Here is a 52,001-nt window from a genome sequence, read left to right on the forward strand (position 1 = left end):
CCTCCTATGTGCGGACATTTGCTGACTGGCATTTTGAGAATCTGAGCTAACGATTTGTTCTTATAGATGACAGCGCCACGAAATTGATTATGCTCGCAACTCAAGGCCATTGCCGACAGATGTGAGGGAGACGTGACAGATGACCGAAACTGCCAGTATTGGCCGGTATTATGAGATTTTCGACGTTTTTGCCGATAAGGCACTGGCGGGAAATCCGTTGGCAGTCGTGCATGAATGTGAAGGGCTGAGCGATACGCGCATGCAGGCCATCGCACGTGAGTTTAATTTATCCGAGACTGTGTTTATTTTTCCGGCGGAAAATCCGGTTCATGAAGCAGCGGTACGTATTTTTACGCCTCATTATGAACTCCCCTTTGCCGGCCATCCGACTGTCGGCGCTGCCGTATCATTGGCGCGTCATCGCAGGACAGGTGATGAATCTGACCGGATTGTTACTTTGGAAGAAAAAGTCGGTATAGTTCGTTGTGGGGTAACTCTGGGAGAAAACAGCGCATTTGCAGAGTTTGATCTGCCACGCCTGCCAGAAAAAATTGATGTAAAAATCGAAAAGGAAGAGGCGGCTGCGGCTGTCGGGCTTGGAACGCATGAAATTGGTTTCGAGAATCATATTCCAGCCATCTGGAGTGCAGGTACTCCCTATCTTTTTGTGCCGGTGCATAATCTGATCGCCGCCGCGAAGGTTTCGATTGACCCGGTTTATGTGAGTGAAAGCCTGCCGCATGTGGGCGACCGTTCATTGCCGATCTATGTTTATTGTCGAGAAACGATCCTGTTTGACAGCAATTATCACGTACGCATGTTTGTGACCGGGTCGAATGTCTATGAAGACCCTGCAACCGGTTCTGCGGCAGCAGCATTTGCGGGGATGATCATGGCCAAGGACAAACCGGTTGATGGAAGCGCACAAGTCTGGATTGAGCAGGGCATGGAGATGGGGCGCCCATCACGCATTCGGCTTGAACTTGATGTTTCCAAACAGGTTCTTACGGGCGCACGTATTGGCGGAACAGCGGTCAAGATTGCCGAAGGGCGCCTGTTTGTTTGACTGAAGTTTAACAAATATAAAAAATGAGGTGTGGCTGCCATGCTAATCAAGGAAATGTCTGAAATTGATATCCGTGATATGATCCAGCATACCGAGGTCGGGCGGCTGGGTTATATTCTTGATAATCGGCCCTATGTTGTGCCACTGGGGTTTCGGTTTAGCGGTGGTGCGCTTTATTCTTTCACGACCGATGGCCAAAAAACCGAGGCTATGCGCAAGAATGGCGCGGTTTGCATCCTCTTCGATCACATTGTTTCAAAAACGCAATGGCGCAGCGTTGTGGTGAATGGTCATTATCGTGAACTGATGCGTGATGAGGAGAAGACAGCCATTGCCAAGCTGCTTTCCAATGAGCCAACCTGGTGGGAGCCTGCCTATACTAAAACGATTACCAGTGGCGGCACACAACGCAAACTGGAGCCAGTTTTCTTCCGCGTTGATATTGAAAGCGCCACCGGTCATCAAACTGCGTGAATCCCAGGGTCCTGACCCTAGCGAACCACCAGCACCGGAATTTTGCTCTGTGCCACGACTTCATAGGTCTGGCTGCCAAGCAACATGCCTTTCAACCCGCGATGACCGTGCGATGCCATAACAATCAGGTCGTTGCCCAGTTCTTTTGCTGTCTCAATTATTGATGTCGCTGGATGCTGTGCCACAACATGCAAAGTGTGAATTTCAACCCCTGCTTTGTTTGCCAGCTCACGTGCGCGTGCAAGCGCTTTATCAGCATATTCATTCCATTCTTCTTCATAGCGCTCAATGAAGGATGGGCTGTCGACAAAGCCGCCGGGCAGACCGGAAAGTGAATAGGGAGCTGTCACAGTGAGAACAGTCACTTTGCTGCCCATGGCCTTTGCTGCATCAAATCCATGAACAAGGCCGCGTTCGGCAAAATCTGAACCGTCGGTAGTGACCAGAATATTCTTATACATCGTGCCCTCGCTTTGACTTTATGTGTTTATAAAGTAGGTATTCGGTTGCTTATGTCAAACGGGATATGTCCTTGATATAAAATAGAATAGGGCTGCGCTAATCCATGCCACTTGATTGCGATACATTTAATGCGAGCTGGGTTGCAACAGTTCTTAATCTGGATTGGCCATCGAGAGCTTCAACACAGATTGAAAATGATTCAGAGCGTGTTGCTGCTCAAAAAAGGGAAATGGTGCGGATGTTTGATGAGGCATCCGCTCATGGTATCAATGCCGTGATTTTTCAGGTGTCGCCTGCGGCTGACGCTTTTTATAAATCAGAATATCTGCCGTGGTCGTCCTATCTGACAGGCAGGCTTGGAAAAGCCCCGGGGTTTGATCCGCTGCGCTTTGCAATATCAGAAGCGCATAAACGTGGAATCGAGCTTCATGCATGGCTTAATCCATATCGTGTTTCGATGGATATTCGACCTGCTACACACGAAGAGCTGAAGAATTCTTCTCCTGATTCTCCACCAAGCATTTATAAAACAAAGCCGGAATGGGTTGGCATATCAGCGGATCGCTATGTGCTGGATCCGGGTATTCCGGCGGTGCGCGAATGGGTGAGTAACATCACGGCGGAAGTGGTTCAGAAATATGATGTCGACGGTGTCCAGTTCGATGATTATTTCTATTATGAAACACAAGGTTCCCCGCTTGAGGATGATAAAATTTTCAAGCGTTTCGGGACAAAATTTGCCAGTAAATATGACTGGCGGCGCGATAATACCTATAGGTTGGTGCGGGAAATTTCGGACCGGATCAAGGCGATCAAACCGCATGTGCGTTTTGGTATCAGTCCGGGTGGTGTCTGGCGTAATCAGGTGGACGATCCGCGAGGCTCTCCGACGCGTGCGGGTAAAACCAATTATGATGGTGATTTTGCTGATACGCGAGCTTGGGTCAAAGATGGTCTGATCGACTATATTGCGCCACAGGTCTACTGGTCGTCGGGTCGCAAAGATGTGCCTTATGGTTCGATTGTCAAATGGTGGGCGGATACAGTGCGTGGCACGAAGACCGATCTCTATATAGGCATGGCGCTTTATCGGGCTGGCACGCAATCCAAATCCGAACCAGAGTGGTTTGACGGAAATGGCGTGGATGAAATCAAGCGTCAGCTTGATCTCAACAGCGCTATAGCAGAGGTCACAGGCAGCATTCTTTTCAGGCAAGGTTTTCTGTCTGATCCCAGACTGAAAAATGTGTCTGCCTATCTGAAACAAAGCTGGGGCAAGTGCCGTGTAAAAAAATAGTGGGTGCGATTGCCAATATTTATTATCTAATTGATTTAAATCAAAGAAACTATCTATGCGCTGGTGCTAGTAATCACCCGTTGTCAGCTTCCACCAGAACTGACAATCCGGGATGTCGAGGCCCAACCTATAACGATATCCCGGCTAAGAATTTCTCATCCAAGGATCTGTCGAGCGCACCAGCGCGATCTTTTTTTGCAATGTTGCCCTGATCGACAGTCAGCGGGTGCTGTCAGCATTGCCCTCCATCTCTCTCAATCAGCACCCGCGAAAACTTTTTTCTTTAAAACATGATTTGATTCAATGGCTTTTGTTCGTTTGCTGTGAATGTGATTCAGATGGGCATTATGTTGCAGTTGATAATCTGCCAGCCCCTTGCTATCGCTTTTAGCGGAAACGGTTCTGCCAGTAATGGCGGATGAAAAGGGAACACGGTGAGGCATTGGAATGCTGATACCGCGACTGCCCCCGCAACTGTGACCGGTGAGTCACTCTCTCATGATCGTATGATGCGATCATAGCCACTGAACGTCCGGTTCGGGAAGGCTGAGGGCTGATGAAGACCCGGAAGTCAGGAGACCTGCCGTATCCGGTCACCCATGGCTGACACGAGGGGTGTTTGGTCGCGGCCGTCCGTAGCGGTGACATTGTGAAATGTTGCCGTGGGACAAAAGCGGGTGGTTTGCATCCTGTTTTCTGACGCTTGCGGTGAGAAATGACTCGCATGCAGGAAACAGAACTTATGCATATTCAGAAATTAGCGGCTTTTTTTGCATCTACCATTCTGGTGGCAATCCCCTTTGACACATTGGCCCAGACCAGAGTTTCTGAGCCGGATGGTGTGATACTTGATACGATTGTTGTTACGCCATTGCGTAGAGCAACTTCGTTGCAGCGCTCGACATCTTCCGTCACGGTGATCGATCGGGATGAAATTAATCGTTCGGCAGCACCTGATCTGCAATCCTTGTTGCAATATTATCCGGGAATTTCGATCACCGCCAATGGCGGGCAGGGCTCGTCTTCCAATCTTTACATACGGGGCATGTCATCAAAACAAACGGTTGTTCTGGTCAATGGAGTACGAACTGCATCTGCCACGACCGGCGCGACATCGCTTGCCAATATTCCGCTAAGTTCGATTGATCGTATTGAAATTGCCAAAGGTGCGCATTCTTCGCAATATGGTGCGGATGCGATGGGCGGCGTGATCAATATCATCACCAGTCAGGGCGGTGCCTGTGGTGAACGTTCCTTCTGCGGCAGCATCACGACAGGCGTCACGCATCCATGGGGTGGTTATGCATCGGGTTCGTTGCAGGGGCGCAGTCAAGACGGTATCGATTATGCTGTTGGTGCTGCGGTTATTGGCACGCAGGGTTACAATTTCAAACAGCCGGGAACATTGGGCTACGAGCCGGATCGTGACGGCTTTTTGCAAGGCTCATTCAATTTCTTATTTGCAAAGGATTTTGATTGGGGCCGGATTTATACGGATGGTTTGTTGAGCCGCGGACGCAATCAGTATGACGCTGCCGCGCCATCTTTCAATGAAGCCTATACAACTGCTTTCAGTGGCAAGCTTGGTGCACGGATTGATCACACGAGCGACTGGTCTTCGATGATCGAGTTCAGCTCAGGCCTTGATCATAGCCGGAATTTCCGTAAGGGAGTTAGCGGAACAGATCTGTTTGAAACCAAGCGCTATGGTGTCTTTGCTTCGAGCGAAAAACAGTTTGAAACCGGTAATGTATCGCATGTTTTGACAGGTGGGGTTGAAGCCTATCGTGAAGAGGTAAATGCCACGACGGTTTTTGCCGAAACCAGCCGCAATCTGGCGGCATTATTCGGGCAATATTCGCTTGAATATGATGCACTGAGCTTTGATGGCGGTTTGCGTTATGACTATAATGAGCAATTTGGTGACGTTGTAACTTATAATCTTGGCGCAAGTTATGAGATATTGCCTGATCTGGTGATACGTTCGTCATTTGGCACAGGTTTTCGTGCGCCGACCTTCAATGAGCTTTATTATCCCGGTTATGCAAATCCCGATCTGCAACCGGAAAAATCCCGTTCATATGAAGTTGGTCTCAATTGGCAGCTGACAGAAAATACCAGCATTGATATGGCCTTTTACCAAACCTGGTTGCGGGATGCGGTTATGAGCACGGCACCATCCTATCTGCCTTATAATGTTGCGCGAGCAGAAGTGACTGGTTTTGAAGCGGCATTGTCGCATCGCTTTAACGAATTGTGGTCGGTTAAAGGTTCTCTTGATCTTAAAAAGCCAATTGATGAGGAAACGGGCAAGGATCTGGCATATCGTGAGCGGGTGAAGGCCACGGCTGAGGTGAATTTCAAACCAGTCGACAAGCTCGATCTGACCGGGAGGCTGCTTTATGGTGGTTCGCGCTATACCAGTGCGGCGAATACCACAAAACTCGATCCTTATGTGACGGCAGATTTTATCGCTCTTTATGACATTGATGCGCAGTCACAGCTCAAGTTCTCGGTGGAGAATATTTTTGACAAGGATTACCAGACGACATCCGGCTATAACGCGCCGGGACGCAGCTTTAATATCGGGCTGACGCGGAATTTCTGATGGGATGCGCAATATGAAAGTGCAGCCTTGGGCGTGGATAATCAGGTTTAGCCTGCTGGTTGGCCTGTGTTTCGCGGCACTTACGCCATCTCATGCGGATAAGCTGCCTCAGCGTGTGGTGTCAATCAATGTTTGCACTGATCAGTTGGCAATGTTGCTGGCTGACCCCATGCAATTAGAATCGGTGTCTTATCTTTCACGCGATCCGCTGCTTTCGGTGATGAGTGAAAAGGCAAAGCAACTGCCGGTCAACCACGCACAGGCTGAGGAAGTCTTTCTTATGAAGCCTGATCTGGTGCTGGCAGGCACGTTTTCTTCACGCGCTACGGTCAGGCTTTTGCGTGATCTGGGCGTGCGGGTTGAGGAGTTTGCGCCTGCACGCTCTTTTGAGGATATTAAAGTGAATATGAAGCGGCTGGGGGAGCTGTTGGGCCGTGAGGAAGAGGCCGAGCGCCAGATTGCGGCTATGGATGCTGAAATGCTGGCGATCAGCAGGCCGGATCGCAAGCAGACTGTCGCATTATATTACGCCAATAGTTATACGGCAGGACGCGGGACATTGATTGACGAGGTCATTCGTCTTGCGGGGCTTGATAATATTGCTGATAAGGTGGGCGTGCGGGGTTCTGCGATGTTGCCGCTGGAAATGCTGCTTATGGAAAAGCCCGATATTCTGGTGCGCGGATCACGTGGACGTCCACCTGCACTGGCATTCGAAAATTTCGAGCATCCGGCATTACGCAGCCTTGAAAGTCATACGCGAATGCTCGCACTCAACGATAATCTGACAGTATGCGGTGGGCCGTTCAGCGTTGAAGCTGTAGCGAAGCTTGCGGAGGCTGCGCATGAGTGAGACTGTAAGATATTATCTTCTGTTATTCATGCTCGGATGTCTGGTGGCTGCGCTTTTTATGCTGTCCCTGCTGGTTGGTCCGGCCTCGATTGGTGTGGGGGACAGTGTTCGGGCGCTCTTCACCGGGCAGGGGGATGTGATTGTTCTGATCATGCGTGAAATACGGCTGCCACGCGCTCTGCTTGCGCTGCTGATTGGTGCTTCGCTTGGTCTTTCTGGTGCAGCATTGCAAGGCTATTTGCGTAATCCCTTGGCAGAACCGGGCCTGCTTGGGGTGAGTTCTTCCGCTTCACTTGGTGCGGTGCTTGCCATTTATACCGGGCTGTCGCAGGTTTTCCCGCTTGCTTTGCCCTTATTGGCGCTGGTTGGTGCGTTTGTATCGGTCTTTTTAGTGAAGGCTCTCGCTGGTCGTCATTCGGACACACTTACGGTCATTCTTGCAGGGATTGCTGTTACAAGTCTTGCCGGGGCGCTGACGGCGCTGGCGCTTAATCTGTCACCCAATCCATTTGCCGCAATGGAGATCGTGTTCTGGATGCTCGGTTCTCTGGCTGATCGCTCCATGACACATGTGTGGCTTGCTGCACCATTTATACTGATTGGCTGGGGGATGCTGTTTTCGCTGGGACGAGCGCTTGACAGTCTTACATTGGGATCGGATGCAGCGGCCAGTATGGGCGTCAATCTTTCCCGAATTCAGATTCTGGCAGTTCTTGGCACTGCGGCCTGTGTCGGTGCATCGACGGCAGTGGCGGGTTCTATCGGTTTTGTGGGGCTGGTTGTGCCGCATATATTGCGCCCTCTGGTTGGTGCGCGACCATCACGTCTGTTGTTTGCAAGTGCTTTTGGTGGAGCAGCGCTGTTATTGGCTGCCGATGTTCTGGTCAGAGTCATTATGCCGGGACGCGAATTGAAGCTTGGTGTGTTGACGGCAATTATCGGTGCTCCATTCTTCCTGTGGCTTGTCTTCAAATATCGGAGGCAGCTCGTATGAGTATTCTTTCAGTCCATAATCTTGATGTGTCACTGGGGCGCAAGGCCGTTCTTGAAGCTGTTGATTTTGAGGCAGGAGAAGGCGAGTTTATTGGTCTGATAGGCCCGAACGGTGCCGGCAAGACAACGCTCTTGCGGGCAATGCTGGCGCTGACACCTGCAACAGGTCACATGTTTCTTGATGGCGTGGACCTTCGACGAATGCATGCCGTGGATCGTGCCAAAATCATTTCTTATCTGCCACAGGAACGCGATGTTGCCTGGTCTGTTACGGTCAAAATGCTGGTTTCACTCGGGCGTTCGGCATTGAAACCGGTATTTGTTGGGTTGGATGATCATGATGAAGCTGTAATTGAGACAGCAATGCAGCATATGGGCGTGGCCGAACTTGCATCCCGACCGGCTAATGAGCTGTCGGGTGGTGAGCGTGCTCGGGCTTTGATTGCACGTGTTCTTGCACAGGATACATCTGTTATTCTGGCTGATGAGCCGGTGGCCGGGTTGGACCCGGCTCATCAACTGGAATTGATGGAAATATTTTCCGGGCTGGCAAGGCAGAAAAAGACAGTGATTGTCTCGCTGCATGATCTTGGTTTGGCTGCGAAATATTGCACAAGGTTGATTGTGCTTGATCAAGGCCGGTTAGTTGCCGACGGAGCGCCACAAGAGGTGCTCAATCCGGTGTTATTGCAAGATATTTATGGTATCGATGCGCAACTGATCCAGATTGATGATGATTTCATTCTGCATATACGCAAGCGTTTGCGATAGTTTTCCACGAAATGGCTAAAAACTCCAAATAGCTGTCAATCCTGCTTGCTCTTATAATTTCTTCTGATTAACCAATCGACTATTAGATATAATTGAAAATGCGCTAAAAGGATGAGAAATCGTGGAGCAGGCTTCGGGCGGAAAACGCAAGAGCGGACGTAAAGCGCTTTGGGCAGCGGTAGCAGTGATTGCCATTGCAGCCGCAGGCGCCGTTGGATACAAGATCACACTTGAAAAGACGATCAGTGCGCAGCTTGAAAAGCGTGGTGGCAAAGCGGCTTCTGTTTCGGCTGATTTTTTTGGACGGATCAAGCTGACTGATGTGGTGTTGCCCCTCAAAGAAGGGACAGACATTACAATTGGCTCAATTGAAGGGCGCCCCAAAATCCTGTTCCTAGATGGCATGCTGGATGCCACGGATATCAAAACGGAAGTGGCGCAGTTCAGGATTTCTCTGCCAAGCGTGCGCATTGATGATGCCAATTTCGATATTGGTATGTTGCGCGATACTTTCGGCAATAGCGCATTGAGCCTGGCTGAGCGCGTTGGTCGCTTTTCAGCAAAGCGTGTATTGGTTCCGGAAATCAATATTGTTCAGATGTTGAACGATAAGGAACAAAAGACTTCCTATAAGGATGTGATATTGGAAGACATCGTGAATGGTCACGTTGCACAATATACATCGACCGGTGCGAGCTTTGACCTTGACCTTACATTACCGAATGAAACAGGTGGTACTAAAGAAGAGCGCATGGCTGGAACAATCGGTGTTTCAGAGGGTAAAGATATTGACGGTGTATTTATTGCTCGTCTTTACACCGATGCCGCCGGCCCGGATGACAAGGAGGCAAAGCCGGTCTATGGGCCGTTTTCTGCAAAAGATATTGTCATTGAGAGCGCACAGGCAAAGTTCAGCTATGACGAAATTCGCAGTAACGGTTTTACCATGCGCCTGCCTGCGGTGCCATTGACTGAAACGCTGCAGAAACTCGAAGCCGATAATGACATTCAAGCCCTGTCGCCCGAAGAACGTAAGGAGTTCTTTGTTCGTTTGATCAGTATCTTTGATACGATTGGAAAGGGTGATGTTGAATTGCTCGGCATGAAGGTTGAGCCTTCTGATGCTGAAAAAGGGAAGGGCAGCATCGATAAAATTTCGATGTTATTCGACAATAAGAGCCTTGATATTTCTCTCAATGGCTTCATGGCTGGCAATAGTCAGGATTACGTCAAGCTGGACGAATTTTCGCTCAAAGGCTTCAATTGGGAACCTTCGGTAGAGGCGATCACAAAATTTGCCGCTTTGAACGAAGAGGAAATGGAGAATTTCCCATTCACGACAATGCTGCCGGAATTTGGGACAACTGTCATCAAAGGTATTGAAGCCGATGTTCCTTATGACAACAATGTTAATGACGATATTGATATTGTGGATGAGGACGGCAATCCTGCACCAAAGCCGGATGGTCTGCCACATCGTTTGAAAATCGGTGTTAAAAGCTATGAAATTGCACTGAATAAGCCCGTGAATGGCATTCCGTCCGATATTCGTATTGCTTATGAAGATATGTCTTTGCCTGTCCCTGCCGACAGCAATGAAGAAATGTATCAACAGCTTCGCAAGCTTGGGTTTGATCGGGTTACGATTTCCTCGAACGTTGAAGCAAACTGGGATGAGCCAACCCAGAGCCTTGTCATCAAGGATATTTCCATGAGCGGAAAGGATATGGGCAAGGTTTCCATGTCCGGTTTAATGGGCGGATTCACCAAAGAGTTTTTCTCTGGCGATAAGGTGCTTGCTCAGGTTGCGCTTCTTGGCGTGAAAGCGCGTGAAGTGAAGCTGACGATTGAGAATGAGGGACTCGCTGAAAAAGCGCTTCAGCTCTATGCTGATGAACACAATATGTCTGTGGACGAGTTGCGAAGCACGCTTCTGCTGGTCGCGAATGGAGTTTTGCAGGAACTTGCTGCCGAACAGCCGCAGCTTCAGGGTGTAATCTCTGCGTTTAATACGTTTGTAGCGAAACCGAAGAGCTTTGAAGTGCGTGTGACGTCGAAGTCTGAACGCGGTATCGGTGCATTGGAAATGATTGCGGCTTCGCAAAACCCGCTGTTGATCCTTGACAAGGTCAATATTGAAGCGACTGCTGATTGATAATGTTGCTTTTTCGTTGATGAATAAAAGCGCCGGCTCATGCAGCCGGCGTTTGCATTTTCAGTGGCGTTTCAGATAGGGTGGTGAAAGTAAAGTTCATCATTTGGAATTCATCAATGCTCAAGAATATAAACCCTCTGCTGACTGGTTCCCTTCTCGAAGTGCTGGCAGATATGGGCCACGGCGACGATCTGGTTATCGTTGATGCGAATTACCCTGCGCAGGCTTCCGGCGTTCAGGTTATTGATCTGCCGGGCATCAGCGCAACCGATGTTGCGGAAGCTGTGCTGTCGCTCCTGCCGCTTGATGACTTTGTCGACAAGCCCGCGGCTGTCATGGAAGCTCCGAATGAAACACCAGCGATTTTTGCCGAGTTTGAGGCGATCATCGAAAAGGCTGAAGGTCGCAGGATTACCGTTGAGCCAATTGAGCGCTTTGCATTTTATGATCGTGCGAGCGCAGCTTATGCTGTTATCCGTTCCGGTGAAAAGCGTCTTTACGGTAATATTATTTTCAAGAAGGGCGTTATTCGCTCGTAATTGAAATTGAAAAGCCCCGCAGTGCGGGGCTTTTTAAAATCATGCAGACTTACTGCTGGGGCTTTGGCTGATGATGCTCCATCTTGCCTTTGCCGCCATGATGCGGGCCCTTTGGACCGTGGTGGAATTTCTTGCCTGCACGCAGTTCATGACGGTCAAGTTTGCCATCCTCATTGCGATCAAGGGCTGCAAATTCCTTCTGACGCTGCTTTTCAATCGCTTCCAGGGTGATTTTACCATCGCCTTTGACGTCAAGACGGCGCTCGAGGCGGTCTGCCGCGCGGTTTACCATGCGCTTGAGGGCCAGTGCTTCGATTTCATCGCGGGAGAGAATGCCATCGCCATTGGTATCAGCGGCTTTCAGCTCATCCATACGCGAGAACTTCTCAAGATCAATTGGCCCACGTTTTCCTTTGGTTCCATCCGTTTGTGTAATGGAGGTATCCGTTGCCGAGTTGCTTGTATTCTCGCTCTTTTTTTCCTGCGCAAATGCGGCAGTAGAGAACAATGCTGAGGCGATAACGGCAACATACAAGGTCTTCGATTTCATGGTTCTATAACTCCATCCACTCATTACAAAACACCATTAATTGGTGTGTGGGTAATGTGGTGCATCTTAGGTGAACCTGAAATGAATGGGTCGATTAATAATTGGTAATGTTATGATGCCCGTTTTGAGCGCAGGTGTTCGCGGAACATGGAAAAGAGGCCTGCTGCCACAACGATGCTGGCACCGGCTATGATATTCCAGGTCAGGTTCTCATGGAAGACGACGACAGCAATCAGAGCACCGATGACGAGCTGCAAATAGGTGAGGGGCTGTACTTCAACTGCTTCCAGAATATCATAGGCGCGAATGAGGCAGTAATGGCTTGCCATTCCGCAGGCACAAAGCGCGGCCATCCATGGCCAGTCATGCGGTGCAATAGGTTCCAAATGAAATACACCAACTACTGTAAGTACGACCGCGCCACCAACGCCTGTATAAAAGAAGCTGGTCATTGAGCTGTCTGTTTTGCTCACAGCTCGTGTGGCGATTGCATAAAATGCAAACATGATTGTGGCGGTGATCGGAAACATGAGTTCCCAGTCAAATTGGACATGTGTCGGGTCAATGATCAGCATGACACCGAGCAGGCCGACGAAGATCGCTATCCAGCGGCGCCAGCCGACTTTTTCACCAAGAAGCGGCACAGAAAGCATCGTGATAAGCAGTGGAGCTGCTTGAAATATGGATTGGGTCATTGCCATTCCGACACGGCTCAGACCATACACCAGTATAACAATTTCGGCAGCAAGCAGAATTCCGCGCAAAATTTGCAGAACTGGACGCTTGGTCGAAGCTGCGCGTGCTATCCCCCCGGAACGGGTTGCAATCAGGATCACAAAGATTGCAAAAACCCAATAACGCACCATCGTTATGAAGATGGGCGAATAATGTGAACCGAGATACTTCGAAATGCCGTCTTGCGAAGCAAAAATTATGACGGCGAGAAGTGTGAAAGTGTAGCCAAGGCTTTTGGGTTTCATAAGGCACTCATAGTACCGCTGCGCCAATTGCGCTATGCTTAATTATGCATGTAACAGTTTTGGATTTGAGAATAACCAAGCGAAATTATACAAAATAATTTGATAATTTTCAGTTATTTATCAATGTTCTGGATAATCAGCGGTAATTGCTCTTAAAAAGAGAAAATGGTGGGTGATGTAGGGATCGAACCTACGACCCGCTGATTAAGAGACATGTGCTTTTTATTGATTTCATTAGACATTTTTCTAAAATGGTAACAAAATCGCTCTAGCAAAAACAAGGGCTTACAAACCGTTTGTAAACTGTTCTAGCTTGGAAATAGCGATTTCGGCAAGCTCAATTTTGCCTCCCAGATAGTGCGCGTCAAGGATAGCTTCGGCATCCTTTTGGCTGTGGCCTGTAATTGAAGCAATCTGGCTTGTATTACACCCGGCAAGCGCCAGTCTTGTCACCGCTGTGCCTCTCAGATCGTGAAAATTTAAATCATCGATCCCCGCCTTGGCACAAGCTTTTCTCCAAGAAGTTCTAAACCCGTCTTCCGTCCAAGCCTTGCCATGTGAGTTTATCAGGATCGTGTCAAAGCTCTTTTCTCCATCACCAAGCAATATCTTGAGTGGCTGCCCAACGGGGATTGTCACTCTCGCGCCTGTTTTTCCCTGCTTGATGCGCAGTGTCTTGCCGTCATAGGAAGGCCAGCTGACCCGCAATAGGTCGCCTTGGCGTTGTCCGGTCCAAAGCCCCATCATAAGAGCAAGCTGTAATTCCTTCGATGCGACCTTGATAAATCGCTCGATCACGTCTGGCGTCCATATCTTTTCAGCACGTTCGGATTTATAAAGCCTACCACCGCGCTCACAGACGTTCACTGAGATGTGGCCCCGGTCTTTTGAGAATGACAAGACACGGCTTAGCACAGACCAAGCATAATCGGCAGTTCTCGGCCTGTCAGACATGGTATCGCGCCACTGCTTGAATTTTCCTCGTGCGCGTGGGTTTTCCAGATACGCAAATGACAAATCGCCGAATACGTCCTCAATCTCCTTGAGGTATCGGATATAGTCTTTGCGGGTTTTATCAGATTTGCCGGTGAATTCGGACGCTTTGGAAAATTCCTTGATCAGGAAAGAAAGCGTCTGTTTCTTGCCTGATGTTAGCTGCTTACAGGCTTCGCTATACACTGCATGAAATTCTGGATCTGATGGAGATAGCAGTTTCCCATCTTCACCGCGTAGAAGCGGACCGCCACGCCATGCGTAATAATAGAAACGCTCCTCGCCATTAGCGAGAAGCTTTTTTACCCTGTGTACGCCTTTGAGCGAGACGCGCATCTATTGCAGCCTCCATTTCATCGAAATTAGTATCATCATTCGTTTGTATCTGTAGGCCTGATAAGCGGTCTATTCTGGCGTCGATCGCTTTACGATCCCATCTGTTTGTACCAGGAACCGAGTTCGGCAATACGCCACGTTTCACCCAGCTTGAAAAGCCTGACGGTGTAAGACCGCAATACTGTGCGGCCTCCATCTTGGAAATCATGCGAGGCTGGTTACTCACTCTCTCCCCCTTTCTTGCAGTGCTGTGCGGTCTGAAAGGATGCGCTTCACTTCGTTGGATGCCTCCGCGTCAGTTGGCTTTCTGCCCAATCGCGTTTCAAGCTTGCCGTAGATCGTATGCGGCCCGGCGTTGTGCCATGTGATTGTAACGTCCATCAATCCCCGCCTTTCAGGGCTTGGCGCTGCGCCGTCTCTCCGCTGATTTCGATGTGATCCGCAATCTCGCGAAGCAATGACGCCATCTGGCGAAGCTTCTCTTGGTTCGGATCGCTGTCGAGATAGGGGCGAGAGCTAGGGACATCACCAATCAGCGCAGAAAAGTAAGTCCGCGTTGGGTTGTGAAGATGGCAATATTCTCCGGTAGGGAACAGGCTGTCCACAAAAGCCTGCGCTTGTTCACGTGTCAGCTTCATTCGCTCTGCTCCCCTAGTGCGGATGCGGCGAGCATCTTAGGCCACAGTACTTGCCCGTATCGCCAAGCATCGCTGCATTCCTCTAGCATCTCCTCTGTCGGGTCCTGTAGAGCGGCGAGGAAAGATTTGCGCGCCGCCTCTGCATCGTCCAAGTACGGTACCTTATGCGACCACGGCAATTGCGACCACGGCGTGCGCCCTGCACCGTTACGGCTTTCATAGATTGCCTTCGCGGCGTTCGTGACTTCCTTACTCGCCATGGTTGCTGCCTCCTGTCGGGCGGGTGGAAGAGGTCCATGCGTCACGGTCAAGGACGCGCTGCAAACGTTGAGCTTTACGCTCTAACTCTGCGGCCTCTTCGGTGAGCGCGTAAATTTCCTGCTGTATTTTCGATCTTTGCGCTTGCGTCAGCTTACTCATTCCGACGCTCCCGGTGAGGCTGGGAGGATGGATGAGCCGCCTGATACGGGGTTAAAAGCAAGGATGTCCGGTTTCTCACCGCCATTGAACAGCCAGTTGTATTCAGCCGCTTCGTAATCGGCGTGGTGCTTTTGCTGCCATTTGCGGATAGACAATTCCCGGTCGCCAGACTTAATCATGACGAAATAGTCAATACCGGCAAAAGTCTTCATTTCTGCAACATACGCCTTGCACCCATCCGCTACAGGCTGGGACGAGAGGGTGCGGATTGCGGCTGTGTGTGCCGTGTAAACCTTCTGGATGGTCGCTAAAGGTATCTCGCCTTCAAACTTTTCATCGTGTTTTTGCATTAGGGTTACGGCATCGAAAAGATCCTCCAACGCCTGCGCACGCGGGGATGGGGCCAGATAAAGAGGGACTACTTTGCCACGACCGCAAGATGAAACATAGTTTTCTGCTGCTTGCTTCGTCTTGAATGTGGTTTCGCAGTTAACTCCGTAATGGTCTGAGAAAATTATAGACCATGCTACTGGCTCTTGCTTCACCCCTTGCAGGAAAGGCAGGGCGGCTGTGAGGGCGGCGCGAACTGCTGTTTCACCTACGCAATTCGGCGTGTCGTAATACTCGTCTATGCGCTTGCTTGCCGCCTGTACTGCTTCATCTGGGATGGTCATGGCTTCCTCGCATTCCGAATAATCACGATTGCGGCTTCATCGTCGCCGGATACGCCATGCAGGGCTAAGGCCACTTGGCACGGATCGATTTTGTGCTGTTCCCAGAACTTTTGCTCATTCATCGAATGCTGTGAACGGTGCATTTCAGGGCTAAGGGGAACCGTCCAACGGTCATCCGGCTTCTCAGCCTTCCCGGTTTCTCGCTTGCCGTATGCTGGTGCCGCGTACCGGATATGAGCGGCTTCAACGCCATACTGACCAGTCACCAAGCAGGGCAGGGTTCTAATCCATGCCAGATGCTTGCCGTCCTGTTTCCTTGGTCGCTTCTGTCCCTTGGATGGGGCAGTGCTGAATGCTTCGGGGTGTCTGCGGACTGCTGAGGCCATCACTTCACCTCGCTCGGATCGATACCGATCACGCCACAGGTGTAATCAATCGCAGCATCCAGATCGGCATTGCCTTCACAGACCGATTTAAACGACCGTGTGATCGCCCCAGCTTTGTCTCGTGCAAGTTTGCTAACCAGAGCGCCGCCAGCGTCCAGCCCCTTCGCAGAGTTGACGATTATGGACGGGTCAAGCTGATAGCCTTCTGCCGGTGTCGATGCACCAATGCAGCCAATAATGAACTGCTTCAATGCTTCCCGTTCGTCATCGCTAAGCTTTGCTTCATCACAATCGTAGACGGCTCCACCGTGCTGTTCTATTGCGCTGGAGGTGACGCTATCAGATGCGGTTGTATTTTGAGTATCCGGGGCTCTGGCTGGCGTTTGTGTCTGTTCCGGCTGATGGTCAATCTGAAAGCCCTCGTGTGACTGCTGGCCAATCTGCGCGGTATCTGGCTTGCTCTGCAAAAGCTGAGAAAGGGTGCCACGCTGCTGGATGCGGTTCTGCTGAGCGTCCACATCGTTACGGCGACCACTGAAATCATAAAGATCGTCATCACGGCGCATCAGATCATCAAGATCGCTTGACATTGGCAGGCGCTTAGCAAGGCGGCGAATGACTGTTTTCTTAGCCATTTCATCCCACCAGTCAGCCCACGGGCCGAATTTGCCAGTCTTGGAAACAGCGCGAACCTTTTCCACGTCTTTCAACGTCATTATTTCGCGGTAAATGCCGCCGTCCTTGGTCTTGGCAATCGCATAAACAAGCTTCGCATCGCCTCGGTTACTGTCGAGGCAAGGTCGGTGAACGATAGTTTCTTCATCGCCAAGAGTGTATTGGAACTCGTCGTTTTCGTAGACGACATAGGCGGATAGAGACAGAAGCTCGCCTGAGTTACGAATTTTCTTGAGGATGCCGCCAACCATGGGCATCCATTGGACCTTCTTAATCCAAACGTCTTTGCCACCTTCCTTGGCCTTTGCATTGAAGATCACGAGCGCACCATCGCGACCGTCTGGCAGCAAACCGTCCTGCGCGGCCTTCATAGCGCTTTCAAACAGCGAACGGCGATCAGCATTCATCAGGTCGGCATTGCCACCCACAGCCGTCATAACAACGCGCATGAAGCGCTCTACGGGGATATGAGGCGGAAGGGCGACTGCAACTTCGCTTTCCTGCTTGGTCCACTGGTCGCGGAAGCTTTCAGCAGGAGTTCGCGTTTGATTGGTCTGGGTAACAGCGTTCATGTTTCAACGCCTCCTATGCTGCAATTTGATGTTGATATGCGATGAACTGGTCAAGCGTTTGCCGGGACCAAGGTTTCATCTTGATAAAGCGCTCGCCTGCGCTGAATGGGAGCTTGCCGGGCCAGTAACCGCTATCGAGACATTCGCGGATCGTGCGCAGCGCATACCGAATGATGTCTTCGCCACGGTCGATGTCTTCCTCGTCAATCTCGACGTGTGAAGTGTCAGGAACATCGTCGTTCAGCACGTACAGCAGAACGAATGTCTTGAACGGAAGCCGAAGCCCACGGCAGGCCATGCGGGTCATTGCAGCCTGTAGGTAATAGCTGGCATCCACGATCTGACGGGACAGGAAGTCCTCATCAAAGCTGCTGGCTGTTTTCAGGTCCGCATAGACTGCATCTGCATTCGGGATCACGTCAGGACGCGCCTTAAGCCAGATACCCGTTTCAGGGTCTTTCCAAAGCATCGATCGTTCGACACGACCAGTCATCAAGCCTTGCTGCACAAGCGGGTACTGGTTCGCATCATCCCGCATACGTGCAATCCGCTCGAACTGTTCAGGTGTGACGATGGTCTTGCCTGCCGCGATCTGTTCGGCTTTCCACTCCTGCGCTTCCTTCTTCTTGTAATCCGGGTATTTCTCAGGGCGGATCACAAAGGCCGCGTCAAAATCTTCATCGCCAAGAAGCAAGCAATGCGTTGCCTTGCCGAAGTCCAGAGCATCAGACGGCTTTGGCTTCACATGATCGGGGTTAAACTTCCAACGGCCCCAGAACGCTTTCGGGCTGCTGTTCTTCTGGATCGGATCAAGCCACTTCAAAGCGCTCTTGGAAACTGCCGGCGCATCCAACAAATCGAGATTGTTGTGATAATCGTCCAGGCTGATGCCGCGATAGATGCCGTTCTCTGAAATCGGTGTCTTTCCGTCCCAAGTTTTCTCTGGTGACAGGCGGTCCATAATTTCATTCACAGGTTCGCTGATATGCTGGAAGGTGTCAGTCATGCTGCACCTCACGAGCGCGAAGCATTGCGTCAGCAAACACATATGAGAGCATAGCAATGGACATCACGTAATGAGAGTTTGCTTCATCGCTAATCGTCGCCTTGTAGTTGCCAGCAAAAACGGATAATGCCGCGATTGCTATTTCATCCCGCAATGTCTTCTCCGGTGCTGAATTGGCTATTCTGGCGACAATCTCAGCGTTCATGCTGCGGCCCTTAGCCTTGGCATCTGCGGCTATCTGGTCGCGCATACCGTCAGGAAGACGGACAACGAATTGGTCTTGGTCACGAACCTTGGTCATGTCTTCAACTCTCCCGGAAACTCTTGTGCCAGTGCCACCTCGACTGCGAGGACGAAGCTTGCGTCTATCTCGGTCTGTATCTGGCTGGCTGTTGCGATCTGTTCTGGTGTGAACCGTGGGCGCTTCTCATCGCCCTTGACTGACTGGCGGCGCACATAGCCGCTTACTTGGAGGAGGGCGGTCATTCGGCCCTCGCTCGTATCTCGAAGCCTTTGAAACGGCTGTCGTACTCACCTTCCAGAACTCGGAAAATCGTCTCATGGTCGCCACTGCGGAGCATTGGTTCGATCATCGGCCATAGAGTTTCGCTTGCATAAAGGCTCGTACCATCGTGCCAGCATGGTTGACCGATTAGGGGGCAGTTGATGCGGTCTGGCGCTTCGTCGCAGCGATAACCCGATGAAGCGGCGTGATGAAATTCTAGGCCGGCAGACGGTCCATAACCTTCTGTGATGGATACGTGAAAATGAACTCCGCCCATAGGGCCTACGAGTTCCCAGCAATGGCGAGCCGAACCGAAAGGCTTGGTCCATGTGTATTTGTGGTGACGGAAACGGGCCATATCGAGCCTCACACTTTCTCGGCTAGAGCGGCCCAATACAGGAACACGCCACAGAAGGTTGAAACGGCAACAAAGCCAGCGATGTCTTCGATAAGGTCACGCATTGGAGCCTCCTACCGGCGCGGCTTTAGGCTTGATCATGCTACGATCCTGCCGGTTTAGTTCCTCATCGCCCTTACTTCTGACGTAGAAAACTTCCGAAAGAAGACCGTTGACTGTCTCGTGTAACTGCTTCCGCAGGTGATCCTTGAGCGATCCACCCAGGTTGATGACGTGCTGCTTCATCTCGCCTTTGAAGTCATCGGCAACAAGTTGCGTCATCATCCATTCCGCACGGGTCATGTCTGCGCCGTAGCCAGTTGATGGCTTGCCTTGACGGTCGACCTTCGTATTCCAATAGCCGCCGATCTGCTTTTCCAACTCGGCACGAATGGAAGTTTTCTCACCATTCTGCATGCCGAAGCCGTCAACCTTGCAATATTCACGCTCAAGTCCGTTTGTGATTGCCAGTTCGATTTCAGAGCGCAGGCGGGTTTCAGCGACTTCCGTCCAGAGCTTTTCGATGCGAGCATCAAATGCACGTTTCGCACGGTCCCATAGGCTTTCATCGCTGATTAAATCGGAAGCGACTTGCTGGATAATGGCGTCTTCAATTCTCTTTTTGTCGATTTCCATGTCGTTCCCCTTAGAAAGGAATTTCGTCAGCTTTGATCAGCTTGACGGTGTTGATCGGAGGAATGTCAGCATGAAATCCTGAAACGGCTTTGACGACGAAGAACACTGCTCCCGGTTCCTTCAATGCCAGCCTTCCGGCTTCCTTCTCAGCTTTGTCCTTGCTGAAATGCTTATAGGTTGGAGCTGAGCCGCCACTGCGCCAGACAAGCCAGAACCTGCTAAATTCCAGAGCCATCAAGCAGCCCTCCCATGTACGTAATCGTTGATTGTCTCGATGGCCTTGTCGATCAGATCCAGAACGTCCTCAGAGCGTTTCAGGCGGTAATCCCGGCGCTCTTTGTCGCTCATTGGCGGCTCACTTCCGAACCCGCGCAGGTAGTCGATCAACCGGATTTCATCGTCACAGTTCTTTTCAAGAAACCGGCCAAGCAAGCGGCGAACCTCAAGCCCACTCTCGCCCTGATCCTTCAAGGTGAAACACGAAAGCCCAACCGATCCGGCAATGCCCTCAATGGCTTCAACAGCCGCCGTGTGGTTCTTGAAAATCGCCAGTAGTTCGGCTCGGTCTGACATTTCCATTCACCCCATGTTGTCGGCCAGATCAGCGTTTGCTTCTTCGTGGCCGTGTTCGGTATGTGAGTGAAGATACCAGATTGGTATAGACTGTCAATACCAAAATGGTATAGAAAACGGTATGAGCAAAAAACCTTCCAACCCCGCAGCCATCTATTTGCAGAACCGTGACAACTGGATCAGGCTATTAGTTGATGATCTTGATATGGCCCATACAGCCGTGCGCGTGGGGCTTCACCTTGCTATGCGCATCAATGCCACAGACAAGGATGCATGGCCTTCCACGGCCACTATTGCGAAGATGACAGGGGTTAGCGTTCGCTCTGTTATAAGCGCGCTTCAATCTCTGGAAGATGGCGGATATTTGCTTTGTGCTCGAAAACGAAACATCGGAAACAGATACTGGCTTCGTTTCAAGTGGGCTGAATAAGTGCAACCATTGCAGTTATATAAGTGCAACCATTGCATATGAATAACGGAAAGCTGAATAACGTTAAGTTATATATCTTAGATATAATTCTCTGAGGTATAAATTATATACACAAGGAAATTGATCAGATCATGGACAGTTTGGATTACATAAAAACGCAATCTCATCGACTGAATGATGATCAACGAGGCTTCGTTATGTTGATGGATGAATTGCCAGAAGGGTCAGTGCCAACGAAAACCGACAGCGAACGCATCGCGCAGTTGTATCTCTGGCTGCATATGGACAAAGGTTCGATTGCGCATCGAAGGTTTTCATCTTCCGTTCCCGTTAAGGGCAGGCGCAAACGATAGCCAAACAAAAACCCCGCCGAAGCGGGGCTGGTGTTAGTTTTTATTTGGACGATTGACCTTTACAAAGGCCCAAACAATCGATCCGATCATTGTGCCTCCGAGTATTGCGGCTATCCAATTTGCATCCATGCTGATTGCATATGCAGTCACTGCCAATACCGATAAGACAAAAATTATCGCGAGGGATTTACCATAGATACTCTCGAAAATAGTCCATCGGATCTCTTTCTTTTCAAGCTCGCGCCGATGTTTTGACTCTTCTTCCCAAGCTGTAAAAATACGTTCAGCGCCATTATTGACGATCTGATCATATTTCAGCATATCGGAAGGCGCGGGCAGAGGTCCAGACCAAGATGATTGTTCAACGCTTACTTTCATAGCTATACGTTGATTATCTTGATTTGCATGTTGATGATGTTGCGCTTGAGGAGGTGACGCTCGTTTAGCGGCTGGTTTCTTCACGGCTTTTTTCTTTCGCAATGGCCGCTCTCATGTCTGCGCCCAATCGAACAAAGTCACCGCGAAGTGCTTTGTTGGCCGAAACGCCACGAGAGTTGGCCGAGACATTGCTCGGTCCAGCCAAAGTCAGAAGAGCCGCTAATCCGGTCACAAAGCTACCGGCGACACCTTTACGGCGTCGTTTAGGCTGATAGCGGGTGTTGTACCGTTCTTTTAAAGCGATCTTGGACATGGCCCGAATATATTCCCCTGATCCTGAAAATCAAATTAACATTTTGTTACGCGGTAAATTCCTCATTCCCCATCCCCTTTATCCCCGCGTGGGGTTACCACTTGCATGCTGAACGAATTGGCTTCACCGCTTCATCGAAGCCTCTGATGTCAAAGGTCACAGTGATGGCCGACTGGTTGAATGGTGTTACCCGTACGACCAATTGTTTATGACCTTCCAGAGATTTCAGGAAAGGAATTGCTGATCCGCCACTCCACAGTCCTAAGCCTGTGTTGTCGGTTGATACGTTAAAGCCCTTAGTTACGGCTTTGTCGGTATCGAGGCGGTATGTGATCTTCCCGTAATTCTGGATGTCGGATAGGAACTGGTCTGCGAAGGTAAAGTAAGCAGAGGTTTTGTTTTCTTTGCAGCGCATGTGTATCTGCGCATATCCGGTGCCACCAAACCTCTTGGAAAGCTTATCTTCGGATTGGAGGGCAGCGTAATGATCTGCCGTGTCGGCTATCTTAGAAACATCGGTCTGGCTACGCCATTTGCCAGTGCCTTCTGTGATCGGATCGGTTTTTATCTCGTTTCTGAAAATACCGTCATAGCAAAGAAGGCGCTTGGCTGCATCGTTCTCTTTCGCGCATGAATTGCCACTATCCTCTGCCTGTACTGGCACGACAACAATCACTGCAATCAAGGCGACCCCCGCCGCTCTAAATCCCCGCATGTAATCCCCTGTAAAGTTTAGCGTCTTGCTACGTGACCGCAGATACGGCCAATGATTTGAACCCGCTCTAAATCCACCTCAAACGTCTCAAGAGCTGGATTGTCGGAAATGATTTTCACTCTGGCTGGGTCGGAGAATGGAACGCGCTGTAGGCGTTTTATCTGCGGCTCGCTGACACCGTCGCTGATTGCGTAGACCGTATCAGACACATGATCTGTCTGGCTTAGGTCAACGATAACCCTGTCTCCAGGTTGATACGTTGGCGACATGCTATCCCCAACGACTTCCATCACCACGGTTGATTTGCGCGAGCTGCGCAATTCCTGCGTTACGAAATCATCTGGCATCACCCATTCCGCGACTACCCGATGACCTGCAACCCTCTCCCCGCCATGTTCCACGCTGATAACCTCACCAATGGAGCCAAGACCAGCCCCCAGCTTTACATCAATCTCAGGTATGGCCCCTGGCGTCGATGGGGTCCAATGTTCCCTGCTGTATGCTTTTTTGTCGAAGTCAGGATCGTAGCTATGCACTAAGCTGCTGCGTGTATTCGCCTCTGGAAACATCAGATCACCAGCCGAAACGCCGAGGTGCGGGGCTATTTTTGTTGCCCACTCTTTAGTCAATTTACGCTGCGTCCCCTCAAGCCTTTGAATTTGAGGCTGAGAAGTCCCGACCAACTCCGCAAGCTGCGATTGGCTAAGTTTTTTTAGTTCGCGGAGGCGCTTAATTTCATTCATGGCGGGACGTTATTCCGGCTTGGTATGAAAATCAAAAACCATAATGGTATTTTTTGCTTGCAATGCGATACCAAACTGGTATGTTGCTGGTATGGAAAAGCTGAAAACATACCTCAAAGACAACGGCCTATCGCACGATGCCTTCGCAAAGGAGGTTGATGCGACACAGGCGACCATCACGAGATACGTGCGCGGGGATCGCTTCCCGACACCACAGATGATTGTGAAGATCGCCAAGGCTACTAATGGCGAAATTACAGCGTCTGATTGGTATGCAAGCTCTGCTGGTGCAGCATGAGTATTCACCAGTTCCCGCGGTGCGCTGCCTATCTCAAGGGCATGCGTGTGAACCTGAATGATCCAGAAATGACGGATTATTGGTTCGCGGTGATCCTTGGCGACAGAATGCCAAAAGAAGAATTGGAACGTGACGGGATCAACTTCAATCGACACGAACGCGACGGCATCAAGCTTTTGCAGGGCATAGAGCGCATTCTGGTTGAAGGTCGCAACAAGAGCAAGGTTTGGGCCAGTGAAGCTCTCAAAGCATTTATCGGCTCTCGTGGCGTGAAAGCCTCGAAGCTGAAAACCATAGAAGATTTTTGGAAGGTTGCGGCCATTCTCTGGCCTCAGCACATCAAAGGAAAGATCGGCAGTCTCGATCAGCTTGAGGCTCATATCCGGTCCTTATCCAAGAAACAAAGACAAGCGGCGCGTGAGAACCTCAAGCGGGTTCCTGCTGAGTTTCGCACAGCTTTTTAACCAATTGCCTGCCTCCCTCCCTGTTTGGGGCAGGCGATAATCCCGGAACTCTGGCTTCCCCTGTCGGGGTTCCGGGAGCCAATTTCAAAGGAAACAATCATGAAGCCAGAACCTAAGCTGCTAATCGCTTTGGAAAGCATCCCCCATGTGATCGGGGAACGCCAGTTTCGCACTCTTTGCCTTGCTTTAGGCATTGAGGAAGAGATTTTTCGGCACAAGGAATACGAATTGTCTGGCTTGAGCCGTGAGGGATATTTCGCCCGTCATGTTGAGAACAAAGCAGCTTCCGTAGTCCAAGCACGTGTCGCAGACGAGATTAAACCTTCCCGTCAACCTTTCGCAGGTTTGTAGTTGATTGTTCTAGGAGGGATTGCAGTGCTTTGTGTGCCTTTTCCCTCAGTCTTGTTGCGGCAACTTCAGCAGTAATTGTCTGCTCGTAGCCGTCAAACTCACCAACACTGGCATGGTCTGAAATGGAAACCCTGATCTTAAATCGCGAACATTCGGGAGTTTTAGCAACAAACTCACCTGTCCATGCGCCAGAAGAGCGTTCGTATGAAACGTTCTCAAGATCAAACACAACATTATCGGCCATTCTAATCGGTTCCTTCTCGGATTTGGTATTTCGAGTTTTGACACCTCTTTATGCCGCTTTCGGGAAGGGCCGTCCATCTAACAGCCAGAGAAACATCACCGGAAAGGATCGAAAGGATTGTGCGCCTGCAAGCTGCTTCCCTTCGGATTTCGTGGTGAGTTTTCAGGCCAAGTCCATAAGACAAGCTGAATGCCTGTGTCAGTTTTCCAAGCTCTCCGGGCAATCCGCTTCATCTTCATCACTTCAGTTCCTTCGTTCTGGCCGCTCCCTGATTGGTGCGACCCACGGTTCAATCAATAACCGTGGAGCCACCCAAGATCATGGGAACATTGTCCAAGAACGTGGAAATCTCACCCAAGCACATTTCGCAGGATCGTACCTCAATGTCTGACGCTGACTTAGCTGCCGACCTTCTGGATGAACTGATTGGCTACCGCGGTGTACGCGAGCCGATCAAGGCCATGCTCGATAGAGCTTACGATAAGCTTTCCAGAAAAAGCCCGAAATGGACGCGCCGCAGGGTGAGGGCAATTTTCAACAAAGAAGCCAACCGCATTGAAAACCGGGAAATCTCGGACTTGGAAATGCTTATCGCAGAAAGAGAGCGTCATGCTGCCTACAAAGCAGAAACCGCCCGTATGGCTCAGATGGCTGTCGCTCCGGCGACGAATATTGCTCGCCGCTATGCTCCGAAGGAAGGCAGTCAGCTTAGCTGAATACGTCTGCCCGGAGTTGGCCGATTACCCAACGATTGAAGAAGAATTCAACATTCCAACATCGGGAGAACGGAAATGAACGCAGGACATAATTCCAAACTCACACAAGGCGAGTATGACGCGCTCCTGATGGATTGTGCGCGGAAGGAAAGCATTCACCTTGCCCGTATCGCGGCGTTGCAGGCGGATCGCAAAGCAGACCGTAAGATATTCCAAAGCTACGGCTATACGCTCCATGAAGTTGATACCGTTGTGAAGGGCATGAATGCCGAGGATAAGGACAAGGTTGCTGAAAAGCACCGCCGTCAGGCCAACGCCTTGTCGCTTCTGGGTATTGTCAAAAAGCAGGGCGACTTGTTCGAGGACGAGCGTGATTATCTCGATAAGGTTTTCGATGACGGCAAGATTGCAGGCTTGAAGGCTCTGGACCGTGTCAGCGGGTTTATGGCTGGCACTGACGAGGATCAGGCTTGGTTACGTGGTTACGACGCGGGGCAGGAAGAACAGCGTAAAAACCTCGTCTCTGCGATGGAAAAGATCAATTCAGCATCGGACGAAGACCACGGCGACCCTGACTTCCCAGACGCGGAGGCGGCGTAAATGTCAGAAGCCAAAATTACACCTGAGCCGTGGCAAGTAGATGTCGTTCTGTATGAGGACGAAGTTAAGAAGACTGCGAATGTTTATAAGATGTCCGGTGAGTTTAAGGTGTCGGATTTTATCTGCACTTCAAATTACGAACATTCGCATCTGATCGCCGCAGCGCCTGAATTATACGAAGCCCTATACCGTCTCGTTCGTGATTGTGAAATCGCAGGGCTGCAAGAACAGGCTGGCTTCGATTGCTGGATCAACATGGCAAATAAAGCCCTCGCCAAGGCAAGAGGTGAGGGGGAATTATGACCTCCACCACACGCCGCCAGAAACAGGCCTACGACTTCATACGGTCGTTCATCGATAAGGAGGGCTACGGCCCTTCATATCAAGAAATAGGGGACGCCTTGGGCATCGTATCCCGTTCCAGCATTCACCGGCTTGTTCACGGTCTCAAGGAACGCGGTCTGATCGAACTGATCCCAAACCGAGCAAGATGCATCGCCCTGAAATTCGATGCTGCATATCACCTTCGCCGGGTACTGAGCGCAATAGATGGCTCCCCGGTTTCCGACAATGAAGCTGTCCAAGAAGCAGCGAGATATTTAGCCGAGGCCGCGTAATGGTTGATTTAACACCCGGCAGCAGAAGAAAGCTTCTGCGCCACATTGATGAGGGCAGGCATATCAATGAGCTTGCCGGGTTGATGCAAATCAGCCGCCCTGCCATCCGCAAGATCATTCTAGCCGATGCGGAACTAAGCCAAGCCTGCAAGGACAACGGTACGCTGACAAATGATGATGAGTTCGTCGTTGCTCGTGTCGAGTTGTCCAGAGTGCCAGAGGGTTTAAACCCGACATTCGTTCGTAAGGTCTGGTCCAAGCGCCGCAAGGAAGCTGAACGTGAAGACATCAGACAACGTGAGATGGACCGTGAAGAACGCCACGAGCGCGTTGCTGAGGCCGAACTAGCGGCAGATGCGGCAGTAGCATTCAGAACGCTCACTATCCGCACTGCTGGCGATCCTGTCGAGGTGGTGAGTTGCACAGGTGAGCCAATCATCCTTGATAGCAAACCGACCATCCGCAAGATCATCGAAGACGTGATCCGTGGAACGTCAGTAACCTACGAGGATATTATCGGCAAGCGGCGCACAAGAGACATCATCCCGCTACGCCACACCGCAATCGCAAATGCAGTGGCAATTCGGCAAGATTTGAGCCTTCCCACCATTGGCAGACTTTTTGGCGGTCGTGACCACACAACAATCCTTCACGCTGCACAGAAAATGGGTGTCAGTAATCGCCGGTTTAAATCCGATGCAGCACAGAGGGCCGCTTGATGACGCCAGATGTGAAGCAACAGGCCGCAGCTTTGAAGGCTGCAATCCCCGCTGACAATCGAGACAAGACCGCCCGGATATGTGGCGATCCAGTTTTTGAAAGGTCAGCTCTGTTCCAGAAGCTCAAAGAGCAAGGCTCCACGCCGATACGGAGGCATCATGAGTAGCCTTTCCCTCGCACTATTAACCCTTGGCGTCACCGCTCTTTGTCTCGCCGTAATTCTCGCACCAGTGGCGTACTTCTTGGGGAGGTTTTGAAAATGAATGAGATTTCACTCGGTCGCCGCCTCTCTGATGTTGTTGCCGAATACGAGCACAAGAAGGCTGCTATTCCAGACGTGCTGGAAACCTTCAATAAGGCTGGCACTGCCCTGAAAATGGCTTGCTCGATTGCGGGTACGCATGGGCGTGAAAACATCAATACTGGCCATGTCCACAGCAGCACCATGGAACAGAACCTGCTTAAATCTTCGTGGTTCTTTGTCTATGACAAGTTGCAGATTTCTTATCTGGCATCGGCAAACGACAAGCGTCGATTTGAGCAGAGCATGGCTTCGCCGCCAGAGTTCACGATTGACAATCTACGCGCCACCTTTGGCGATTACTTGCTTGATCCTCGTGGCAATATCCTGCGCGGTTTGGCTGAGGTCTTTTGTGAACTCGATCAAGCATACAAGAGCCACGACAAGGTGAAGATCGGCGTTAAGGGTCTTCCTAAGCGCGTTATCCTGTCCAATGTTGGCGGATATGGATCATATGGCCGGGATCGGCTGATTAATCTTCTGAATGCATTGGCCGCTTATCAGGGCAAGGCGCTTGTCGAATACGACGAGCTTAAGCCGGTCGATAATTATTACAGCTACGTAAAAGGCCACAGCGTTGGAGAGGTTAAAATCGAAGGCCGTGGCGTAAGCGTTCGCAAGTTCATGAACGGCAACGCTCATGTGATCTTTGATGAGCAGGCGCTTCGCGACATCAATATGGCTTTGGCCGAATACTATGGCGATGTGCTGCCGGACGTGAGCGAAGATAAGCCGGAAAAGCGCCAAGAAAGCACAGCAGTAGCGAAAGACCTTCAATACTACCCAACGCCGCAAGCGGTTGTTGATCGCGTTGTTGGGGCCATCTACGGCTTGGAGGGGCAGCGCATTCTTGAGCCCTCATGTGGCTGCGGTCGCTTCATGGATGCATTGCGCTCTGCTGGCGCTGATGTGGTCGGATGCGAGATTGATCCGGTTCGCGTTTCGATGTGCCAAGCCAAGGGCCACCGCGTCATGCGCATGAACTTCCTTGAGACAGTGCCAAAGCCTGAATTTGACCGTGTGATTATGAACCCGCCATTTTACGGGACGCATTACGCCAAGCACGTCAATCATGCACTGCGCTTCCTTAAGCCGGGCGGCACACTGACAGCAATCCTGCCGGTAACAGCTCGATATGACCATGGATTGCTTGATGGACGCTGGGACGACCTGCCTGTCGGCTCATTTCGTGAGAGCGGCACCAACATCAACACGACAATTCTGACGATGAGGGCGGCGGCATGATCATTCTTGGCTTAGACATCGCAACCACAACCGGCTTTGCTTGGTATGATCCGAGTGCGTCAATGTCCACGATCCGCACAGGCATTATCACGTCGATCGGCGACAACGCCGAGGATAAAGCGGCGTCGATCGCCACTCAGCTTGTGACCATGCTCAAGGCAGAACGTCCTGATTTCGTGGCTATCGAGCAGCCGATGCGCAATGTCGTGACCTTCAAGAAGAAGAAAACCGACATGGCAGGCGACAAGGACGAAACAACGATCAACCCGAATGCCTTGCAGCTTTCCAGCCTGTCAGGTGCTGCCGTGGCGATTATCTCAGCCTATCGCATACCTTGGCTGACAATCCCGTCATCTACATGGCGTTCACAATTCCTCGGTTATGGACGCAAGCCCGGCTTCGCAAGCAAGGACTGGAAGAAAGCCGCAATGGAACGCTGCCAGATGCTCAAGATACCAGTGAAGAAGCACGACGCGGCGGAAGCTGTCGGGATTGCCTTCGCGGCATCAGGTTCACAGCAGTTCAAAATGCTTCAGAGGCAGGCAGCATGAGACACGAAGCCCCTGACGTTGCCAAAGCCCTGCCGCATAACATCGAAGCGGAACAAGCCATGCTTGGCGCTGTATTCATCAACAACGCTGCCTATGACGTTGTTTCGCCATTCCTAAAGGCTGATCATTTCTATGAACCATTCCATAAGAGGTTGTGGGAGGTTATCGGCCGAGTAATCCAGAGCGGGAAGAACGCGAACCCGATCACGCTCAAGCACTTCATTGATGCGAATGAACCGATCACGCCGGATATGAATGCATTCCAATACACAGCGCGTCTGGCAACGGAAGCTGTCACAGTATTGAACGCAACTGATTACGCTCATGCGATTGTCGATCTGGCACAGCACCGTGAGCTCAACTCGATCTTCCTTGATGGCAACGATCAGGTGAACAATCCTTCGCCCGATAGATCAGCAGCCCAGATCGCAGCCGACATTGAAGAACGTCTTGCAGCAATAAGAGCGGAAAGCCCAAAAGCAGAGGGACCGGGAACGGCTAAGGCGGCAGTTGCCCGGATCATGGATCAAGACGCCAAGGGCGCGGTTGTCCCAACAATCAAGTTGCCACTCGATCAGATCACAGAGGTTCTTAATGGTGATTTGGAAGCCGGGAACTATTACGGGCTTCTATCATCGTCAGGAGAGGGCAAGACAAGCCTTCTGGTGCAGATCGTGGATCATGTGGCTGCAACTGGACACCCGGCGCTTGTGATCAGCTATGACCAGTCGCCGGAACAGATTTTTCAACAGATGGCGTCACAGCGCACCGGGATAGATGGCCCACGTATCAGACAGAAGCAGCTCACCGATAAGGAAAAGGAACGCTATTACAAGGAGCTGCTCACAATCTCTCGTCTGCCGATCGAAGTAAAGCGATGCACCCGCGAAGGCACAGCACAGCTTGGCGGATATGTCAGGCAGTTTCGCAAGCGTTTCCCCCAAGGCTATCCGATGATCTTTCTCGACCATGTACGCAAGGTCACGCCGCGCGATCCGAAAGCTCACGAAGGACGCATTGCTTCCGAGATTAACGGCTTTTGCAAGGCCATGGCGGTTGAAATGAATGCAGTCTGGTTAAGCCTCATGCAGCGCAACAGTGCCGGTATGAAGCGCGACAATCCCCGGCCCATATCCAGCGACATATTCGGCGGTGAACAGGCTAAGGAAGACTTTGACGGCATTCTCTATCTGTACCGGCCCGACAAGTACAAGGAAGACCAGTTGCGGATTGCCAAGAACGAAAAGGAAAAGGACGAAATCGAACGCCGGTTTGAAGGCTGGGAGGATCAAGCAGAGATAGGGGCTTTGAAGGTCCGCTTCGGTGACAGCACAGTGAGACGTCGCTTGCGGTTTGAAAAGGAATGCACCCGGTACGTGTCTATGCGGAACCAAGGCGATGCAACATTTGAGGGGATGGGTTTCTGATGAACCACTTCGCAGCCTATGTTCAGAAAGTACCGAGAGGATACCGCGTCATGGTCCGCTTTGCTCAGCATGGCAGGCCAAACCCGATCCTATGCAAGGGCGGCGCACCAATCGTCTACCCAACCAAGCTGGAAGCCACAGAGGAAGCGCTCAAGCACCTTCTGGCATACATGAACAACGAATACCTTCGGGTAGGTGAAACCGCGTCCAGCGCCCGCACAGAGGCAGAGAAGCTATTCCCGTCACTCCAGCCGATACGGAAGAACGGGAAGGTTATCCAGGTGGAACGGAAAAGGGCGGCGGCATGAGAAAGCTTGCAGCAATATTCCTCTATGAAAAGAGCGGTCGCACCGCGCAGCCATGGGCAGATGCTGGGATTGAATGCTGGTGTGTGGATATAGATCATTCGATCCGCCGGGATAAGAAGATCGGAAACATCAATTTCGTCTGGGGTGATGCCCGTTCGTGGCGTCCACCGTCTGGCCTGGATATCGTGTTTGTCGCTTCTATGTCGCCATGTACCGATGTCAGCGGAGCCGGTGCACGTGATTTCGTCAAGAAGGGCGGGATAATGCTTCGGGATGCTATCGAGATGTTCGAAGCTGGCCGTCAGGTGGCGGCATGGTCAGGCGCTCCATACTTCTGCGAAAACCCGGTCGGCGTCCTGTCCAGCATTCCGCACATAGGCAAGCCCGACTTCTATTTCCATCCGTCAGACTATGCAGGGTATGCCGACGATCCCAGCAGCGAGGCCTACACGAAGAAAACGTGTCTCTGGACCGGAAACGGCTTTGTGATGCCAGCCAAGAAACCAGTCGACCCAGTGCTTGGATCGAAGATGTGGAAACTCACCCCCAGCGATGACCGGGCTGACTTGAGAAGCGCAACACCACAGGGCTTTGCCCGCGCAGTATTTGAGGCGAATTGCCCGTTTGAGATGAGGAAGGCGGCATGAGACATCCAAATGTATACTTGGACCTTGATGGCGTCATGGCAGATTTTGACGCCTATTTCCCGGCGCTTTTCGGCGTCGATCACCGTGGAATGGCAGACGACGACATGTGGGCGACGATCAATGCTCACCCGTCATACTTCCGCGACATGCCGATGTGCCCCGGCGCGAAGATGTTCTTCGACCGGATTGCATGGCTTGATCCGATCATTCTCACGGCCTGCCCAAAGTCGAACTATGCCCACGTGGCGCGACAGAAGCGGGAATGGGTGAGGGAGCACCTTTCGACCCGGTGCCATGTTCTTCCAGTGATGGGCGGTCGCAATAAGCCGCTGTTCATGCATTCCCGTGGCGACATCCTGATTGATGATTTCGAACGAAACACCACGGCCTGGAAGCTGGAAGGCGGTTTCGCGATCCTGCACCGGGATTTCGAGACCACGCGAGACGAGCTTGAAAATGAAATCGTGAGGCGAGGGAAGGCGTACATATGACAGTTGACCCTCGTGTTTATTTGATATGCGCAGAGTACGGCATCAAGATCGTGGATGCCCACCGATACCCGGATATTGGCGAAACACGGGCGGTCGCCACACTGGACCGGATACTGCGCAACTATGGAGAGGGCCATTTCCGCTTGGTCATGACCACACTGGCGGAAACGGCCAACAACAAGGCTTGTCTCGATGAATTTGGCCTCTGGATGGCTTCCGACATGGTGATTGCAAACCGGGGCCTGATTGAGCGTGATACGTCAGCATGGCTGGAATTATGGGATGCAATACCGCTAGGGCGCCTTCAATTCATCGCCAATGACCTTTCAGGCATCACCCCACAACGACATGCTATCTCTGGCATGGTATACGAAAGGGTGTTCCGCCGATTTGGACCGAACGCCGAACAACTCGACCTTTTGGACGATAGGAGGACAGCATGACGCCGTTGGAAATAGCTGAACTGTTCATCCGAGGCGCAGAAGTTGACCGGCGGTTGCCACAGACAGCGAAGCCGAAGCAGTTGAAGGCGCAGAGCCTGGGTTATGTCCATAGCTGGGAAGAAATGCGGGAATGGGGCGATGCACGGCACAAGGAACACCGTGCGGAAATGTTCGCCAAGACCAAGCTGACCACACAGGACGTTTCAGAGTGGGAGCGCTGCAACCAGCTTATTCTATCCGTTCAGGATGAAACCCGCCGCCGCTGTCTCTGGAATTGGGCAATCGCACAGGCTGGTGGCCTGTCATTTACGAAGTGGTGTGCCTCCCAAGGCTTCACCAGAGAAACGGGAAGAAGGAAGAAAAACCGCGCAATATTGGAGATTTTCGGCGAGATTGTCCGCATTAACGGCCAAAATTACAAAACAGCCCTAAATGGGGAGTTGCAAGTTTGCGCCGAAACAGGGCAAATTCAGGTCACAATCGGAGATGATGCGACAGAGAAACAACCGCTAAATTGGCGGATGGATCGGGCAATCTCCAGCGAAGAAGATCGAAGCTTTGAATGGGCAGAAGCCCGAAACGAAAGACGCCGCCAGAAGTATGCTGAAAGGCGCAAGGCGGCATGATTAGAGGCACTGCCTCAACGGAATGCTACTCTATCAGCTTAGCCAGTTCCGCTGCTCTTTGCGCAGCTATTTCTGGATCATGCTTACTGTCTTCAAACGTTCTCATCACTGCACGGGCTAAGCGGTCCCGGTCTTTGTGTGTGGCAGGGCAGCGGCCCAGAAGTTCACAGCATCGATTGTAAGCATCCTGCAAGAGAGCCAGTTCGTTCGGATTATAATTCCCGCGGTAGTCAGCGCTTCTAAAAGGCATGATACATTCTCCCTGAAAGCAATGGATATGCTTTACTGTCTGAAAAGCAAGGAAATTTAACGTTGCCAGCCCCGCCGTCGTGCGGGGCTTTTTCGCATCATAGGGAGCGGCACTCCTTTCACTCATCCTACCGGGCGATGAGGCAATAGCTACACTCGTGGGTGAAGAGCCCAACACTGGCCGCTCCGGGGTGAGAACCTTGCATTAAGCAGTGTGAAGTGGGCAAGCCCGGTTAAACGCTAATCAGGAGAATGGATCATGGCAGGTGTTAAACCGAGCGAAGCGCAAATTGTCGTCAAGCACCATGAGGACGGCAGAATGCTGGTGTTCATTAACGGTCAGATAATCCCCGGCCTTGAGTGTGCCCAGATAACACAGGATTGTGGACGTGCTGCATTACTGAGCCTGTCATTTAACGGGAGAGGCTTTCGGCTGGATACGTCACCATTGACCGTCAATGAATGGCGCGAAACCCGTAAGGGAGAAACAGCATGAACCGTCGCAGCTTCCTCTCCTTCATCGGTCTTGCTCCTGTAGCTGCTGCCCTTCCTGCAATGGCGGATACTTCGATGCGTGATAGTCCGAGTATGTGTTAACTATTTAGCTTTCGCGTATTTCTTTGCACCGTTTACATATTTCGATATGTCGATCCAGAACATCGTCAGTAAAACCCACATGTACGCGTTGCCCCCATTTGTGGCCGAACAACCCACACATCACTGATTGAAGTATTTGTCTCAAGTCAGCGCTCCCTTTTATCCCCATCTGAAGTAAACAGTGGCTAGCCTAGTAAAGCAAGAGGGATAGATGCCTAAGATCAAAACCCTCAAGCCTCTCGTATCCATGATGAAGCCAAGGCTGGGATACTCAACAGGGAATGAGAGAGAGCGGGATAAGAAACGGCAGCAGGAACAGCACTGGCGCAAATGGTATCAGACGAAAGAATGGTACAGGCTGCGACAGAAGGCATTCACCCGGGATCATTACACCTGCCAGCGTTCGGGTGTCTTATGCATTGGTAAGGGCAATGTACCTGACGCGCCAGTAGCGAACCATAAGGTTCCACATAAGGGCAATCGAGAACTGTTCTTCAACCTCGACAATATCGAGACTGTTTCAAAGCAGGTTCACGATAGCATCATCCAGCGCGAGGAAAAGAGCGGCAGGGTCATTGGTTCTTCTGAGGAAGGCATGCCGATAGACCAGTCTCACCATTGGTATTCCGACCGCTGAATGGTAAGTTAGGCAGTCTGCCGAGGTGCTACCAACACGCTCGACAGACCTAACCGAAACGAACCTGTATAAGAGGATCGGATGGCTGAGCCACATGTACCGCAACTATCGCGGATATGCACCCATTGTCTTGAAGACAAACCCGCAACATTAGAATTCTTTCCCCTGCATAAGATGGGGAAACATGGTCTGCACTCATACTGCATACCGTGCAAGAAGGCTGACGACACAAAGCGTCGCAATAGGCCAGATCAAAAGGCCCGTCAGAAAGCATGGCGTGATGCCAATAAAGCCAACGTCAAGGATTACAACGCGGCGTATCGAGAAGCCGGATACTCATCAACACAGCATTGTGCTGAATGGCGAGCCAAGAACCTTGAAAAGGCTAGAGCCTATGCTCGTAGTATGCAGAGACGCAAACGTGAGACAAGCGAAGCGTTTCTGTTGAAACAAAGGGTGTCTGCCCGGCTCAATGATATGCTCAAGGGCAAAGGTGGACGAACGACAGAGCAGTTGCTCGGTTACAGCGCCGAAACGCTAAGGCTGCATATCGAAAGACAGTTCACTACCGGCATGAGTTGGGAGAAGATGCGTAAGGGCGTGATTGAAATAGATCACATCATTCCAGTGCGCGAGTTCAACATCACATCGTATGATGATCCAGACTTTGCATCGTGTTGGGCATTGTCAAACCTTCGACCAATGTGGGCCAAGGAAAATCGCAGCAAGAATGGGAAGCGGACACATCTGATCTAGATGGGGGCGGGGGAGGTTCCGCCTAAATCCCCTTTCGACTGCGTACCCGCGTCCCAGCACAAAAACCATAAAACGTAAGAATTTTGAATTTAGCGAGGCACAACAGATGGCAAAACGCGGACGCGCTTCTGCGGCCTCGCTTGAGATAACCGTAAAGCCGATTGAGATTATTGACCGTCAGAAACCGCCTCATGATCTTACTGACGAAGAAACGGAAATATGGGCTTCTGTGGTCGATTGCGAACCCGCAGATTGGTTTAAACCTTCAACAGTGCCGCTCCTAGCGCAATACTGTAGGCACGTAATCCACGCCAGACGCATTGGCGAATTGATCGAGCAAGCTACTTCGGATCCAACCCTTCTGATCAAGGACTATGACCGTTTGCTGAAAATGCAAGAGCGGGAAAGCCGAGCAATGTCGTCTCTGGCGACAAAGATGCGGATCAGCCAACAGGCGACAACAAACCATCGTGGCAACAAAAACGCAAAAGCAACCCGCAAACCGTGGGAAGGTTGAGACACGCGCCGAGCGCAACATCAGGTGGATTGAGGAATATTGTCGTGTACCAGAAGGCCGGATGGTCGGGCAACGCGTCAAACTAAGACCTTGGCAACGACATGAAATAACGAGGATATACGACAACCCAAACGGGACACGTCGAGCGATACTAAGTTTTGGACGCAAGAACGGAAAGACGGCTCTTTCAGCATTCTTGCTCTTACTGCATCTTTGCGGACCAGAAGCTAGGCCAAACTCACAGCTGTTCTCTGCCGCACAGTCTCGCGATCAGGCCGCTATTCTTTACAGCTTGGCATCAAAGGTTGTTCGCCAGTCACCCGATCTTAGTGCAGTGGTCATTCCGAGAGACACGGCGAAACAGTTATTCTGTGAAGAATTAGGAACCCTTTATCGCGCTCTGTCTGCGGAAGCGGCAACTGCATATGGTTTATCGCCTGTGTTTATTGTTCATGACGAGCTTGGTCAGGTGCGCGGCCCAAGATCAGAACTGTATGAAGCGCTGGAAACAGCAACGGCGGCGCAGGACGAGCCGTTATCAATCGTTATCTCGACGCAAGCGCCTAACCCTGATGATCTTCTATCGATCCTAATAGATGATGCATTAACAGGAGCGGACCCACGGACTGTCGTAAGCCTTTATACAGCGCCTGATGATGCTGATCCCTTTGCGCCTGAAACAATTAAGATGGCAAACCCAGCGTTCGGCGATTTCCAGAATGCTGATGAAGTAATAGCCATGGCAGAAGATGCCCGGCGCATGCCAAGCCGCGAGCCAGAATACAGAAACCTAATTCTAAACCAACGTGTGGAAATGTTTTCACCGTTTGTGTCGCGGTCAGTGTGGGCTGCATGTGGCTCGCCGGTCAATGATGACCTTCGGGGCGTTCCAATGTTTGGAGGCCTCGACCTTTCTAGCGTCAGCGATTTGACGGCAAAGGTTTATGTGGGTGCCGTTGACCAGAAATGGCAGGTTCTTCCCACCTTCTGGTTGCCGAAAGAAGGGCTGAAAGAGAAGTCACGTAATGACCGCGTTCCGTATGACACTTGGGCCGAAAAGGGGTTGCTTCGCACATGCCCCGGGCGCTCTGTAGATTATGAGTTTGTCGCCGCATCAATCTATCGCGACTGTGAAAACATGGACGTGCAGAAAATAGCATTCGACCGCTGGAACTTTCGCCACCTCAAGCCTTGGCTGATAAAAGCTGGCTTTAACGAGCGGCAAGTTGACGAAGAAAGCGAAACGTCAATCTTTGTGGGTTTTGGTCAGGGATTTGTATCAATGTCCCCAGCACTCCGAACCCTTGAGGCGGACTTACTGGAGGGGCGATTATGCCATGGCGACCACCCGGTACTCACAATGTGCGCAGCAAATGCCGTTGTCACGACGAACCCGGCAGGCGACCGCAAGCTGGATAAAGCAAAAGCAAATGGACGTATCGACGGCATGATCGCTCTGGCAATGGCGAGAAGTATAGCCGGTACAGTCAAAGCAGCGCGTGAGCCTGCCTTCCAGTTGCTGGTGCTTGGCTAATTAAACCGAACAATCTGAATTATGGAGGTCCGTCATGGCTGATATGACGCGGCGCGCTTATTCATTGCTTGAAATCAAAGCAGTGAACGAAGACAGGCGCATCATTCGCGGTGTGGCTACGACACCAGCTGTTGACCGAGTTGGCGACATTGTTGAGCCACTTGGCGTCAAGTTCAGCAACCCAATGGCGTTTCTTTGGCAGCATGACCATTCGAAGCCAATTGGCACGGTCAAGTTCGATAAACCGACAGCAAGTGGCATCACATTCGAAGCGGAGCTTCCGATCATTGATGAGCCGGGAACGCTGAAGGATCGCGTTGACGAGGCATGGCAGAGCATCAAGCTCGGTCTTGTCCGCGCTGTGTCTATCGGCTTCCGTGCCATTGAATACAGCTTCATTGAGAATGGCGGCATCAAGTTCACTGAAACAGAAGTTTACGAGCTGTCGGCGGTGACAATCCCAGCCCATCAAGATGCGATCATGACGAGCATCAAGAGTTTGGACGCGGCAAGTGTCGCGATCATCAAATCTTTCGATACCGGAGTACCAGCCGCGACCGGCAAGACGGTGCCTGTATCGAAGCCCAACCCCGGCGCTGCGGGGATCATCAACAAAACCGTAAACCTATCTCCAAAGAAAGAACCAGTTATGAAAACTGTTGCTGAACAAATCGCGGCGCTTGAAGCATCCCGCAACGCGAAGTCCGCCCGTATGGGTGAGGTCATGCAGAAGTCGATTGACGAAGGTCGCTCAAGCGATGAAGCCGAACAGGAAGAGTTCGACACGCTGAACGACGAAGTTACTAAGATCGATGCTGATCTCACCCGCCTTCGCAGTCTGGAAAAGGCACAGGCACTGTCTGCAAAGCCAGTGATTGCCAACCAGATCAACACTGCTGAAAAAGGCGCTGCTGTCCGTAATGGCGCACCGATCACCGTCAAGGCGAATGTTGAGAAGGGTACTGCCTTCACTCGATACGCAATGGCGCTGATGGCATCCAAGGGCAATCTCATGCAGGCTGCTGAGATTTCCAAGCGTTGGGATGATCAGACCCCGGAAGTGTCGGCAGTTCTGAAAGCTGCTGTTGCTGCGGGTACGACCACAGACGCGGCATGGGCCAAGCCACTTGTTGAATACCAGAACATGGCTTCTGAATTCGCCGAATTGCTTCGTCCTCAGACGATTATTGGTCGCATTCCCGGCCTGCGCAATGTTCCTTTTAATATCAAGGTGCCGCGTCAGACTGGTGGTTCGTCCGCTTCGTGGGTCGGTGAAGGCGCTCCAAAGCCTGTTTCGGCACTTGCGTTTGACCAGATAAGCCTTGGCGTGACCAAGCTGGCTGGCATTGTCGTGATGACCGATGAGCTTGTGCGGTTCTCCAATCCTTCGGCAGAAGCAATCGTTCGTCAGGATCTGATTGATACCATCGTTCAGACCATGGATCGTGACTTTGTTGATCCTGCAAATGCTGGCTCTGCCGGTGTTAAGCCTGCTTCGATCACCAATGGCGTTGCACCTGTTACGGCCAGCGGAACTGATGCTGATGCAGTTCGCACCGACATTCAGGCACTGATGGGCAAGTTTGTTACTGCCAACCTCTCGTTGGCTGGTGCAGTCTTCATCATGACTGAAATGCAGGCTCTGGCTCTGGCGCTAATGCTCAATCCACTCGGTCAGCGTGAATTCCCAGACATTCAGATCAATGGCGACAGTGGTGGTCGTTTCTTTGGCCTTCCAGTCATCCTGTCTGAGAATATCCCAGCAAATCCGGGTTCAGGTGAGCCAGTGACTGGTGCGGGTAGCCGTATCATCTTGGCAAAAGCATCCGAAATCATGCTGGCCGATGATGGCGAAACTCTTCTGGATGCAAGCAACCAGGCATCGCTCCAGATGGATAGCGCGCCAACAAACCCACCAGTTGCAGCAACCGTCATGGTCAGCCTGTGGCAGATGAACCTTGTTGGTATCCGCGCAGAACGCTTCATCAACTGGACTAAGCGCCGTCCGGGTGCGGTTCAGTGGATCGATAGCGCTGCCTACGGTCAGGCATAAGCCTTTCTCAACAGAAACAGCCAGTCGCAGAACCTCTGCGGCTGGCACTTCAACGGAGAATGGCAATGAAACATCAATCCTACATGAACCGGGCACTTAAGGCACGTGACCCGCGCTATGCGCGTATTCTCGGCAAGCTTGGTTATTCGACAACCGCACTGACGACAGAGACTGGCGAGCCACAGCAGCCATTGACGGTCACAATCCCCGATGATTGGCGCGATTTGGCTTGGCCTCAGCTCAAATCATTGGCCGGGTCGGTCAGCGATGAGAAAATCAAGACCAAGGAAGATGCTGTTGCAGCAATCGAACTTGAGATCGAACGTCGCGGAGAGGCTAATTCCTGATGCGTGTACTTGGCTTCAACATCACCCGCGAGAAGGCGGCTGGCAACTTGTCGCGCCCCAATGATCGGGGTGGTTGGTGGCAAGTCATCAAGGAAAGCTTCACAGGCGCATGGCAGCGCAATATTGAAGTGAAGTTCGATAGCGTTCTTGCGTTCCACGCTGACTTTTCATGTCGCACCCTGATTGCTTCCGATATTGCAAAACTGCGTATCAAGCTCGTGAAGCAGGATAGCGACGGCGTATGGTCTGAGATCAAGAAAAAGCCGTTCTCTGATGTGCTGGCGAGGCCAAATCACTATCAGAACCGCATCCAATTCATGGAAAATTGGGTACTTTCCAAGCTTCAGAACGGAAATACCTACGTTCTCAAGCAGCGGAATGAACGCGGCCAGGTGGTAAGGCTCTATGTTCTTGATCCGAACCTTGTCACGCCATTGATCAGTGATGACGGTTCTGTGTTCTATCAGATGAACACTGATAAGCTTGCAGGTGTGGCAGAGCAGATCATCGTTCCGGCACGTGAGATTATTCACGACCGTTTCAACTGCTTTTATCACCCGCTTGTGGGCCTTTCTCCAATCTTTGCAGGCGGTTTGGCTGCGATGCAGGGTCTTGCGATCCAGAATGACAGCGCGGCGTTCTTCCAGAATGGGGCTCAACCGGGCGGCGTTCTGACTGCACCGGGTGAAATTCAGCAGGCAACAGCAGAGCGCCTTAAGCAGCATTGGGAAAGCGAATATTCCGGCAAGAACGCTGGCAAGGTCGCGGTTCTCGGTGATGGCCTTAAATACGAGGCGATGAGGGCAAAATCCACGGATAGTCAGCTCATTGAGCAGCTTAAATGGTCTGCGGAGGTCGTCTGCTCGGTCTATCACGTGCCGCCGTATAAGGCGGGTGTGGGATCGATGCCAACCAACAACAATGTGCAGAGCTTGAACATCGAGTATTACACTCAGTGCTTGCAGGTTCTCATTGAAAGCATTGAGCTTTGCTTGGACGAAGGCCTCGGTACGGGCGAGGGTGTCGGGACTGATTTTGATACCGATAATCTGCTGAGAATGGACACTGCAACTCAGATGGACGTTCTTGATAAGGCCAAGAGCGTTTTGACGCTTGATGAGCGCCGTCGACGCCTTGAAATGCCTAAGCTGCCGACAGGCGGAAACACTGTCTATCTCCAGCAGCAAGACCACAGTATCGAAGCAATTGCGGCAAGGGATCGCCAGCTTATCGACGGAGTGGACAATCCAGTTGTAATTCCTGCGAATGACAACATGACCGAAGAAGCTGACAAAGCCATGATCGAAATTCTAAGAGGGTTTAGCCAATGACGTTTAATGGTAAGGCCTTCGGTCAGGAAATCGTCAAAGAGGTGAAGTCCTTCGTCACTAAGGAACTCGCGCCGCTGTTCAAGCGTCTCGATGACTTGGAAAAGCGCATTGATAGCCTTCCAGTGCCAAAAGACGGCAAAGACGCTGACATGAACGAAGTTCGCTCGATCATTTCGGATGAGTTGAAGTCGATCACTGAGGCAGTCAACGCCATTCAGCCAGCGCCAGAGCTTCCCGATATTCCTAAATTGATCGAGATTGAGTTTGATGCCCGTGGTGGCGATGAAGAGATCAGACGAATTGTCGATGAGGCGTGTCGCGCTACAATAGCCGAAATTCCGCTTCCACAGAATGGAAAAGACGGTGAAAACGGCATGGATGGCGCGAGCGTGTCACTGGATGACGTGCTGCCAGTCCTTCAAAAGCAGGTTGACGAGCATCTTGCAGGCATTCCGGCACCACAGGACGGCAAGAGCGTGACGATTGAAGACGTTGCGCCACTTATCCGGTCCGAAGTTGAGAAGCGCGTCAGTGAGCTTCCTAAGCCGAAAGACGGTAAGGACGGTCGCGACGGATTGGACGTGAAAGACCTTTTCCGAGGCGAGGGCGGCGTTCTCATCGCAACAATGTCGGATGGCCGCGTGAAAGAGCTTGGTCAATTCGTCGGCAAGGACGGTGAGAACGGACTTCCGGGTAAAGATGGCTCGGACGGCGTGGGCTTTGATGATTTGTCGGTTGATTACGATGGCGAAAAGACTGTCATCTTGCGTTTTACCAAGGGCGAGAATGTCAAAGAGTTTCCTCTGGTACTGCCGGTCGTGATTGATCGTGGCGTTTTTTCAGAGGGCAAAACATATTCGCCCGGCGATGGCGTGACGTGGGGCGGCAGCTTCTGGATCGCACAGGAGGAAACCGGAGAGAAGCCAGACACGGCCAAGGGCTGGCGTTTGGCAGTCAAGAAGGGCCGAGATGGTAAAGACGCGAAATCAGCGCCAGCGGTCAATTCTGGACCGATACGGGTAACAATACCCAAGGCTGGTGAATAATGGCTGATCTTGTTTCCCTTATTGAAGTCAAGAACGGCCTGCGCGTGGACACTGACGACGACGATGCGCACCTGAACTTGCTCATTTCTGCCGCTTCATTGCGTGTCAAAGCTTATCTCGATGTACGCGCTGATGAAGTGATTGATGAGAACGGCGAGACCACGGATGGACGGGTAAAGACCGCGGTAATCATGCTGGTTGGTTATTACTATCGCAATCCAGACCAAGACCCAGACGGTGACTTCGATGTTGGTATGCTTCCTAAGCCTGTCTCATCGATGCTCTATCAACTGCGTGACCCGGTAGCGAGGTGAGCCATGGCCGATAAACGTTCTGCCGGTTCGCTGTATGAAAAGATCACATTCAGCACTATTACCTCGGTTCCTGATGGACATGGCGGTTTCGAGCCGCTCCCTACCTCTTTCACTGTCCGCGCCAATATCCGTTATCTACGGGGTGGTGAGACGGTTCAAGCGGCACGATTGACGGGTAAGCAGCCGGTTGTTGTTACGGTGCGCAGAAGTAGCCAGACGGCTGCTTTGACCACTGACGACAAGATGAAGGATGCACGGACAGGAAACGAGTATCAGATCAGGGCAATTGTCCCGACTGAGGACCGGCAATTTATGGAAATCACCGCCGAAAGCGGAGTGGCGACATGAGTGTTTCCGTCTCATTCCAAGACCTGATCATTTCCACGCTCAAGGCCAGTCCAAAGGTTTCAGCACTTGTAGGTGATCGGGTGTATGACGGGCCACCGCAAAGCCCGACATTCCCGTATATCTCGATTGGTGCCAGTGACTTCCGTACCGATGATGCCGATTGCATCAACAGCCGCGAAGAAACAATCCAGATTGATTGCTGGACCCGCAGGAATGGCCGCAAGTGGCCCTGCAAAGAAATCGTTGACGCGATTGTCGGCGCTTTGAGGAATGCCACTGGCGATCTGTCAGACGGCGCTCTTGTCGGCATAAATATCGAATTATCGCGTGTTCTGGATGATCCAGACGGCATAACCGCTCATGGCATTGTGCAAGTCACCGGCTTGATTGACGAGGAATGGGACAATGGTTGAGGGCTTAGACAGGCTCAAGCGCAAGCTTACCAAGACTATTCCGCAGGCTGTATTCGATGCGACGATCAAGGCCATGGAGCAAGGTGCTGGTGAAGTTGTCAGCATGATGCGCCGATTGGCCCCGAAAGATACTGGCGCACTGGCACAAACGATCAACTGGACATGGGGTGATGCACCTAAAGGCTCAATGGTCCTCGGTAAGTCAGCACCGACCCGCGATGGATTGGTGATCACGATCTACGCTGGCGATATGTCAACAATGGTTGGTGAGCGCGAGCAATTCCAGCTTGCCAGACTTCAAGAGTTTGGCACCCAGCACATGAAGGCCAGCCCGTACTTCTTCCCATCATGGCGAACGCTGCGAAAGCGTGTTCGGGGTCGAGTGACGCGCCAGATGCGCAAAGCAGTCAGAGACGGAGCGAAATAATGGCTTGGGCAATCTTTAAAGTGGAATGCAACTGGTCGCGTCCGCGTAGCCGCTATTCGTTCAATGCGAAGGCATCGCCGGAACCGCAAGAACGTCCGCAAGACTTCATTGATTACTGCGTATCGAAAGGCTGGGCCGAAGCGGTCACAAGCCCGACACGCGATGAGAAACGCGCCTTGAAAGGCCGTAAACGGGCTTAGCCCAATCACCTGAAACCGGGCCTCAAGCCCTATCAAGGCTGGCGTATCGCTGGCCCGTTTTCGCATGGAGAAATAACATGGCCGTTAAGCCAATTACCGCAGAATTTCAGCATCTGGTTGTTGAAATTGAAACAGATGTCGAGGGTACTTTCTCGAAGATTTGCGGCATCACACAGCGCGGCATCAACCGCCAGCACAACATGCAGACGACCGAAGTTCCTGCCGATTGTGAAGATGAAAGCCTGCCAGCTGTTGTTGAACGTGCTGTTCAGTCGTCAGAAGTCACCATTTCCGGTACTGGCGTCTGGGCCAGCCAGAGCCATCAAATGATGCTTGATTGGTGGTATTCCGGTGGCAAGAAAACAATCCGCGTTGAGCATGTCAATTCAGCAGTCGGTGACACGCAGTATGAAACCGGATCAGCCATCCTTGTGAACCTCAACAATGCCGTTGAAAAAGGCCAGAAGGTATCAGCTGAAATCGAAATCCAGTTCGACGGCTTGCCAACGCGTACCGCTAAGGCTGCGTAATGGCGAAAGCTCTCACATGGGCTGGCGGAGAGCATGATTTTGAACTCCGCCTTGAACACCTTCGCGCCCTGCAAGACAAATGCGATGCAGGGCCGCAATGGATTTTGATGCGGCTCACTTCCAAACAATGGTTCATTGACGATGTGATCCAGCCTATCCGCCTAGGTCTTGAAGGCGGTGGCATGGAAAAGGAAGCGGCTCGGAAGCTGGTCCAAAAATTCGTTGAAGATCGTCCACTCACATTGTCGGTACTGACTGCACAGGCTGTGTTGATGGTCGCACTCTTTGGAGATGAGGACGATCAGCCGGGGGAGCCGAAAGCGGGGGCGAAGAAGACCCGAACCCGCTCCCGCGTGGCAAATGGAAGTTCAACCGCTTCTACCAGTGGGCAGGAATAATCAATCGCGACATCGGTAAGATGACGCTTTGGGAATTTCGTTGCGCCAGTGAGGGCTTCAAAGCCGCCAATGCAACCGAGGTGAAAGCCGCTCCGGGTATGAGCGACGATCAACTTGCAGAACTTGGAATTGAGGGTTTCTGATGGCAACTGATGTTGAACGCCTTGTGGTGGCTATGGAGGCCCGCACGGCCTCTTTTGAGAAGGCGCTCAACCGTGCAAACGGCGTTGCCAATCAGCGCGCCCGCCAGATAGAGAAGCGTTTTTCCACGATGAACGACAACATCAGCCGTTCATTCCAGAATATGCTTCGTGCGGGTGCTGGTATTGCTGGTCTCGGCATTGGAGTAAGCGAAATTCAGCGTATGGCCGATACGTGGACAGATTTGTCCTCTCGTGTTGGCCTAGCTGTTGGCAATATGGATCAAGCTCCAAAAGTCATGGAGCGCATCTATGACATGGCGCAGCGCACATACTCCGGAATGGAAAACACAGCTGAGAGCTTCTTAACAAACGCTGGAGCGCTAAAAGAGCTGGGTTATAACACTAATCAACAGCTTGATTACACCGAAGCGCTGAATAATGCGCTTGTCGTTTCAGGAGCTAAGTCTGACCGGGCTGCTCGGGTTATTGATGCTCTTGGCAAGTCGATGGCTGCGGGCAAGCTTCAGGGCGACAACCTGAATACGGTGATTGAAGTTGGTGGGCGTGTTGCCGAAGTTCTTGCCGCGCAGTTAGGCGTTGGTGTCAACCAACTTCGTGAAGTGGGGAAAGAGGGCAAGATCACTGGTGACGTGATCTACAAGGCCTTAACCACACGATTGCAGGAACTGACAGCCGAAGCTGAGAGTATGCCTGCAACTATATCTGACGGGTTTCAGAAGGTCGCCAACGGCCTGTTGAAGTTTGTCGGAACGATGGATCAAGCATCAGGTGTTTCGGCAACTATTGCTCAAGGTTTGGTTTTCGTAGGAGATAATTTTGAACATGTCGCTATGGCAGCAGCCGCAGCGGCGACAGTTCTGTTGGGTCAGTATGTTCCAGCAATGGCGAGAGTGGCCTTGGCCGGTGCGGCTATGGTCGCAACAAATCCATTTCTGCTGTTAATCACAGCTATTAGCTCGGCTACGTTTGCTCTTTCAGCATTCGGAGACCAGATACAGCCCATCGCAGGGGAAATGGCTAATCTGCAAGACTATGCCTCGGTCGCATGGGATGCAATTAGCCAAGGTGCGACGGCTGTTGCATCGCTAGTACGCGATGATCTTTTGTCTGCGCTGAATCTTATATCGGATGCGCTTGGCGGGACCGAGGTGAGTTGGGAAGATGTGTGGGATACGGCTAAAGGCGTGGCAAATAATGTCATTGGTGCCGTTGGCTTATTGTATGACACCACCGTTACAACATTCACTAAACTGCCTGGAGCGGTAGCTGAAGCTGTAATCAGCGCCATGAACTCGATGATTGCCGGTATCGAAAGCGGTCTGCAGACTGTTCTAAACGGTATAAATAGAGTTGCATCCGCTCTTAACGCCCTTGATAAGTTTGTCGGCGTCAATCCTATACTGCCCGAGAACATGACAGTTAGCCTTGGCAGGCTCGATAATTCCTATGCCGGAGCGGGAAAAGCTGCTGGAGATGCTTATGGAGAAGCATTAACCAAAGCCGCACAAGATCACCTTGGAAAGCTCGGAGAAAACTGGCGGCAGGCGGCAAACGCCAGAGCAAAAGAACGTACAGCTAATAACAAAGACAACGACCTAGTTGCTCCGACAAGAAACACAGGTGCATCCCGAACTCCATCAGGTGGTTCGGGAGGGGCCGGCGGTGGAGGGAGAGGTGGCAGAGGTCGTGGAGGAAGCTCGCGTCCCGATGATTTGCAGCGTGAGATTGAGCAGATCAAAGAACGCACTGCAGCTATTCAGGCTGAAACCGAAGCGCAATCTGGCATTAACCCGCTCATTGATGATTACGATTATGCAATCACCAAAGCCCGCGCCACGCAAGAGTTGCTGAATGCTGCCAAGAAAGCTGGGATTGAAATCACTCCTGCTTTGATAGAGCAAATCGAAGGTCTGGCTGAAGGTTATGCCAACGCCACGGTTCAAGCGAATAAGCTCGCGGAAAGTCAGGATCAGGCGCGAGAGGCCGCTGACTTCTTCAAAGGCTCCATGATGGATGCTTTTCAGTCGATGATACCGGCGATTGAAACCGGCAATTCGGCTCTTGATAAGTTTCTGAATACGCTCATTGAGGCGGTTTTGCAGGCAACTTTGCTTGGCAAGGGGCCACTAGCTGGCATCTTTGGCGGCGGTGGATCTGGGATATTTGGCGGTATCGGCAAACTGCTTGGCTTTGACAAGGGCGGCTACACTGGTTCTGGTGGCAAATATGAACCGGCTGGCGTGGTTCACAAAGGCGAGTATGTCTTTGACCAAGATGCTGTTCGCGCTGCTGGCGGACCTGCCGCTCTTGATGCTATGCGCCGTGGTCTGAAAGGCTATGCCAGCGGTGGTTATGTCGGCCCACTGCCGACTTCAAACGCACCGACAGCGCCCGGTATCAAGGGTATGCGGGGGCAGGGTTCGAATGAGACTATTCGCATCATGCTTCAAGACGACAGTGGAAGAATGGCGGCAATCGCGGACCAAAGGTTCCAGACGATGGCGGGGCCATTGGTACAAGTGTCGGTACAAAGAAGCACAGCCACCGTGAAGCAGGCCTTGCCGTCAATGATGGCTGACGCACAAGCGAGAAAAATGTAATGGCGACTATTCTTTGGCCTCGTTCTGTTCTGAAGCCTAAGCGCGATCCGTTTAATATTGCTCCTCGTACTCTGACGGGGCCTTCAAGCGTTTCAGGCATAACGCAGGTTTCAGCATCAGATGCGGGTATCTGGAAGGCAACGTTTGCCGACATCATCATCAAGCGCGGGACCGCTTCTGTTTTAGCGTTCCGCGCTATTTCAACTATCCTTGAGGGTAGGTTGCATCCGATCCTTGTTCCAAGGTGCTGCGCTTATCAGCCATTCGATCCAGATTGGGGCAAGGCACTTGAAAAGGTGCCTCACTCTGACACAAGCCCGTTCAGTGACGGCGGTCTCTATCGATCACGCGCAATAGATATCCGGCTGACCAGTAATATCCCTTTGCGTGGAACGACAGCTAACATCTCTTTGATTGCAGCTGGACAGTTGCAGCCTGGTCAAGACTTCTCGATTGGCGAACGTATGTACCGTATCCGTACCGTCCAGATGACAGGTTCAAACACGGCAACCATCACCTTTAGGCCTCCGGCGCGTGAAGCCGTTGCCGCAGGAACAGAGATGGAATTTGACCGACCTGTCTGTCGGATGCGCCTCGCAACAGATGCTGAGATGGATCTCGATTTAGACCTTGTTGCGCCATGGTCATACCCGACAGTCAACTTCATTGAGGATGTGTGATGTCTTTTTTCACATCGCAGCAATTGGCGGAATTCTCGAAAGGCGAAGTCCGGCTCGACATGCTTGTTGAGTTTCGCTTTGCGTCTGAGACGATGCGTGTCTGGAACGGAAATACCAAGCTGCCAGCGGGCGGCAATATCTATGAGCCGATGTATGGATATGGCTCCATTGATGGCATCGGCATGGGATCATCAACATCCGCTGAAAGCGTATCGTTTCAGTTGAGTGGGCTGCCGGACGCAACATTGAACTTTCTTGCGATGGCGCTTGATGCGAATGATGAGGTTGATCAGCGGATTGTCGTTATCTCGATCCAGTTATTCGACACCGAATGGCAACCACTCGGCAATCCTGCGCCAATCTGGTGGGGGTTTATGCAGCCGCCACGCATCAGCCGTTCGGAAATGCAGGGAATTGAAGGTGCAATCCAGTCAATTTCTATGACCGCTGAGAATGCATTCTTCAATCGGTCCCGGCCTGCTTACGGTCGGTACACTGACCGCGATCAGCAAGCCAGATCGAACGGGGATAAGTTCTTTCAGTTTGTCGGTTCACTGCTGTTTAAATCCTTCAAGTACCCCGACTACTAAGGTCAAACCATGCACATCGCTGATTTTGTAGCAGCCGAGGCGCAAAAGCCTTTCCGGTGGGGTGAGACTGACTGCGCTTCAACCGCTGATCGCTGGATCAAGGATAAGACAGGTTTGTCGCCATTAGTGCGGGCCGGGTTGATTTACCGCGATGAATACGACGCGACAGCCATCCTGATTGAGCGCGGCGGGTTCCCTGTCATTGTTAATCGGGCGATGAAACTTGTCGGCTTTGAAAAGACCGAAGCGCCTCAAATCGGGGACGTTGGTCTGATCCTTCGTTCTGGCAGGATGTGCCTCGCGATACGAACTGAAACACTTTGGTTTTCACGAGATGAGAGCGGCCTCGTCGGCGCGCCTCTTGATGCTGTCTGGAAAGCTTGGAGAATACAATGCCAGTAGCTCTTTCCGGTATCATCGCGAGCATTATTGGGACGGGCGCTATCGGTGCCGCAATTCAGACTGGCCTCGCCGCAATCACGATGTTTGCATCTACTACTCTCGGCGGGTTGGCACTGTCTCTCGGGTTTTCCTATCTCGCGTCATCGATTTTCAGACCATCACAGCCAAAACCAGAAGATGTTCAACAGCAGGTACGCCAGCCGACAGCACCACGCATCCGGCATTATGGCCGGGTGAAAACGTCCGGCACATGGGCGTTCGCGGAAACCAAAAGCGGAAATTTCTATAAGGTGTTAGCGCTTGGACAGGGACCGTTTGACGCGATTGAGGAATTTTGGATTGACGACACCCTTATCAATCTTATGCCTGACGGAACGCCCGTGCCGCCAAGCAAATGGCGGCATGGTCAGATAAACGAATCGTTGCTTCGCATCGAAGCTCGCTTAGGCGCTACAACGGAAGTTGCCTATTCTGAGCTGGTTACTGAGTTCCCAGAATGGACTGCCCAACACCGGGGTGACGGCGTGGCTTCTTTGTTAGCCTGCCAATATGCAATTGGACAGGAATACTATCTCAGCCTTTTCCCCAACGGGATTAATACCAACTATCGGGTTGTAGCCCGCACATCTCTTGTGAAAAACCCTGTTACGGGCGTCACGGAATGGAATGATCGCGCAGCAGCAGTAATTCGCGATTACATGACCCATCGTGACGGGATGCGTTTGCCTGAAAGTCTCTTCACTACACCTTTGGCGCATGCCGGTTGGGTCGAAGCCTATAATCGTTCAAGCGAAGCCATTGCAATAGCTGCCGGAGGAACAGAGCCGCGCTATCGTCTTTGGGGTTCATATCAACTCAATGAGCGCCCAGCAGATGTTCTAGGCCGAATGCTGGCATGTTGTGACGGTCGGTTGGTCCCTACACCTGACGGCGGATTGACCCTTGATATTGGAGCATGGGAAGAACCAACGGTTGTTCTGACGGCTGACGCAATCACCGGATTTTCCGATGTTGGCCGTGGACGCGATGTGATGACATCAGCCAACACGATCCGCGCAACCTTCCTTGATCCAGGTCAGGATTATCAATCCACTGATGCAGACCCGTGGGCTGATGAGGATGACGTGTCTGAGCGTGGCGAAGAAGCCAAGGACGTTCAATTCAATATGGCGCCGTCTCACAGTCAGGCACGGAGGCTCATGAAGCTGGAATGGTACAGGGCAAACCCGAATTGGGTGGGAACGTTTAATACAAACCTGATGGGCCTTGCTGCTTTTGGTGAGCGCTTCATTCGCGTCCAGTATCCGCTATTCGGCATCAATAGTGTTTTCGAGGTATTGGACTTTAAGTTTATTCTGGGTGAAGGTGGCATTTTGCAGGGTGCAACCGTACAGGTGCAGTCCATGCCTCAAACCGCGTATCAGTGGGATACCTCGCAAGAAGGAACGGCTCCTGTTTCCGACAACAGCAACGTAGATGACGATTTGCCTGTGCCAGCCGCGCCGGAGGTAATCATCCAGTCCGGGCCAGTTGCAGAATTGAGTTTTCCACCTTCGAGCAATCTCATTCTGAGCTATATGGTTCGCTGGAAAAAGACTGCCGACACAGAATGGACCGTATTTGGTCCTCTGGATAACAATGCTGAAAGCTTCACAACACCAACGTTGGAAGCCGCAACGGAATATGAATTCCAGCTCGCAATGCGTACTGAAAAGGGGCGTGTAGGCGCTTATTCGCCAAGCACGGTCCGAACAACACCCTGATCAAACAAACAATTCAAATAATTTCCCCTGCTCAGGCGGGGCTATTTGCCATGGAGCAATCGCATGACCGTTCGTACCATTGATGATATCTTCCGCGATTTCACTATCGATGGCGTCCCCTCATCAGGTCCGTTCAACCCTTACAAACCAGACATCCGCGACACGCTCAAGGCTTTGCTAGAGGGTGTAAGCACCTTTCCTGATAACCGTGTTATTCGATTGAACAATGCCAACTCGGGTACGCCTAATAACATTGTTGTAACGGCATCCGTTGCTATCCCAGCCGCCGCGTATCAGGTTCTCTACATCCTAAACGTGACGCAAGTAAACACAGGGCCAGTAACGGTATCTGGCGAGATCAGTCGAACTCTTGTTACCAACACCAGTCGCCCTATCGAGCCGGGCTATTTGAAACCCGGAATGGCGCTGCTTTGCATAGACACCGGCACAGAATTGCGATTGCTTTCATACGGCGATGCTGAGGCTATTTTGGCGGCGGCTGAGGCAGCAGCGGATCGTGCAGAAGATGCTGCTGCTGGCCTTAACCTTCCCGTCATTCAACCAG

General features: G+C 51.6%; 75 protein-coding genes, 1 pseudogene and 1 riboswitch (2 of these 77 cut by a window edge). Of the genes and pseudogenes, 51 read left to right on the forward strand and 25 right to left on the reverse strand.

Translation table 11 applies throughout. The annotated features are described in order from the left end of the window. The 3 genes from FHY56_RS04065 to FHY56_RS04075 all read left to right on the forward strand — a co-directional run. Positions 1-50 carry the end of an NUDIX hydrolase gene (locus FHY56_RS04065; protein ID WP_140903888.1) on the forward strand. It extends 664 nt beyond the left edge of the window, so only the last 50 of its 714 coding nucleotides appear in the window; its start codon lies beyond the left edge, outside the window; its stop codon occupies positions 48-50. A gap of 89 nt (positions 51-139) precedes the next feature. Beyond that, positions 140-1,066: a PhzF family phenazine biosynthesis protein gene (locus tag FHY56_RS04070; RefSeq protein ID WP_140903889.1), complete on the forward strand. Its 927-nt coding sequence runs from the start codon at positions 140-142 to the stop codon at positions 1,064-1,066. Positions 1,067-1,105: 39 nt separating this feature from the next. After that, positions 1,106-1,540 (forward strand): pyridoxamine 5'-phosphate oxidase family protein, encoded by a 435-nt coding sequence (locus tag FHY56_RS04075; RefSeq protein WP_140903890.1) that lies wholly within the window; start codon positions 1,106-1,108, stop codon positions 1,538-1,540. A gap of 17 nt (positions 1,541-1,557) precedes the next feature. On the opposite strand, the gene FHY56_RS04080 is transcribed toward FHY56_RS04075, so the two are convergent. After that, positions 1,558-2,001 carry a universal stress protein gene (locus FHY56_RS04080; protein WP_140903891.1) on the reverse strand — a complete coding sequence of 148 codons (444 nt, stop codon included), beginning with the start codon at positions 1,999-2,001 and terminating at the stop codon, positions 1,558-1,560. A gap of 104 nt (positions 2,002-2,105) precedes the next feature. Here FHY56_RS04080 and FHY56_RS04085 point away from each other — a divergent pair, with 104 nt between their 5' ends. The 7 genes from FHY56_RS04085 (at position 2,106) to FHY56_RS04115 (ending at position 11,218) form a co-directional block, all read left to right on the forward strand. Continuing rightward, the gene (locus tag FHY56_RS04085) at positions 2,106-3,299 is read left to right on the forward strand and encodes a glycoside hydrolase family 10-like protein (RefSeq protein WP_140903892.1); all 1,194 of its coding nucleotides are present in this window, start codon (positions 2,106-2,108) and stop codon (positions 3,297-3,299) included. A 380-nt stretch (positions 3,300-3,679) separates the two neighbouring features. Further along, a riboswitch (cobalamin riboswitch) is annotated at positions 3,680-3,901 on the forward strand. 140 nt (positions 3,902-4,041) lie between these two features. Next, positions 4,042-5,907: a TonB-dependent receptor domain-containing protein gene (locus tag FHY56_RS04090; protein ID WP_140903893.1), complete on the forward strand. Its 1,866-nt coding sequence runs from the start codon at positions 4,042-4,044 to the stop codon at positions 5,905-5,907. Between the two features lie 13 nt (positions 5,908-5,920). Continuing rightward, positions 5,921-6,760: an ABC transporter substrate-binding protein gene (locus FHY56_RS04095; protein WP_140903894.1), complete on the forward strand. Its 840-nt coding sequence runs from the start codon at positions 5,921-5,923 to the stop codon at positions 6,758-6,760. Next, positions 6,753-7,754, forward strand: coding sequence for a FecCD family ABC transporter permease (locus FHY56_RS04100; RefSeq protein ID WP_140903895.1), 1,002 nt, complete (start codon positions 6,753-6,755; stop codon positions 7,752-7,754). The genes FHY56_RS04095 and FHY56_RS04100 overlap by 8 nt, the downstream gene beginning before the upstream one ends. Further along, positions 7,751-8,524 carry an ABC transporter ATP-binding protein gene (locus tag FHY56_RS04105; RefSeq protein ID WP_140903896.1) on the forward strand — a complete coding sequence of 258 codons (774 nt, stop codon included), beginning with the start codon at positions 7,751-7,753 and terminating at the stop codon, positions 8,522-8,524. Before FHY56_RS04100 ends, FHY56_RS04105 begins: the two co-directional genes overlap by 4 nt. 121 nt (positions 8,525-8,645) lie before the next feature. Beyond that, positions 8,646-10,679 (forward strand): hypothetical protein, encoded by a 2,034-nt coding sequence (locus FHY56_RS04110; RefSeq protein ID WP_140903897.1) that lies wholly within the window; start codon positions 8,646-8,648, stop codon positions 10,677-10,679. A 116-nt stretch (positions 10,680-10,795) separates the two neighbouring features. After that, positions 10,796-11,218: an RbsD/FucU family protein gene (locus tag FHY56_RS04115; RefSeq protein WP_140903898.1), complete on the forward strand. Its 423-nt coding sequence runs from the start codon at positions 10,796-10,798 to the stop codon at positions 11,216-11,218. A gap of 49 nt (positions 11,219-11,267) precedes the next feature. On the opposite strand, the gene FHY56_RS04120 is transcribed toward FHY56_RS04115, so the two are convergent. The 18 genes from FHY56_RS04120 to FHY56_RS04190 form a co-directional block, all read right to left on the reverse strand. Beyond that, on the reverse strand, positions 11,268-11,768 hold the full coding sequence (locus tag FHY56_RS04120) for an EF-hand domain-containing protein (RefSeq protein WP_140903899.1): 501 nt from the start codon (positions 11,766-11,768) through the stop codon (positions 11,268-11,270). Positions 11,769-11,878: 110 nt separating this feature from the next. Further along, positions 11,879-12,748 (reverse strand): DMT family transporter, encoded by an 870-nt coding sequence (locus FHY56_RS04125; protein WP_140903900.1) that lies wholly within the window; start codon positions 12,746-12,748, stop codon positions 11,879-11,881. A 285-nt stretch (positions 12,749-13,033) separates the two neighbouring features. Further along, a complete protein-coding gene (locus FHY56_RS04130; RefSeq protein ID WP_140903901.1) occupies positions 13,034-14,077 on the reverse strand; it encodes a tyrosine-type recombinase/integrase in 1,044 nt (347 codons plus the stop codon). After that, positions 14,028-14,303, reverse strand: a complete 276-nt coding sequence (locus tag FHY56_RS04135; RefSeq protein WP_140903902.1) for a hypothetical protein — start codon at positions 14,301-14,303, stop codon at positions 14,028-14,030. The genes FHY56_RS04130 and FHY56_RS04135 overlap by 50 nt, the downstream gene beginning before the upstream one ends. Further along, a complete protein-coding gene (locus FHY56_RS17750; protein WP_158447729.1) occupies positions 14,300-14,458 on the reverse strand; it encodes a hypothetical protein in 159 nt (52 codons plus the stop codon). Before FHY56_RS17750 ends, FHY56_RS04135 begins: the two co-directional genes overlap by 4 nt. Then, positions 14,458-14,715, reverse strand: a complete 258-nt coding sequence (locus FHY56_RS04140) for a hypothetical protein (protein WP_140903903.1) — start codon at positions 14,713-14,715, stop codon at positions 14,458-14,460. The genes FHY56_RS17750 and FHY56_RS04140 overlap by 1 nt, the downstream gene beginning before the upstream one ends. After that, a complete protein-coding gene (locus FHY56_RS17755) occupies positions 14,712-14,975 on the reverse strand; it encodes an HMG-box domain-containing protein (protein WP_158447730.1) in 264 nt (87 codons plus the stop codon). Before FHY56_RS17755 ends, FHY56_RS04140 begins: the two co-directional genes overlap by 4 nt. Further along, entirely contained in the window at positions 14,965-15,135 is a 171-nt protein-coding gene (locus tag FHY56_RS17760; protein WP_158447731.1) for a hypothetical protein, read from the reverse strand. The genes FHY56_RS17755 and FHY56_RS17760 overlap by 11 nt, the downstream gene beginning before the upstream one ends. After that, entirely contained in the window at positions 15,132-15,809 is a 678-nt protein-coding gene (locus tag FHY56_RS04145; RefSeq protein WP_140903904.1) for a hypothetical protein, read from the reverse strand. The genes FHY56_RS17760 and FHY56_RS04145 overlap by 4 nt, the downstream gene beginning before the upstream one ends. Continuing rightward, positions 15,806-16,195, reverse strand: coding sequence for a DUF968 domain-containing protein (locus FHY56_RS04150; RefSeq protein ID WP_235889413.1), 390 nt, complete (start codon positions 16,193-16,195; stop codon positions 15,806-15,808). Before FHY56_RS04150 ends, FHY56_RS04145 begins: the two co-directional genes overlap by 4 nt. Then, positions 16,195-17,442, reverse strand: a complete 1,248-nt coding sequence (locus FHY56_RS04155; protein WP_140903906.1) for a recombinase RecT — start codon at positions 17,440-17,442, stop codon at positions 16,195-16,197. Before FHY56_RS04155 ends, FHY56_RS04150 begins: the two co-directional genes overlap by 1 nt. 13 nt (positions 17,443-17,455) lie before the next feature. Beyond that, positions 17,456-18,448 carry a PD-(D/E)XK nuclease-like domain-containing protein gene (locus tag FHY56_RS04160; protein ID WP_158447732.1) on the reverse strand — a complete coding sequence of 331 codons (993 nt, stop codon included), beginning with the start codon at positions 18,446-18,448 and terminating at the stop codon, positions 17,456-17,458. Beyond that, positions 18,441-18,749, reverse strand: a complete 309-nt coding sequence (locus FHY56_RS18300; protein WP_140903908.1) for an Arc family DNA-binding protein — start codon at positions 18,747-18,749, stop codon at positions 18,441-18,443. Before FHY56_RS18300 ends, FHY56_RS04160 begins: the two co-directional genes overlap by 8 nt. Then, the gene (locus FHY56_RS04170; RefSeq protein WP_140903909.1) at positions 18,746-18,934 is read right to left on the reverse strand and encodes a hypothetical protein; all 189 of its coding nucleotides are present in this window, start codon (positions 18,932-18,934) and stop codon (positions 18,746-18,748) included. Before FHY56_RS04170 ends, FHY56_RS18300 begins: the two co-directional genes overlap by 4 nt. Continuing rightward, complete coding sequence (locus FHY56_RS04175; RefSeq protein ID WP_140903910.1) at positions 18,931-19,311, reverse strand: hypothetical protein; 381 nt, start codon at positions 19,309-19,311, stop codon at positions 18,931-18,933. The genes FHY56_RS04170 and FHY56_RS04175 overlap by 4 nt, the downstream gene beginning before the upstream one ends. A gap of 96 nt (positions 19,312-19,407) precedes the next feature. Beyond that, complete coding sequence (locus tag FHY56_RS04180) at positions 19,408-19,986, reverse strand: hypothetical protein (RefSeq protein ID WP_140903911.1); 579 nt, start codon at positions 19,984-19,986, stop codon at positions 19,408-19,410. A gap of 10 nt (positions 19,987-19,996) precedes the next feature. Next, a complete protein-coding gene (locus tag FHY56_RS04185) occupies positions 19,997-20,221 on the reverse strand; it encodes a hypothetical protein (protein WP_140903912.1) in 225 nt (74 codons plus the stop codon). Further along, the gene (locus tag FHY56_RS04190) at positions 20,221-20,559 is read right to left on the reverse strand and encodes a hypothetical protein (RefSeq protein ID WP_140903913.1); all 339 of its coding nucleotides are present in this window, start codon (positions 20,557-20,559) and stop codon (positions 20,221-20,223) included. Before FHY56_RS04190 ends, FHY56_RS04185 begins: the two co-directional genes overlap by 1 nt. A gap of 121 nt (positions 20,560-20,680) precedes the next feature. Between FHY56_RS04190 and FHY56_RS04195 the strand changes: the two genes are divergently transcribed. Beyond that, positions 20,681-20,989 carry a helix-turn-helix domain-containing protein gene (locus tag FHY56_RS04195; RefSeq protein ID WP_140903914.1) on the forward strand — a complete coding sequence of 103 codons (309 nt, stop codon included), beginning with the start codon at positions 20,681-20,683 and terminating at the stop codon, positions 20,987-20,989. 131 nt (positions 20,990-21,120) lie between these two features. Beyond that, positions 21,121-21,342: a hypothetical protein gene (locus FHY56_RS04200; protein ID WP_140903915.1), complete on the forward strand. Its 222-nt coding sequence runs from the start codon at positions 21,121-21,123 to the stop codon at positions 21,340-21,342. A gap of 33 nt (positions 21,343-21,375) precedes the next feature. Here the strand turns inward: FHY56_RS04200 and FHY56_RS04205 are convergent, their stop codons facing one another. From FHY56_RS04205 to FHY56_RS04220, 4 genes are all read right to left on the reverse strand, one after another. Next, positions 21,376-21,804, reverse strand: coding sequence for a DUF2335 domain-containing protein (locus FHY56_RS04205; RefSeq protein WP_140903916.1), 429 nt, complete (start codon positions 21,802-21,804; stop codon positions 21,376-21,378). Continuing rightward, positions 21,785-22,033, reverse strand: coding sequence for a hypothetical protein (locus FHY56_RS04210; protein WP_140903917.1), 249 nt, complete (start codon positions 22,031-22,033; stop codon positions 21,785-21,787). The genes FHY56_RS04205 and FHY56_RS04210 overlap by 20 nt, the downstream gene beginning before the upstream one ends. Positions 22,034-22,127: 94 nt before the next feature. Further along, positions 22,128-22,748: a type VI secretion system-associated protein TagO gene (locus tag FHY56_RS04215; RefSeq protein ID WP_140903918.1), complete on the reverse strand. Its 621-nt coding sequence runs from the start codon at positions 22,746-22,748 to the stop codon at positions 22,128-22,130. 17 nt (positions 22,749-22,765) lie between these two features. Further along, the gene (locus FHY56_RS04220; protein WP_140903919.1) at positions 22,766-23,491 is read right to left on the reverse strand and encodes a LexA family transcriptional regulator; all 726 of its coding nucleotides are present in this window, start codon (positions 23,489-23,491) and stop codon (positions 22,766-22,768) included. Positions 23,492-23,534: 43 nt separating this feature from the next. Between FHY56_RS04220 and FHY56_RS04225 the strand changes: the two genes are divergently transcribed. From FHY56_RS04225 to FHY56_RS04235, 3 genes are all read left to right on the forward strand, one after another. Then, positions 23,535-23,789: a helix-turn-helix domain-containing protein gene (locus FHY56_RS04225; protein WP_140903920.1), complete on the forward strand. Its 255-nt coding sequence runs from the start codon at positions 23,535-23,537 to the stop codon at positions 23,787-23,789. After that, positions 23,786-24,253, forward strand: coding sequence for a hypothetical protein (locus tag FHY56_RS04230; protein ID WP_140903921.1), 468 nt, complete (start codon positions 23,786-23,788; stop codon positions 24,251-24,253). The genes FHY56_RS04225 and FHY56_RS04230 overlap by 4 nt, the downstream gene beginning before the upstream one ends. Positions 24,254-24,352: 99 nt before the next feature. Then, positions 24,353-24,604, forward strand: coding sequence for a hypothetical protein (locus FHY56_RS04235; RefSeq protein ID WP_140903922.1), 252 nt, complete (start codon positions 24,353-24,355; stop codon positions 24,602-24,604). On the opposite strand, the gene FHY56_RS04240 is transcribed toward FHY56_RS04235, so the two are convergent. After that, complete coding sequence (locus tag FHY56_RS04240; protein WP_140903923.1) at positions 24,570-24,848, reverse strand: hypothetical protein; 279 nt, start codon at positions 24,846-24,848, stop codon at positions 24,570-24,572. The genes FHY56_RS04235 and FHY56_RS04240 overlap by 35 nt on opposite strands. 383 nt (positions 24,849-25,231) lie before the next feature. Between FHY56_RS04240 and FHY56_RS04245 the strand changes: the two genes are divergently transcribed. The 15 genes from FHY56_RS04245 to FHY56_RS04315 all read left to right on the forward strand — a co-directional run bounded on the left by FHY56_RS04245 (position 25,232) and on the right by FHY56_RS04315 (position 34,386). Further along, positions 25,232-25,564: a hypothetical protein gene (locus tag FHY56_RS04245; protein ID WP_235889414.1), complete on the forward strand. Its 333-nt coding sequence runs from the start codon at positions 25,232-25,234 to the stop codon at positions 25,562-25,564. Positions 25,565-25,639: 75 nt separating this feature from the next. Further along, positions 25,640-26,164 (forward strand): hypothetical protein, encoded by a 525-nt coding sequence (locus FHY56_RS04250; protein WP_140903924.1) that lies wholly within the window; start codon positions 25,640-25,642, stop codon positions 26,162-26,164. Further along, positions 26,165-26,467 (forward strand): hypothetical protein, encoded by a 303-nt coding sequence (locus tag FHY56_RS04255; protein WP_140903925.1) that lies wholly within the window; start codon positions 26,165-26,167, stop codon positions 26,465-26,467. Next, positions 26,464-26,781: a LexA family protein gene (locus FHY56_RS04260; protein ID WP_140903926.1), complete on the forward strand. Its 318-nt coding sequence runs from the start codon at positions 26,464-26,466 to the stop codon at positions 26,779-26,781. The genes FHY56_RS04255 and FHY56_RS04260 overlap by 4 nt, the downstream gene beginning before the upstream one ends. Further along, positions 26,781-27,500: a helix-turn-helix domain-containing protein gene (locus FHY56_RS04265; protein WP_140903927.1), complete on the forward strand. Its 720-nt coding sequence runs from the start codon at positions 26,781-26,783 to the stop codon at positions 27,498-27,500. Before FHY56_RS04260 ends, FHY56_RS04265 begins: the two co-directional genes overlap by 1 nt. A 260-nt stretch (positions 27,501-27,760) precedes the next feature. Further along, entirely contained in the window at positions 27,761-29,047 is a 1,287-nt protein-coding gene (locus FHY56_RS04270) for a DUF4942 domain-containing protein (protein WP_140903928.1), read from the forward strand. Next, positions 29,044-29,598 carry a RuvC family protein gene (locus FHY56_RS17765; RefSeq protein ID WP_158447733.1) on the forward strand — a complete coding sequence of 185 codons (555 nt, stop codon included), beginning with the start codon at positions 29,044-29,046 and terminating at the stop codon, positions 29,596-29,598. Before FHY56_RS04270 ends, FHY56_RS17765 begins: the two co-directional genes overlap by 4 nt. After that, on the forward strand, positions 29,595-31,025 hold the full coding sequence (locus FHY56_RS04275) for a replicative DNA helicase (RefSeq protein WP_158447734.1): 1,431 nt from the start codon (positions 29,595-29,597) through the stop codon (positions 31,023-31,025). The genes FHY56_RS17765 and FHY56_RS04275 overlap by 4 nt, the downstream gene beginning before the upstream one ends. Then, positions 31,025-31,333: a hypothetical protein gene (locus FHY56_RS04280; RefSeq protein WP_140903930.1), complete on the forward strand. Its 309-nt coding sequence runs from the start codon at positions 31,025-31,027 to the stop codon at positions 31,331-31,333. The genes FHY56_RS04275 and FHY56_RS04280 overlap by 1 nt, the downstream gene beginning before the upstream one ends. Beyond that, on the forward strand, positions 31,330-31,980 hold the full coding sequence (locus tag FHY56_RS04285; protein ID WP_140903931.1) for a hypothetical protein: 651 nt from the start codon (positions 31,330-31,332) through the stop codon (positions 31,978-31,980). Before FHY56_RS04280 ends, FHY56_RS04285 begins: the two co-directional genes overlap by 4 nt. Before the next feature lie 35 nt (positions 31,981-32,015). Beyond that, positions 32,016-32,471, forward strand: coding sequence for a 5' nucleotidase, NT5C type (locus tag FHY56_RS04290; RefSeq protein WP_210240046.1), 456 nt, complete (start codon positions 32,016-32,018; stop codon positions 32,469-32,471). Beyond that, complete coding sequence (locus FHY56_RS04295) at positions 32,468-32,914, forward strand: hypothetical protein (protein ID WP_140903933.1); 447 nt, start codon at positions 32,468-32,470, stop codon at positions 32,912-32,914. The genes FHY56_RS04290 and FHY56_RS04295 overlap by 4 nt, the downstream gene beginning before the upstream one ends. Beyond that, on the forward strand, positions 32,911-33,540 hold the full coding sequence (locus FHY56_RS04300) for a hypothetical protein (RefSeq protein ID WP_140903934.1): 630 nt from the start codon (positions 32,911-32,913) through the stop codon (positions 33,538-33,540). The genes FHY56_RS04295 and FHY56_RS04300 overlap by 4 nt, the downstream gene beginning before the upstream one ends. 508 nt (positions 33,541-34,048) lie before the next feature. Continuing rightward, entirely contained in the window at positions 34,049-34,285 is a 237-nt protein-coding gene (locus FHY56_RS04310; protein WP_140903936.1) for a hypothetical protein, read from the forward strand. After that, a complete protein-coding gene (locus FHY56_RS04315) occupies positions 34,282-34,386 on the forward strand; it encodes a twin-arginine translocation signal domain-containing protein (protein ID WP_140903937.1) in 105 nt (34 codons plus the stop codon). The genes FHY56_RS04310 and FHY56_RS04315 overlap by 4 nt, the downstream gene beginning before the upstream one ends. Positions 34,387-34,390: 4 nt before the next feature. Here FHY56_RS04315 and FHY56_RS18345 read toward each other — a convergent pair whose 3' ends face one another. After that, positions 34,391-34,555 (reverse strand): DUF1660 family phage protein, encoded by a 165-nt coding sequence (locus tag FHY56_RS18345; protein WP_140903938.1) that lies wholly within the window; start codon positions 34,553-34,555, stop codon positions 34,391-34,393. Between the two features lie 42 nt (positions 34,556-34,597). Here FHY56_RS18345 and FHY56_RS04325 point away from each other — a divergent pair, with 42 nt between their 5' ends. From FHY56_RS04325 to FHY56_RS04425, 21 genes and pseudogenes are all read left to right on the forward strand, one after another. Then, positions 34,598-35,023 (forward strand): HNH endonuclease, encoded by a 426-nt coding sequence (locus tag FHY56_RS04325; protein ID WP_193556758.1) that lies wholly within the window; start codon positions 34,598-34,600, stop codon positions 35,021-35,023. 81 nt (positions 35,024-35,104) lie between these two features. Beyond that, entirely contained in the window at positions 35,105-35,779 is a 675-nt protein-coding gene (locus tag FHY56_RS04330; RefSeq protein WP_140903939.1) for a hypothetical protein, read from the forward strand. 106 nt (positions 35,780-35,885) lie between these two features. Then, on the forward strand, positions 35,886-36,296 hold the full coding sequence (locus FHY56_RS04335) for a hypothetical protein (protein WP_140903940.1): 411 nt from the start codon (positions 35,886-35,888) through the stop codon (positions 36,294-36,296). Further along, the gene (locus tag FHY56_RS04340) at positions 36,250-37,830 is read left to right on the forward strand and encodes a terminase large subunit (protein ID WP_235889415.1); all 1,581 of its coding nucleotides are present in this window, start codon (positions 36,250-36,252) and stop codon (positions 37,828-37,830) included. The genes FHY56_RS04335 and FHY56_RS04340 overlap by 47 nt, the downstream gene beginning before the upstream one ends. 34 nt (positions 37,831-37,864) lie before the next feature. Continuing rightward, positions 37,865-39,883, forward strand: coding sequence for a phage major capsid protein (locus tag FHY56_RS04345; protein WP_210240047.1), 2,019 nt, complete (start codon positions 37,865-37,867; stop codon positions 39,881-39,883). Between the two features lie 65 nt (positions 39,884-39,948). Then, positions 39,949-40,230, forward strand: coding sequence for a hypothetical protein (locus FHY56_RS04350; RefSeq protein ID WP_140903941.1), 282 nt, complete (start codon positions 39,949-39,951; stop codon positions 40,228-40,230). After that, complete coding sequence (locus tag FHY56_RS04355; protein WP_140903942.1) at positions 40,230-41,561, forward strand: phage portal protein; 1,332 nt, start codon at positions 40,230-40,232, stop codon at positions 41,559-41,561. Before FHY56_RS04350 ends, FHY56_RS04355 begins: the two co-directional genes overlap by 1 nt. Further along, the gene (locus tag FHY56_RS04360; RefSeq protein WP_140903943.1) at positions 41,558-42,607 is read left to right on the forward strand and encodes a hypothetical protein; all 1,050 of its coding nucleotides are present in this window, start codon (positions 41,558-41,560) and stop codon (positions 42,605-42,607) included. The genes FHY56_RS04355 and FHY56_RS04360 overlap by 4 nt, the downstream gene beginning before the upstream one ends. After that, complete coding sequence (locus FHY56_RS04365; protein ID WP_140903944.1) at positions 42,607-42,921, forward strand: head-tail connector protein; 315 nt, start codon at positions 42,607-42,609, stop codon at positions 42,919-42,921. The genes FHY56_RS04360 and FHY56_RS04365 overlap by 1 nt, the downstream gene beginning before the upstream one ends. A gap of 3 nt (positions 42,922-42,924) precedes the next feature. Next, complete coding sequence (locus FHY56_RS04370) at positions 42,925-43,269, forward strand: head-tail adaptor protein (RefSeq protein ID WP_140903945.1); 345 nt, start codon at positions 42,925-42,927, stop codon at positions 43,267-43,269. Next, entirely contained in the window at positions 43,266-43,682 is a 417-nt protein-coding gene (locus tag FHY56_RS04375; protein ID WP_140903946.1) for a DUF3168 domain-containing protein, read from the forward strand. The genes FHY56_RS04370 and FHY56_RS04375 overlap by 4 nt, the downstream gene beginning before the upstream one ends. After that, positions 43,675-44,109, forward strand: a complete 435-nt coding sequence (locus FHY56_RS04380; protein ID WP_140903947.1) for an HK97-gp10 family putative phage morphogenesis protein — start codon at positions 43,675-43,677, stop codon at positions 44,107-44,109. The genes FHY56_RS04375 and FHY56_RS04380 overlap by 8 nt, the downstream gene beginning before the upstream one ends. Then, positions 44,109-44,309, forward strand: a complete 201-nt coding sequence (locus tag FHY56_RS04385) for a hypothetical protein (protein WP_140903948.1) — start codon at positions 44,109-44,111, stop codon at positions 44,307-44,309. Before FHY56_RS04380 ends, FHY56_RS04385 begins: the two co-directional genes overlap by 1 nt. Before the next feature lie 77 nt (positions 44,310-44,386). Further along, the gene (locus tag FHY56_RS04390) at positions 44,387-44,839 is read left to right on the forward strand and encodes a phage tail tube protein (RefSeq protein WP_140903949.1); all 453 of its coding nucleotides are present in this window, start codon (positions 44,387-44,389) and stop codon (positions 44,837-44,839) included. Then, on the forward strand, positions 44,839-45,237 hold the full coding sequence (locus FHY56_RS04395) for a gene transfer agent family protein (protein WP_140903950.1): 399 nt from the start codon (positions 44,839-44,841) through the stop codon (positions 45,235-45,237). Before FHY56_RS04390 ends, FHY56_RS04395 begins: the two co-directional genes overlap by 1 nt. A 142-nt stretch (positions 45,238-45,379) precedes the next feature. Then, a complete protein-coding gene (locus tag FHY56_RS04400; RefSeq protein WP_140903951.1) occupies positions 45,380-48,001 on the forward strand; it encodes a tape measure protein in 2,622 nt (873 codons plus the stop codon). Next, the gene (locus FHY56_RS04405; RefSeq protein ID WP_140903952.1) at positions 48,001-48,681 is read left to right on the forward strand and encodes a hypothetical protein; all 681 of its coding nucleotides are present in this window, start codon (positions 48,001-48,003) and stop codon (positions 48,679-48,681) included. Before FHY56_RS04400 ends, FHY56_RS04405 begins: the two co-directional genes overlap by 1 nt. Beyond that, positions 48,681-49,271 carry a hypothetical protein gene (locus FHY56_RS04410; RefSeq protein ID WP_140903953.1) on the forward strand — a complete coding sequence of 197 codons (591 nt, stop codon included), beginning with the start codon at positions 48,681-48,683 and terminating at the stop codon, positions 49,269-49,271. Before FHY56_RS04405 ends, FHY56_RS04410 begins: the two co-directional genes overlap by 1 nt. A 9-nt stretch (positions 49,272-49,280) precedes the next feature. Next, the gene (locus FHY56_RS04415; RefSeq protein ID WP_140903954.1) at positions 49,281-49,673 is read left to right on the forward strand and encodes a DUF6950 family protein; all 393 of its coding nucleotides are present in this window, start codon (positions 49,281-49,283) and stop codon (positions 49,671-49,673) included. Continuing rightward, positions 49,664-51,436 carry a phage tail protein gene (locus FHY56_RS18305; RefSeq protein ID WP_140903955.1) on the forward strand — a complete coding sequence of 591 codons (1,773 nt, stop codon included), beginning with the start codon at positions 49,664-49,666 and terminating at the stop codon, positions 51,434-51,436. The genes FHY56_RS04415 and FHY56_RS18305 overlap by 10 nt, the downstream gene beginning before the upstream one ends. A gap of 63 nt (positions 51,437-51,499) precedes the next feature. Further along, positions 51,500-52,001: pseudogene (locus FHY56_RS04425) on the forward strand (hypothetical protein) (its annotated part continues 119 nt past the right edge of the window); the annotation flags it as partial.

The organism is Brucella gallinifaecis (genome assembly GCF_006476605.1).
Classification (GTDB): Bacteria; Pseudomonadota; Alphaproteobacteria; order Rhizobiales; family Rhizobiaceae; genus Brucella; species Brucella gallinifaecis.

Bases quoted from the DNA above. Each gene is read 5' to 3' on its own strand.
- FHY56_RS04070 (WP_140903889.1), top strand. From the start codon at position 140: ATGACCGAAACTGCCAGTATTGGCCGGTATTATGAGATTTTCGACGTT.
- FHY56_RS04075 (WP_140903890.1), top strand. From the start codon at position 1,106: ATGCTAATCAAGGAAATGTCTGAAATTGATATCCGTGATATGATCCAG.
- FHY56_RS04080 (WP_140903891.1), bottom strand. From the start codon at position 2,001: ATGTATAAGAATATTCTGGTCACTACCGACGGTTCAGATTTTGCCGAA.
- FHY56_RS04085 (WP_140903892.1), top strand. From the start codon at position 2,106: ATGCCACTTGATTGCGATACATTTAATGCGAGCTGGGTTGCAACAGTT.
- FHY56_RS04090 (WP_140903893.1), top strand. From the start codon at position 4,042: ATGCATATTCAGAAATTAGCGGCTTTTTTTGCATCTACCATTCTGGTG.
- FHY56_RS04095 (WP_140903894.1), top strand. From the start codon at position 5,921: ATGAAAGTGCAGCCTTGGGCGTGGATAATCAGGTTTAGCCTGCTGGTT.
- FHY56_RS04100 (WP_140903895.1), top strand. From the start codon at position 6,753: ATGAGTGAGACTGTAAGATATTATCTTCTGTTATTCATGCTCGGATGT.
- FHY56_RS04105 (WP_140903896.1), top strand. From the start codon at position 7,751: ATGAGTATTCTTTCAGTCCATAATCTTGATGTGTCACTGGGGCGCAAG.
- FHY56_RS04115 (WP_140903898.1), top strand. From the start codon at position 10,796: ATGCTCAAGAATATAAACCCTCTGCTGACTGGTTCCCTTCTCGAAGTG.
- FHY56_RS04120 (WP_140903899.1), bottom strand. From the start codon at position 11,768: ATGAAATCGAAGACCTTGTATGTTGCCGTTATCGCCTCAGCATTGTTC.
- FHY56_RS04125 (WP_140903900.1), bottom strand. From the start codon at position 12,748: ATGAAACCCAAAAGCCTTGGCTACACTTTCACACTTCTCGCCGTCATA.
- FHY56_RS04130 (WP_140903901.1), bottom strand. From the start codon at position 14,077: ATGCGCGTCTCGCTCAAAGGCGTACACAGGGTAAAAAAGCTTCTCGCT.
- FHY56_RS17750 (WP_158447729.1), bottom strand. From the start codon at position 14,458: ATGGACGTTACAATCACATGGCACAACGCCGGGCCGCATACGATCTAC.
- FHY56_RS04140 (WP_140903903.1), bottom strand. From the start codon at position 14,715: ATGAAGCTGACACGTGAACAAGCGCAGGCTTTTGTGGACAGCCTGTTC.
- FHY56_RS17755 (WP_158447730.1), bottom strand. From the start codon at position 14,975: ATGGCGAGTAAGGAAGTCACGAACGCCGCGAAGGCAATCTATGAAAGC.
- FHY56_RS17760 (WP_158447731.1), bottom strand. From the start codon at position 15,135: ATGAGTAAGCTGACGCAAGCGCAAAGATCGAAAATACAGCAGGAAATT.
- FHY56_RS04145 (WP_140903904.1), bottom strand. From the start codon at position 15,809: ATGACCATCCCAGATGAAGCAGTACAGGCGGCAAGCAAGCGCATAGAC.
- FHY56_RS04150 (WP_235889413.1), bottom strand. From the start codon at position 16,195: ATGGCCTCAGCAGTCCGCAGACACCCCGAAGCATTCAGCACTGCCCCA.
- FHY56_RS04155 (WP_140903906.1), bottom strand. From the start codon at position 17,442: ATGAACGCTGTTACCCAGACCAATCAAACGCGAACTCCTGCTGAAAGC.
- FHY56_RS04160 (WP_158447732.1), bottom strand. From the start codon at position 18,448: ATGACTGACACCTTCCAGCATATCAGCGAACCTGTGAATGAAATTATG.
- FHY56_RS18300 (WP_140903908.1), bottom strand. From the start codon at position 18,749: ATGACCAAGGTTCGTGACCAAGACCAATTCGTTGTCCGTCTTCCTGAC.
- FHY56_RS04170 (WP_140903909.1), bottom strand. From the start codon at position 18,934: ATGACCGCCCTCCTCCAAGTAAGCGGCTATGTGCGCCGCCAGTCAGTC.
- FHY56_RS04175 (WP_140903910.1), bottom strand. From the start codon at position 19,311: ATGGCCCGTTTCCGTCACCACAAATACACATGGACCAAGCCTTTCGGT.
- FHY56_RS04180 (WP_140903911.1), bottom strand. From the start codon at position 19,986: ATGGAAATCGACAAAAAGAGAATTGAAGACGCCATTATCCAGCAAGTC.
- FHY56_RS04185 (WP_140903912.1), bottom strand. From the start codon at position 20,221: ATGGCTCTGGAATTTAGCAGGTTCTGGCTTGTCTGGCGCAGTGGCGGC.
- FHY56_RS04190 (WP_140903913.1), bottom strand. From the start codon at position 20,559: ATGTCAGACCGAGCCGAACTACTGGCGATTTTCAAGAACCACACGGCG.
- FHY56_RS04195 (WP_140903914.1), top strand. From the start codon at position 20,681: ATGAGCAAAAAACCTTCCAACCCCGCAGCCATCTATTTGCAGAACCGT.
- FHY56_RS04200 (WP_140903915.1), top strand. From the start codon at position 21,121: ATGGACAGTTTGGATTACATAAAAACGCAATCTCATCGACTGAATGAT.
- FHY56_RS04210 (WP_140903917.1), bottom strand. From the start codon at position 22,033: ATGTCCAAGATCGCTTTAAAAGAACGGTACAACACCCGCTATCAGCCT.
- FHY56_RS04215 (WP_140903918.1), bottom strand. From the start codon at position 22,748: ATGCGGGGATTTAGAGCGGCGGGGGTCGCCTTGATTGCAGTGATTGTT.
- FHY56_RS04220 (WP_140903919.1), bottom strand. From the start codon at position 23,491: ATGAATGAAATTAAGCGCCTCCGCGAACTAAAAAAACTTAGCCAATCG.
- FHY56_RS04225 (WP_140903920.1), top strand. From the start codon at position 23,535: ATGGTATTTTTTGCTTGCAATGCGATACCAAACTGGTATGTTGCTGGT.
- FHY56_RS04230 (WP_140903921.1), top strand. From the start codon at position 23,786: ATGAGTATTCACCAGTTCCCGCGGTGCGCTGCCTATCTCAAGGGCATG.
- FHY56_RS04235 (WP_140903922.1), top strand. From the start codon at position 24,353: ATGAAGCCAGAACCTAAGCTGCTAATCGCTTTGGAAAGCATCCCCCAT.
- FHY56_RS04240 (WP_140903923.1), bottom strand. From the start codon at position 24,848: ATGGCCGATAATGTTGTGTTTGATCTTGAGAACGTTTCATACGAACGC.
- FHY56_RS04245 (WP_235889414.1), top strand. From the start codon at position 25,232: ATGTCTGACGCTGACTTAGCTGCCGACCTTCTGGATGAACTGATTGGC.
- FHY56_RS04250 (WP_140903924.1), top strand. From the start codon at position 25,640: ATGAACGCAGGACATAATTCCAAACTCACACAAGGCGAGTATGACGCG.
- FHY56_RS04255 (WP_140903925.1), top strand. From the start codon at position 26,165: ATGTCAGAAGCCAAAATTACACCTGAGCCGTGGCAAGTAGATGTCGTT.
- FHY56_RS04260 (WP_140903926.1), top strand. From the start codon at position 26,464: ATGACCTCCACCACACGCCGCCAGAAACAGGCCTACGACTTCATACGG.
- FHY56_RS04265 (WP_140903927.1), top strand. From the start codon at position 26,781: ATGGTTGATTTAACACCCGGCAGCAGAAGAAAGCTTCTGCGCCACATT.
- FHY56_RS04270 (WP_140903928.1), top strand. From the start codon at position 27,761: ATGAATGAGATTTCACTCGGTCGCCGCCTCTCTGATGTTGTTGCCGAA.
- FHY56_RS17765 (WP_158447733.1), top strand. From the start codon at position 29,044: ATGATCATTCTTGGCTTAGACATCGCAACCACAACCGGCTTTGCTTGG.
- FHY56_RS04275 (WP_158447734.1), top strand. From the start codon at position 29,595: ATGAGACACGAAGCCCCTGACGTTGCCAAAGCCCTGCCGCATAACATC.
- FHY56_RS04280 (WP_140903930.1), top strand. From the start codon at position 31,025: ATGAACCACTTCGCAGCCTATGTTCAGAAAGTACCGAGAGGATACCGC.
- FHY56_RS04285 (WP_140903931.1), top strand. From the start codon at position 31,330: ATGAGAAAGCTTGCAGCAATATTCCTCTATGAAAAGAGCGGTCGCACC.
- FHY56_RS04290 (WP_210240046.1), top strand. From the start codon at position 32,016: ATGGCAGATTTTGACGCCTATTTCCCGGCGCTTTTCGGCGTCGATCAC.
- FHY56_RS04295 (WP_140903933.1), top strand. From the start codon at position 32,468: ATGACAGTTGACCCTCGTGTTTATTTGATATGCGCAGAGTACGGCATC.
- FHY56_RS04300 (WP_140903934.1), top strand. From the start codon at position 32,911: ATGACGCCGTTGGAAATAGCTGAACTGTTCATCCGAGGCGCAGAAGTT.
- FHY56_RS04310 (WP_140903936.1), top strand. From the start codon at position 34,049: ATGGCAGGTGTTAAACCGAGCGAAGCGCAAATTGTCGTCAAGCACCAT.
- FHY56_RS04315 (WP_140903937.1), top strand. From the start codon at position 34,282: ATGAACCGTCGCAGCTTCCTCTCCTTCATCGGTCTTGCTCCTGTAGCT.
- FHY56_RS18345 (WP_140903938.1), bottom strand. From the start codon at position 34,555: ATGGGGATAAAAGGGAGCGCTGACTTGAGACAAATACTTCAATCAGTG.
- FHY56_RS04325 (WP_193556758.1), top strand. From the start codon at position 34,598: ATGCCTAAGATCAAAACCCTCAAGCCTCTCGTATCCATGATGAAGCCA.
- FHY56_RS04330 (WP_140903939.1), top strand. From the start codon at position 35,105: ATGGCTGAGCCACATGTACCGCAACTATCGCGGATATGCACCCATTGT.
- FHY56_RS04335 (WP_140903940.1), top strand. From the start codon at position 35,886: ATGGCAAAACGCGGACGCGCTTCTGCGGCCTCGCTTGAGATAACCGTA.
- FHY56_RS04345 (WP_210240047.1), top strand. From the start codon at position 37,865: ATGGCTGATATGACGCGGCGCGCTTATTCATTGCTTGAAATCAAAGCA.
- FHY56_RS04350 (WP_140903941.1), top strand. From the start codon at position 39,949: ATGAAACATCAATCCTACATGAACCGGGCACTTAAGGCACGTGACCCG.
- FHY56_RS04355 (WP_140903942.1), top strand. From the start codon at position 40,230: ATGCGTGTACTTGGCTTCAACATCACCCGCGAGAAGGCGGCTGGCAAC.
- FHY56_RS04360 (WP_140903943.1), top strand. From the start codon at position 41,558: ATGACGTTTAATGGTAAGGCCTTCGGTCAGGAAATCGTCAAAGAGGTG.
- FHY56_RS04365 (WP_140903944.1), top strand. From the start codon at position 42,607: ATGGCTGATCTTGTTTCCCTTATTGAAGTCAAGAACGGCCTGCGCGTG.
- FHY56_RS04370 (WP_140903945.1), top strand. From the start codon at position 42,925: ATGGCCGATAAACGTTCTGCCGGTTCGCTGTATGAAAAGATCACATTC.
- FHY56_RS04375 (WP_140903946.1), top strand. From the start codon at position 43,266: ATGAGTGTTTCCGTCTCATTCCAAGACCTGATCATTTCCACGCTCAAG.
- FHY56_RS04380 (WP_140903947.1), top strand. From the start codon at position 43,675: ATGGTTGAGGGCTTAGACAGGCTCAAGCGCAAGCTTACCAAGACTATT.
- FHY56_RS04385 (WP_140903948.1), top strand. From the start codon at position 44,109: ATGGCTTGGGCAATCTTTAAAGTGGAATGCAACTGGTCGCGTCCGCGT.
- FHY56_RS04390 (WP_140903949.1), top strand. From the start codon at position 44,387: ATGGCCGTTAAGCCAATTACCGCAGAATTTCAGCATCTGGTTGTTGAA.
- FHY56_RS04395 (WP_140903950.1), top strand. From the start codon at position 44,839: ATGGCGAAAGCTCTCACATGGGCTGGCGGAGAGCATGATTTTGAACTC.
- FHY56_RS04400 (WP_140903951.1), top strand. From the start codon at position 45,380: ATGGCAACTGATGTTGAACGCCTTGTGGTGGCTATGGAGGCCCGCACG.
- FHY56_RS04405 (WP_140903952.1), top strand. From the start codon at position 48,001: ATGGCGACTATTCTTTGGCCTCGTTCTGTTCTGAAGCCTAAGCGCGAT.
- FHY56_RS04410 (WP_140903953.1), top strand. From the start codon at position 48,681: ATGTCTTTTTTCACATCGCAGCAATTGGCGGAATTCTCGAAAGGCGAA.
- FHY56_RS04415 (WP_140903954.1), top strand. From the start codon at position 49,281: ATGCACATCGCTGATTTTGTAGCAGCCGAGGCGCAAAAGCCTTTCCGG.
- FHY56_RS18305 (WP_140903955.1), top strand. From the start codon at position 49,664: ATGCCAGTAGCTCTTTCCGGTATCATCGCGAGCATTATTGGGACGGGC.